A 40,990-nucleotide genomic window follows, 5' to 3' on the forward strand; every position below is an offset into this window, starting at 1 on the left:
TACTTTCACTTCTTCTTTAGCTTTTGCTACTTCTTGTACTTTCACTTCTTCTTTAGCTTTTGCTACTTCTTGTACTTTCACTTCTTCTTTAGGCTTTACTACTTCTTGTACTTTCGCTTCTTCTTTAGGCTTTACTACTTCTTGTACTTTCGCTTCTTCTTTAGGCTTTACTACTTCTTGTGTTTTAGCTTCTTCCTTAGCTTTAACCGTTTTTTGTACTTTCGCTACTTGCTTCGTTTTCTCTTCAGCCTGTTTTTCAACTGGTGCTGTACTTGATAGGAAAGAAACGTTTACATAGGCTATTTTTCCTTTATACTCAACTTGCAGCCATCCGTCTTTTACTTGATGCGTTGATTCAATGACATCATCTTTTTTAAGTCTGCCAAGAATTTCTGATTCTGTATTTGCATCAGAACGGACATTTAACAAATTCGCTGTTACATGATACACATCTTTTGTAAACTCCGAGCTTACAAATACTTCTTTACCGTTTAAATCAATTTTTGACCATCCATCTTCGGTATTTATTACTGTTAACTCTTGTCCCTTCTTTACTTTTTCGACAACTTTTGATTCCGTAGTCGATTTTTCACGTACGTTGAGTACATCTGCTGTTACGATCGTTTCTGCGATAGCAGTTGTGGTAAAAGCCCCCAATCCAAAAACAGTTGCTGTTGCTGCGCCAATTACTTTTTTCATATTAGCCTCCATTACGTTTTTTGTATTCTATGAAAAATTCCCATAAAACCAGGAAATTCCACAGCGTATCAAAACATTTGCAATAGTATATTAATACCGCTTAATATACTGTTTTTAAAAATTCCTACTTCAATAGTATCAAATTCTCATTTCTAATTCTATACATTATCAATCTCTTCATCTTCTATAAACTTTTCATGCCCTTTTTCATACTAAATCGTTGTCGCAATTCCCGCCAAAAATAAACTTACAATTGCTAAAAATGTTGTGCCGACTATAGCCCCTCTTAAATGAAACTTATAATCTTTATAACCCCTCATCCCTTCTGTACTAGGAATAACAACAAATCTCGGGGTAATCCAGCAAAAGATTAGCCAATCAATTATAAACAAATCTACTAAATTAAAAATCATTAAAATACCAAAAATATGTAAATAGGCATCAATATATAATAATTTGTCATGTTTATGCAGTATATATGTAGAAACGAAAGGAGTACCGAAAAGAATAGCATTATATATGATATTAAAGTAAATCGTTTGCTTCTTTTCATCAATCGATTTTGGAAAAACTACCTTTTGAATATCTTTCGGATATTCAGTTAACGAAAGACGAGGATTATAATATGAAGATCCTAAAATCATTACGGATAGTACAATAGACATAATGACACCAACGTACATCATTTGCTCAAATGGATTCATATGCTTCATTCACCCTCTTCTGTATTCACTCCATAGTGCACGCACTTAATTACACATTGTATGTACGTTACTAACCAAAAATTAACGATTACCTTTAATAATCTTTTATAATTGAAATTATAATTTACGTGTCATTAAACTTTTCTGAAGAACGTTAAAAATTAGTTTAGAGGAGCATTATGAAGAAACTATATTTTAATAAATCTTTTCCCCTTGCTTTCCAGAATGGCAATTGATCCGTATTCTGTCTCATTCTGATATACACGGGATTCATTCACAATTAAAACTTGGTCGCCACTCCTACATTCATACCTGTACAAACTATCACTTTGATTCACTACTAACTTTTTAAGATCAGGAATAATCGTTGATATATGCTCACCTATTATTTCATTTTCTTTTTTCTGTAACATGCTACAGAATAGTTTGTTGCTATATGTGATGATTCCATCTTGACTTATAACAGCAATTCCGTTATTCAATTCCTGAAGAGCCTGATTAGTTACCTGCAAATTCATTCGTTCGTTCATATTCATTTTAAATATTTACTTTCCCTTGGTTTTTCCGTTTGAAGTTATAAATTCTTAAACTAGTAATATAGCTCATTAACCAGTTGCTTCTAATTATCTCATGGGCTATTTGCAACATGCAGCAGGGACATGTTTAACACTTACATTGGATACATAAAACAAGTTTAATAAAAATAAAAAACAGTTGACGGATTACCTTCTGTCAACTGTTTTTATTACGAATATTGGTGACGAAACCCATAATTGTTAGGTTTCCTTTAGCATAAAGTTCGGTCTCCAATTTTCCAACTAAACCATCTCCCATGCCCTTCTGTTTCCCCAACCGTTTCACGGTATTCGTTTCCGTTAATATAATAATCAATATGAAGGTCCCGGTCCCACATATTGTTATAAAGATGGAATACATCACGTTTTGCGCTGATTTCTTGCACTTGTTTTTCTAACTTACGTTTTACTTGTTCAGGTATTTGATTTGCGACGTGTGTATGGAAAATACAGATTACAGCATCTTCACTTATTTGTTCAATTATAGATGGTAATAACTCTACACCGTCTCCTTCTATTAATTGAACAGATTCATTTTTTACTAAAGATGCTGCTTGGTCAAACATTTCAAGTCTTTCTGTATGTTCTGGCCAAATGAGTGCACGTAGCCATAAATAATCTTCCTCATTATGTAAATCATTCACATGTAAATCAAGCCCGATTCTTTCAACGACAGGTGGACTTAATTTTAGAAATTGGGGTACATTCTCCTCTCTTATTTCAGAAGTTAAATGTACATTCGAATTAATATTTCCATATATTTCATTTGTCCCGTACGAATAGCTATATTGATCCCAGAATAGTTGTAATCCAGAACTTGTCCCAATTTCTATTAACGCTAACGGCTTTTTCACTTTATTAAATATGTAACAGAAACTTGGGTATAAGTACGCACATCGCCTTACTTCATTCGTTTGAACGAGTTTCATTTGTAATAAAGTAATGATTTCTTCTCGATACTCTTTACAAAAATCTTTAAAGTGATCAAAAGCTTGATCTAAATTTGTATTCGTATTTTCAACTAAACTACTGTAATACGCTTTTAAAGGATGTTCTTTCCCTACTAGTAATAAATAATGTACGGCGCCTAATAATAAGTTTGGAATTGGTTGGCCTACTTGAGCGTAGGAAGATAGTGTAAGTACTTCCTCATCTTCAGCAATTTTTATTGATAAGTATTCATATAAGTCACTCGACCCTTTACATTCCTTTATTGAAAAATTTCGAAATAAGTTTGCGATTTGTTCTTGTGTACGCATTGGTATCCCTCCTTTTCATTTCGCAGAATAATCATACTATTATCAGGGGTAAAATTCCATAAAAAGGTATCCTTTCTACCCATTCTACGATACGTAAGCTTTTTCGAGATAATTTCAAACTATAATTTTTTTCTATTTATCACCTTAAAAGAGCTTGTTAAATAAGATTTTTGGCGAATAAAACGTTAAATAGTTTAAAATTATCAGATAACACTAGATATTTTAGTCTATTAATTATTATAATAGAGTATGAGATGGTTATATAATTGAGACAAAAAAGGTATACACCTAGGTGGGGCCTAGGCGGTGTTTTCAATTTACGGCTTAGATATAAAAAAACACCTACTCTTTTTTGCCAATATAGGGGATGGAGAGATTATCATGAGCAACATGCAGCAAAAAACAGACGTTATCTTAATTGGTGCAGGAATTATGAGTGCAACGTTAGGCTCATTACTTAAAGAATTAGCACCTGAATGGGAAATTAAAGTTTTTGAAAAACTCGCAAGTGCCGGGGAAGAAAGCTCTAATGAATGGAATAATGCAGGTACAGGGCATTCTGCGCTATGCGAACTGAACTATACTTCCGAAAAATCTGACGGATCTATAGATATTAGTAAGGCTGTAAAAGTGAATGAGCAATTCCAGCTTTCAAGACAATTTTGGGCATATCTTGTAAAAAGCAAATTAATTCGTAATCCACAAGATTTTATTATGCCTCTACCTCATATGAGTTTAGTACAAGGTGAAAAAAATATTGAGTTTCTAAAAAACCGTTTTGAAGCGCTTTCAAAAAATCCACTGTTTCAAGGCATGGAATTTTCCGATGCTCCTGAAACATTAAAAAAATGGCTTCCACTCATTATGGATGGTCGTACACCAAACGAACCGATGGCTGCAACGAAAATTGACTCTGGAACAGATGTGAACTTCGGTGCATTAACACGTATGTTGTTTGATTACTTACAAACGAAAAATGTCGAGCTTAACTACAAACATAGTGTCGAAAATATTAAACGTACGAAAAATGGTTTGTGGGAAGTGAAAGTACACGATATGAATAGTGGTAAAATCGAGCATCACACTGCAAAATTCGTCTTTATCGGCGGCGGTGGCGGTAGTCTACCACTACTACAAAAGACTGGTATTCCTGAATCAAAACATATCGGTGGATTCCCTGTAAGCGGACTGTTTATGGTATGTAAAAATCAAAACGTTGTAGAGCAACATCATGCGAAAGTTTACGGTAAAGCTAAAGTTGGCGCTCCGCCAATGTCTGTACCTCACCTTGATACGAGATATATAGACAATAAAAAAGCTTTACTATTTGGACCGTTCGCAGGATTCTCACCTAAATTCTTAAAGACTGGCTCAAATCTTGACTTAATTGGTTCTGTAAAACCAAATAACGTCTTAACGATGTTAGCTGCTGGTGTAAAAGAAATGGGACTAACAAAATACTTAATTCAGCAAGTTATGTTATCACATGAAAAACGTATGGAAGAATTACGCGAATTCATTCCGAATGCGAAAAGTGAAGATTGGGATATTGTAGTCGCTGGGCAACGTGTGCAAGTAATTAAAGACACTGATGCTGGCGGTAAAGGTACACTTCAATTCGGTACCGAAGTTGTTAGTGCGGCTGATGGATCAATCGCGGCGTTACTAGGTGCATCACCAGGTGCTTCTACTGCTGTTCACGTCATGCTTGAAGTATTAGAAAAATGTTTCCCAAGCCGCATGGTAGAATGGGAAGGAAAAATAAAAGAGATGATCCCTTCTTACGGCATTTCACTAACTGAAAATCCAAGATTGTTCCAAGATCTTCACACTTCTACTGGTCGTACGCTTGGATTAAATGAAAAAGAAACAGTTCATAATTAATTAAGGAATAAAAAACGTCCGATATATTCGGACGTTTTTTTGTTACTAAAAATTATATTTATCAATATTCTCTTTCGTAAATACAACCCGCTCTGGTAATACGATAATTCCATTTCCTTCTGCTTCATAATCATAACCTTGGATGGAATTTGGCTCTACTTTCACTTTTCCAATTCCTTTTACTTCAAAGCTATCCCCTACTTTTAACTTCTTCCCTTTTACAACGATTTCATTTGCTACATACGTTGCGAGTGCACCTTGTTGTTTTACATCCCATAATCCAAATTGCGCTACTGTTCCTCGTTTTACATAATCACGCATAACGTTAGGTGTCGAAAACCCTGTTACGACTACTTTTTTATCCATTTTTAAGTTTTCAGCTGCTTGTGCCATCGCTGGTAGTGCCGTTGCATCTGGACATATGACTGCATTAATATCCGGATACGTTTTTAATATATTCTCCCCTACGGATAAAGATTTTTGCGCATTATTTTCACCGTACTGCGTCGTTACAATTTCCCAGTTCGGATATTTCTTTTTAATAATTTCTTTCGCTTTCGTTACCCATTGATTTTGATCCGTTACTGTTGGACTAGAATAAAAGAAGGCTACTTTTCCTTTATCTCCAATTTGTTTGGAAGTCATTTCAATTAATAAGTTAGCAAGTTGGTCTGGTGTACCTTGGCTTATATAAAATGAACGGTCTTTCGGATTCACATCAGAGTCCCACGTTAACACCGTCATCCCTTTTTTCTTAGCACGTTGCAGTGATTGTGATAGTCCATCTACTGAAGTAGAAGAGACCATAAGTGCATCATAGTTTTGGTTAATAAAATTGTTTATATATTTCACTTGGCCTGATACGCTTGCTTCAGACGGTCCATCATATTTCACTTGCACCCCTAGTTTATCTCCCATCTCTTTTGCTCCTTCACCACCTGATGTAAAGAAGCCAACTCCAGTTAGTTTCGGAATGAATGCAAATTTCACATCATCTACTTTTTTCTTATCTGCCGTTTGACTAGAACAAGCGATTAAACCGATTAAGCAAATGCATACAATGAATACAATCCCTAGTTTTCTCGTCATGACATTTCCCCCTTATGCAAGTTCTTTCTTTTCCCCAGTGTGAATTGATGTAATTTGAAATGTCTCATAATAACTGAAAGAATAAGAATAATACCTATTACTACGTTGGATTGTTCATTTGTTAAACCCGTCATTTGCAAGCCATACTGCATTAGCCCTATAAAAATACTCGCCAGTACAGTACCGATAATACTTCCTTTCCCCCCTGTAATAAGTGTCCCGCCTAATACGACTGCAGTAATAATTGGTAAAATCGTTTCACTTCCCATATCAGCACGTGCGGAACCGAAATATGCAGTTAAGAAAGCGCCTCCTAATCCACCTCCTAACCCAGAAAGTATGTAAGCGATAATGACTACTTTTTTCGTTTTGATCCCAGTGTATTTTGCTGCATTTTCGTTCGAACCTGTTAATTTTACGTGGCGCCCATATATAGTACGGTGAAATAATATAGTACATAAAACTGTTAATACGATCAGAATCCATAATAAATTCGGTATTCCTATAAAACTACCGTTTGCAAGTTGTGCAAATGCGTCAGGTAAACCACTTATCCCTTCATATCCAGAAGCACCTGCCCCTCCTGAAATGACGAGTGCAATTCCGCCGTATAAAAACATCGTTCCGAGTGTAACGACAAGTGGCTCTACGTCTGTCATTTTTATAATGATTCCGTTTAAAGCTCCTGCTAAACAGCTGATTATAAGAGCTAATATGACCGCTAGCAAAATAGGTATTCCATTCATCCAAAGTACACCAATTATAATCGAAGTTAACCCCATAATAGATCCTACAGAAACGTCAATTCCTCCTGTTACAATAACGAAAGTCATTGGTATCGCCACGATTGCTATAAATAGAAAATCATTTGTACTAAAAAGGAGATTACTAATATTTAAGAAATCACTACTTATAAAACTAAAGAGAATGAATTCTATAAGAAGTAATACAATTAGAACACCTTCCCATCTGTACAAATACTTCATAGATTCATTCTCCTTTCCGCCTTCCACTTTTTCATAACACTATCTAATATAACGATTACTAATAGTAAAAAACCTGAAATAGCATTATTCCAAAACGCGGGTATTTTTAAAAAGACAAGTGAACTACTAATCGCCTCTAAAAATACTGCTCCTAATGCAGCTCCAACTATAGAACCCGTTCCTCCTTTTAAATGAATTCCCCCTAGTACCGCAGCTGCGATAACCTGTAGTTCTATCCCGGTTCCTGTTTGATTTGGAACGAACCCGATATTCAAAACAAATATGCAACCAGCGAGCGCAGCGCTTATACCCGATATAATAAACGCATATATCTTTACTTTATTAACAGGTATACCAATGAGTCTCGCGCCATCTTCATTATCACCTACCGCATAAAAGTATCTTCCGAATGGCACTTTCCTTAAAAAGAAGTATAGTAGTAGTAAAATAATAAGAACAAGCCATACAATTATCGGCAAACCAAGTATGACGATAGATGACAGTTGCTTAAAATCGTTTGGTATATCTTCAATCCACTTTCCGCCTGTGAAAATTAACATCGCACCTCTAATGACCCCTAACATACCTAATGTCATGATAATAGCTGGTACCCGAAACTTTGCAACGCCAATCCCGTTTGCGAACCCGATAATAGCGCCAAGTAAAATAGCAGCCGTAATAGACAAGAATGCATTATATCCATCCGATAACAACATCCCGCAAACCGCTGCGCTTAATCCCATAATTGAACCAACTGATACGTCTATATTTTTCGTAAATAAGACGAACGATTGGCCAATTGCTAGCACGACTAAAATAACGCTTGATTTCATCATTAAAGATAACGAGTTAAGCTGAACGAAACTTGGATTTATCATTCCGACAATGGCAATGTAAATTAGTAATAACAGTATGATAGAGGTTTCGTGCATTTTATACATACGTTTCATTCCGTTACACCTCCGTATGCTAGACGTGTAACTTCTTCTACATTTATTTGTTCTTTCTCCATATGAGAAACAAATTTTCCATTTCGTATTACATATACACGGTTTACTAATTGAACAATTTCTTCAATATCTGAAGAGATTAATAATATTGCGAGTCCTTCCCTTTTCATTTTTTCTATCGTTTCATATACTTCAAGCCTTGCTTTCGCATCAATTCCGCGAGTCGGTTCATCAAGAATAATAATTTTTGGATTACACGCAAGATATTTTGCAAGCACGACTTTTTGCTGATTACCTCCTGATAAAGATGTTAGTACTTCATCCATGCTTCGTACAACAATTCGAAACTGTTCTATATACGACTTCACTAAAGCGCTTTCTTTTTCTTGGTTAATAAAAAAACGACTATTTTGATGTAAACTTGCTGCAGTCATATTTTCTTTAACCGATGCAATTGAAAAAATACCATTTCTTGCTCTATCCTCTGGCACATAAACTAGTCCTTCACTTAGTCTTTTATGCAAAGAGTATGAATCAATTGATTTTCCTTCTAATAAAATAGAACCTGATTTTATAGGTTTCAATCCAAATATCGCTTCTGCTAATTCAGTTCTGCCTGATCCAACAATGCCAGCAATACCTACAATCTCACCCGTATGTACAGTGAATGAAATGTTTTCGAATGCGTGACTCGTTACATCAGTTACTTCTAATATTTTTTTCGTTTCTTTTGACTCTCGCACTATTTCTCTTTTCTCTTCTTGTTTATACCCTTTTGGTAATAATCCCTCCATCAACATGTCATATGTAAAGTTACATACATCCCCTTTGCTTACAATCATTCCATCTCGTAATATCGCCACTTTATTTGCAATTTCAAAGATTTCTGGAAAGCGATGCGTAATATATATCATCCCAATTCCTTTTTCTTGCAAACTTTTCATCAGCACAAAAAAACTCTTCATTTCGTGAGTTGTTAATGTCGATGTTGGCTCATCTAAAATAAGAATCTCGGCTTCTCTTATTAATCCTCTAACGATTTCTACTAATTGTTGCTGCGCAATGGATAGTGATCCTCCCAGTTCTTTAAGATCAATCCCCCATCCTAAACTGTCAATCAATTGCTTGATTTTTACTTTTAATTCCTTTTTCTTTCCTTTTAGTCCGATACATATATTTTCTTCAATGGTCATATGCGGAAAAATGAGTGGTTCTTGTGGTATTAAGTAAATCCCTTCTCGGTGGGCTTCTTTCGGATTTGCAAACTGTTTCCTCATTCCTTTTACATACATTTCTCCACGATCATACGAATATAACCCGGTTAATATTTTCATTAATGTTGATTTTCCAGCACCATTTCCCCCAACTAAAGCGTATATATCACCACGCTCTACTTGTAAGTCCACTTCTTTTAGCACAAGTTGATTTAAAAACGCCTTACTCATTTTCTTTACATGTAATAAAGGTACGTTCTTCACATGATGTCACCTGCCTTTATCCAGAACATTTTTTGAGAAAATGATTATTTGTTCTACTTGTTTTGTAGCATTGTATATTCCTTTTTTCATATCTAGAACACTTTTTTCACCAGACTAATAATCGTTTCAACTGGAATAAACAAAATATGTGGCACATATGTTTAAGCAGTGGTCAATTGTTGAAAGGGATGAAGAGTATGACACAGCTGAACTTTGAAGAAAATTTATTAACGAAAGTAGCTTGGTACTATTATAAAGATCAATTAACACAACAGGAGATCGCTTCACTTCTTCATATTTCAAGAAATAAGGTCGTTCGGTTATTAGATAAGGCACGCAGTGAAGGTATCGTTACATTTCACGTAAAAGGTACTGGTTTGCACTGTTTGAGCATTGAACGTGACCTAATGAAAAATTTCCACTTAAAAGATGCTTTCATTATCCCTACTCCAATAGACAATTATGCCGCTTCTCTCGGAAAAGCTGCTGCACAATATTTAGAAACTCAGCTCCAGCAAGGCGATTTACTCGGTATTGGCTGGGGAGAAACAATTAGCAAAATGCTGGAAAACATTCATTTTGAAACTTCTATTAATCTGTCGATCGTAACGCTAACAGGCGGAGTAAATCACTATCTCCCGAGAAAACAAAACTATTTTCACTACATGCAAGGCGATTTTCACATTATCCCTACGCCGTTTTTAGCATCTACAACCGAAATGGCACAAAGGATTCTATCAGAGCCGAGTGTAAAAGATATGCTTCATGTCGCTTCACTTGCTCATACAGCAGTTGTTGGTATTGGCGGGCTATCCCAAGACGCAACTATTGTAAAAGAAGAAAAATTAACGCTACGTGAAATGACATATATTCGTAGCCAACACGGCGCTGGTGATATTTTAGGACAGTTTTATAATACGAATGGCGATTTATTACATCTTCCGCATCACAACCGCCTAATTGGTACGCCACTCTCTATCCTTCGCAAAATGAAGCATGTCGTTGGTGTTGCTGGAGGTACAGAAAAAATAGACGCCATTTATGGAGCGTTAAAGGGGAGATTTATTCATACATTAATTACCGATGAGGAAACAGCCCTCTCCTTATTACGAAAGGATGGTGATTGTTAATGTCTCATTTATTAGCTTTTGATGCTGGTACAGGAAGCATTCGAGCTGTTCTTTTTGATGTACTAGGTAATCAAATTGCGGTCAGTCAAAAAGAATGGGTTCATAAAACGGATCCTCGTTATCCAGGCTCTATGAATTTTGATGTAAAAGAAAACTGGCAACTTGTACAACAATGTACGAAAGAAGTTTTACAAAGAAGTAATATCTCTCCCTCTTCTATTCAAGCTATTAGCGCTACTAGTATGCGAGAAGGTTTTGTTTTATATGATAAAGATGGGCAAGAAATTTGGGCTTGTGCAAATGTTGATGGGCGCGCATCCGCCGAAGTTAGTGAACTAAAAGAAATTCGGTCACATCTTGAAGAAGAATTATATACAAGATCTGGTCAAACTTTTTCATTAGGTGCTTTACCCCGCCTACTTTGGATTAAAAAACATGAACCAGACGTCTATAATGCTATTCACTCTTTTACGATGTTAAACGATTGGATTTTATATAAATTAAGCGGCGTGCTGCAAATCGATCCATCAAATGGATGTACGTCCGGTATTTTTGACCTGCAAAATAGAGTATGGGATAACGATATCGCTATAGATTGCGGTCTAACTTTGACATTTTCACCAAAAGTAAATGAAGCTGGTACCATTATCGGCAATGTTACAAAAGAGTGTGCAGCATTAACTGGATTACGTGAAGGAATTCCTGTCGTCGCCGGGGGCGGAGATGCACAAATGGCCTCACTTGGAACAGGAGTCGTGAAACCTAATCAAACGTTAATATGCGGAGGTAGTTTTTGGCAACAAGAAGTGAATGTTACAGAACCGCTAACAGATCCATTTGCTGCGATTCGGGTAAATTGTCACGTAGTTCCGAACCTTTGGCAATATGAAACGATTGCCTTTTTCCCTGGCCTTGTAATGCGCTGGTTTCGAGACGCTTTTTGCCAAGAGGAAAAGAAACTTGCTGACAAACTCGGTGTAGATGCTTATGAATTATTAGAAGAACAAGCGAAAGACGTGCCTGTTGGTTCACATGGCATTATTCCTACTTTTTCAAACGTTATGAACTACATTTCTTGGCGTCATGCCGCACCTTCTTTTTTAAATTTAAGTTTAGATGCTGACAAATGCGGAAAAAAAGAACTGTTCCGTGCTATTGAAGAAAATGCTGCCTTCGTTACACTTGGTAACTTAAAATTAATAGAAAATCTCACAGGAACATTCCCTTCTGAAGTCATTTTTGCTGGCGGTGCCGCTAAAGGAAAACTATGGCCACAAATTCTATCAGACGTACTCGGTATCCCTGTAAAAGTACCAGTTGTGAAAGAAGCAGCTGCTTTAGGAACTGCGATTGCTGCCGGAGTTGGCGCTGGTATTTATTCATCTATGGCAGAAACTGCCGAACAGTTTGTACAGTGGGAGCACACATTCGAACCAATTACTGAAAATCACGAACTATATAAAGAGTTCTATGAAACATGGAAAACCGTATATGACAGTCAGCTCGCTTTAGCTGATAAAGGGCTCACCTCACATATGTGGATTGCGCCTGGTGCACTGTAACAGATTACATAAGGGAGTGAAAAGTATGTTAAAAGCGAATGAAAATGATTTCTCCTATCGCTTCGGTGATAACGGGCCGAAATATTTAATACAAGGTCCTAATATTGATCTTGGCCTTGTTGTCATTCAGCCTGGGCAGGAGTTTCAAAATCACTATCATACAACTTGCGAGGAAGTCTTTTATGTATTAGAAGGTGAAATTGATTTCTATGTGAATAACGAAAGAGTCCCGATTAAACAAGGCGATGTATTGCAAGTTCGCCCTCATGAATCTCACTATTTAATTAACCATTCTGACAAACCTTTTAAAGCAGTTTTTATTAAGTCACCACATTTACCAAATAAAGACACAGTACAAACGGAAAATCCAACATTAACGAAGGAGTGATTTCTAATGACTTGGGGATTTAAAAATCGATTAAATACAATTTTACCTGATGGAAGAGCGGTTATGTTAGCGATAGATCACGGCTACTTTTTAGGACCTATTCACGGGCTAGAACAACCACTTGAAACAGTTAAAAACTTACTTCCTTATACGGATTCCCTCTTTTTAACGCGCGGTGTACTTAGCTCCTGTATTCCTGAAAACTGCAGCACACCGATGGTTATGCGTGTTTCAGGCGGAGCTACTGTCGTCGGTAAAGATTTAGCGAATGAGACAATTGTTACACCTGTAAAAGAAGCAGTAAAACAAAACGCAATTGGCGTTGGTGTTTCTGTTTTCGTCGGATCAGACTATGAAACACAAACTGTTTCAAATCTCGCAAATGTAGTTTCAGAAGCTCACGATTACGGTCTACCAGTACTCGGTATTACCGCTGTTGCGAAAGAATTACAAAAACGTGAAGCACGCTTTCTAGCACTCGCTTCCCGCGTATGTGTTGAAATGGGGGCTGACATTATTAAAACGTATTACTGCGAAGGATTCGAAAAAATCACCAGCACTTGCCCTGCCCCAGTTGTAATCGCTGGCGGTCCAAAACTCGATTCAATTGAAGACGCATTAAACATTACGTACAATGCACTGCAAGAAGGTGCAATCGGAGTAGATATGGGCCGAAACATATGGCAATCTGAACATCCTGCTGCTATGATTCAAGCGATTCATGGTATTGTGAAGAATAGATTGAATGTGAAAGAAGCTCTCCAATTATATGAAGATGTAAAAAATTAAGCTAAAATATATACAAACTCAATATTTACTATAAGGAAAAGCCTCTATGTTAGATTACTAAGTAACCTAACATAGAGGCTTTCTTTTACATTTTTTTGTTCCGGATTTAGTCAGATTTCTACAGATCGCGTACGTTCCAAACAATCTCACCGCGCTCCCCCCACGTACTATGATGCCGATGAAACCCTATCTTTTCTAATACCCGGAAAGACGCCGTATTCCAAGCGCCTACAGTTGACCAAAGTCTTTGGCGCCCCGTAGCAATCGCAGCCTCAAGCACTGCTGATGCTGCCTCTGTCGCATAACCCTTGCGATGAGCGCTTTGGAACAACTCATATGCAATCTCCGGCTCTTCAAGCGTGGCACGACCAATAATTAAGCCGCAGTATCCGATGAAATCCCCTTCTTCTCGCCTACGTATAGTAAGAAGAGAAATACCATTTTCAGTTGCTTTCTTGCGCATTTCGATAAGAGAGCTACGAACAGATTCAATGGTTGGCATATCTACACCACGTTCACCAATTAATTTTCTCAGCCAAACCGCATCAGATTCCTCCCACATATTCAGGTCGAGTCGTTCCGTTTTTAACTGGAACGCCATATCTTTAAATACAGCTGTCATAGCGGTAACCTCCTATTGATTTCACTGTACTACTTATAATAGTTTCGTACTTTACCATATGGGAAACCTGCTTCATTCTCTAAATTTTCTTGCATCAGCATACATAATTGTTATTTTATGAATAAGCAATTCCTCTGCTAAATAGACCTTGTTATCAAACTTTATTTTAAAAATTTGACTAGGTTACGCTCTTTTAGTTGCTTCTTATATAGTATATGAAATTTATATCAACGATTTTCCAAATATATCAATCGTAACTTGAATTATATCAACGATTTTCTCAATATATCAACGATTCGACGCAAAATATCGATTTACCGACAATATTAGACAGCATTATTTATAAAGCACCCACTCAATTAACTCAATTGCTGCTTTAATACGGTCCTTCGTATCACCTAAAAACAGTCTATTTATATAATCTTCAAAATTAGTTGGTACTATAGATAATGTTTCAATATACTTCAAAGCAGATCCCGCTGGCGGTGTAGGCTTATTATTAACAGCCCATATCCCATCTAACAATGTCCAAATTGAAGTTTGAACTATGTATGAAGCTTTTAACTCATCATTTGCTTTCAAAGCAGATTGAATTTTAATTAATGAACTATGCAACCAATGAGAAATGCCCTTCACTTTGTCGCTAGAAACACGATAGTTTTCAAATTCATATGTAGCTATTTCCTTTAACTTTTTCAACTCACCGCTTTTATCAAATAAAATTCCCCCTTCTAAAAATGAGTATAATTCCATCGGATTGTTTTTGAAGTTTTCTAGTATTTGATTAACGTCTGCATACTTATATTCAACTAAAATTTCTTCTCTCGTTTCAGAATGAAATTTCTTATTTTGTCCGTCTTCTAAAAGAATATAGAAGTCTAAATCCGAATCAGGATATGCATCACCTCTTGCGACAGATCCGATAAGCATACATCCATTTACCTTATCTATAGATAAGATTTCAGCTATTATTATTTGCGCTAATTTTTTATGTTGTTCATGTTTAATAAATATTTGTGCTGCTAACATTTGTAACCTCCAAACATATTATTATGACGTTATTCGTTACCTAAAAACATTGTACTTCTCTTATATCTTTATCTATATACTTATTTAACAATTGTCAGTTCATATACAATTGCGTCTTCACTACTTTTTGTTTGATCTTGAATCGTTACAATATCTCCACCTTTGATTTTCGAAGCATTCATTACTTTTACCATGTCTGGTGGAACAACACCTCCATCGTTCTCTTTATTTAGCGGTAACCACTTTACTGATTTATCAGTCGCTTCTAAAATTTTATATTTAATTGTGCCATCATATTTTATTTCACCAACAAGATCTTTTACTAATGTTGGTGTATATTTACCCTCTTCTTTTTTCAAAGAGATATGATCACCTATATCTAGGATACCGTTTCTTTTAGGCGCCTTCCATTTTGTTGAGTTTAAATCATTTAAACTTACCTTCACACTATCTTCTTTATTTGAGCTATCATCTTTTAGAAATATATCATTATACTTCTTATCAATAATGATATATTCCTTCCGCTCTACTATTTTTGCACTACTTTCACGTTTTTCTTCCTCATTCTTAGATACTTCTTCTTCCACTTTATTATTACTACATGCTGATAATAATGTCGTCGCTAAAGCTGCAATTAGTAACATTTTTTTCACTTCATTTACCTCCATTTATAATGAAACAATTAAATATATATTACATCCATATTTTACTATAAATCAAAAAAAGAGGATATTTGTTTATTAATAAACAAATATCCTCTAACTTTGACTATATATTACGACTGTTGATAAGCCGCTTTCGATGATTTTACATAATAAACTGCGTGATCAACGTTAATGATATGATCTGGTTTTGGTTTACCACGACTCGCTCTATGTCCTGCTAAATGTTCTTCACTCGTTTCCCAGTTTTTCCATGCTTCTTCAGAATCCCAGCGAATCATCACGACAACTTCTTCGTCGCCACGTCTTACTTTTTTCACAAGAACGCTTAAGTCGATGAAGCCTTCAAATTTTTCAATAATGCCTTCGCCAGTGAAACGTTCTACAACTATATTTGATGTACCTTCTTTTACTGTAAATGTTTTCGTTTCAATAAACATATAATCCCACTCCCTCTTTATAATACGAATACTACTATTCTTCTATTATAGTTGATTATGATAATTATTTTCAATTAAAAAGTTTTAATTATTTGAATCATGCCGTTTTCTCTTCAACTGCCTCATCTAAAAATTTGAAATACGGAAGTAATAATCCTGTTAAAGAAGTGGCACATATAATCGCACCGATGATAAAGTATAGTGCTCTCACTCCCCACATTTCACTCAGTATTCCTCCTAATAACACACCTAACGGCATAGCGGATCGTATGAAAAATAAACGTACTGAAAATACTTGCCCTATCATATTGTTTGGTACTGTTTGTTGGCATATTGTTGTGTTATGAACATTGAAAAATGCAATACAAATGCCTGCAACTACTTCAATGAACACCGCAATTACTATACTATGATTGAACCCTAAAGAAATGTATGTTAGTCCTCCTATAAACAATCCACCAAGCATAAGTATACGCCGGCTTTTATATGTTACTTTTCCGACTAGTATAGATCCAACTACATAGCCAAACGGGAAACCAGCCATAAAATAACCAAACTCCGCATACCCCGCTGAAAGCTCATCTTTTATATAAGGTAGATTTGTAACCAACGTTACCCCCACCCCAAATTGCACGAAAGTAAGAAAAATACCGAGCCAAACGATAACTGGTTTTGTGAAAAAATATGTAAAACCGTGAAGAAACTGTTCTAACCACGTTTTCCGAATAGATTGTTTTGTTCTCTTTTCTTTTATATTAAGTAATAATGTACCACTAACAAATAGACAAATACATACGAAAGATAATGTAAGTTCTGTTCCAATCAAATGAATGATTACTCCGCCTAATACGGGCCCAAGAAACATCATAAGACGAGCCATTCCATCAATATACGCATTTGCGTCTTGAAGCTGTTCTTTACTTACAATACTCGGTGTAATTGCTTGACTTGCAGGTGTATACAGCGGCGTAATAAGTCCGATTATTATTTGGACGACATATATGTGCCAAACTTCTATACTACTAGTAAGTAACATGACTAACGGCAATAAAAAAATCGAAGCTCGCACCCATTGCGAAAAAATCATAATCCACTTCCTGCTCCATTTATCAATAAATGGTCCACTTATTAGTTGTAGTATGAGTGACGGGATAAAATATAATAACCACATACTACTTAATGCTGTTTTTGATCCTGTTAATTCGTAAACAAGAATCGAATTACATAACGTTCCGAAAGCCCCGCCTAACTCTGAAATTGCACTGCCAATCCACATATAAAAGAACGAACGGTTTTTCAATACATTTTTCAATTTCACACACCAACTTTTCTACTAGATTCCTCCCTCTATGTGCATTCTAGTTGCGTATTATCTATTTAAAAACGCATCTAATTCTTTCGCTAACGACTGTACTGCTTTCTTTCTCAATACATATTTCCCCTCATGTATATCAACTAACTTCGCTGCACGTAACAATTTCAAATGGTGGTGTACTGTCGATTTACCGAGTTGCAGTCTTTCTGTAATTTCCTGCAAAGTCCGTTCTTGTTCGAACAACATTTTTACAATGCGTAGCCTCGCTTCATCCCCAAGTGCCTTATGTTTTTGAACTAAAAAATAATTCGGTTCATATAGATCTTCAGGATGGATGCTTTCGTTTGCGACTGGGTAATGAAATACTTTCGTATCTTCAATATCCGCCTCAATGTTCCACGGTCTGTACGTCATTTGCGGGATAAGAAGTACATAATGAACACTTGGTTCTGGCATATAGTTCACACCACCAGTCGCCCACTCGACAAACTCTTCTGGTTTCATCTTTTTATTCATTTCATTTTTCGCTTCATAATCTCTTTGTAATATAGAAAGTATTTGCTCCTCCTCTTTCTGAATAACACTCTCATACCACCCTGTCATAACGGCTTCTAAATGGTCCTTTAGTTTTTGCACATCGATATTACATATAAAACGAATATACGTAGAGAAAAACTGATGATCTTGTGTCAGCTCCTCTAGTTCATATATTGCAGTTACGTCTCCACTTGCTGCTAAATGTCTTTTCTTTTCATACTTCTCGCCTAAAAACGGTAAGCATATATATTTCAAATCTACTTCTGAAAGCGAATCGATTTTAGCATGAAACTGTGCTAAGTCCTGAAAATCCTCTTTATACAACAACTGAAGTAACGCTTTCCACGTATTATGTTCTTCTACAAACTGTAAGTGCTCTCTCATTTCTTCTGTTAATGATTCCTTAATTTCTTCCCATTCATTTTGACTCTTTTCAAGGGTATCGATTAACCTTTTATGAGTAATTGCCGCAATGCCAAGTGCACATTCGAAAAGTATCGAATACTTCACTTGAACATGGTAAGTTTCCCTCTTTCTACTCGTTATGTGATAGACCTCCATTTTATCCCCTCCTTGTTTACTATATATTAAATTCTATTTTTATCGAATTTTACCTTCTATGTTTTTAGAATTAATAAAATTTTAGTTGAAACACATTCATTCTAAATTAAGAAGAATAGGAGCTTTTTTATATACAAATAATAAGCCTCGAGGAGTTGTTGATATGCATTTTATATTAAATATGTTAGGAATTTTCGTTGTAATATTAATCGTTTTCCTATGTTCGCCTAATAAAAAACAAATAAAATGGAGACCAATCGTTATTCTAATCATATTGGAGCTCTTTATTACATGGTTTATGTTAGGCACGAAGCTCGGCAGTATTATCATTAATAAAATCGCGTCATTTTTCAGTTGGCTACTATCGTGTGCGAATGAAGGTATTCGGTTTGCCTTTCCTTCCGCTATGGACAGTGCACACATTGATTTCTTCTTTAGTGCATTACTTCCTATCATTTTCGTTATCACTTTTTTCGATATTCTTTCGTACTTTGGGATCTTAACTTGGATTATTGATAAAGTAGGTGCAGTTATTTCAAAGATTTCTCGTTTACCAAAGTTAGAAAGTTTCTTTTCGATTCAAATGATGTTTTTAGGAAACACCGAAGCACTTGCGGTTGTTCGTGATCAGTTATCCGTTTTAAAAGAAAATCGTTTGCTGACTTTTGGAATTATGAGTATGAGTAGCGTTAGCGGATCCATTCTTGGCGCCTATTTATCAATGGTTCCAGCAACATATATTTTCAGCGCTATCCCTTTAAACTGTATTAACGCATTAATTTTAGCCAATGTATTAAATCCTGTAGAAGTTACGAAAGAAGATGATGTCGTATATACACCTTCAAAAGATGAAAAAAAGGATTTCTTTTCTACTATTTCAAACAGTATGTTAGTCGGGATGAATATGGTTATCGTTATTTTAGCTATGGTAATTGGTTATGTGGCATTAACTGCATGTTTAAATGGAATTTTAGGCTTTTTCGTCACAGGTTTAACAATTCAAAAAATCTTCTCCATTATCTTTAGCCCCTTTGCTTTTTTACTCGGTTTATCGGGCAGTGATGCGATGTATGTAGCTGAATTAATGGGGATTAAAATAACGACGAATGAATTTGTTGCAATGATGGATTTAAAATCGAACCTAAAGTCTTTACAACCACATACGATTGCAGTTGCAACTACATTTCTAGCTTCTTTTGCTAACTTTAGTACAGTAGGTATGATTTACGGAACTTACAATTCATTATTTGGCGGAGAAAAATCAGCCATTATCGGTAAAAATGTTTGGAAGCTTCTCGTTAGCGGGATGGCAGTTTCCTTATTAAGCGCTATGCTTGTTGGGCTATTTGTATGGTAAATAATCTTTATAATAAAAGACACCCAATCGAATTGAGTGTCTTTTATTATTATTTTCGAATCTGACCATTTCCACGAATCACATATTTTGTAGAAGTTAATGCAGGAAGTCCCATCGGTCCCCTTACGTGTAGCTTTTGTGTACTGATGCCAATTTCTGCTCCAAATCCGAATTCAGATCCATCAGTAAAACGAGTTGATGCATTATGATACAGTGCAGCCGCATCAACAGATGTGAAGAACTTATTGACGTTTTCCTCGTCCTCTGTAATAATCGCTTCGGAATGCATAGATCCATACGTATTTATATGATAAATCGCTTCTTCTATAGAAGAAACTACTTTAACTGCCAGTGTGAGAGATAAAAATTCTGTTTCCCAGTCTTCTTCTGAAGCAAGTACAATTGAAGAATCAATTGCCAATGCTCTTTGATCACCACGTAGTTCCACGCCTCTTTCCTTCAAAGAAGAAAACAACTCGCTACCAAATTGCTGCGCCCACTTCTCATGTAGTATAATCGTTTCAATTGCATTACATACAGATGGACGCTGCGTTTTTGCATTAATAATAATATCAATTGCCATTTGTTTATTCGCTGTTTCATCAATGAAAATATGACAATTTCCTGCACCTGTTTCAAGTACTGGAACAGAAGCTTCTCTCACTACAGTATCAATTAATTGTTTGCCACCTCTTGGAATCAGAACGTCTAGGTAATCATTCATTGTAAACAACTGCTTTGCGCTATCCCGTGTTGTGTCTTCTATAAGCTGCACACTTTCTTCTGGCAAACTTGTTTGTTTAAGCGCTCGGTGAATAACTTCAACAATAGCTTTGTTAGAATTAATAGCAGAAGAACTACCACGTAATATAACTGCGTTTCCTGTTTTCAAGCAAATTGTAGCAGCATCTACTGTTACATTTGGCCTTGCCTCATAAATCATCCCAACAACACCAAGTGGTACACGCATCTCCTGAATAGATAGTCCATTTGGTCGCTCCCATTCACTTACACGTTCTCCAACTGGATCACGTAATCCGATTAACTGCTTAATTCCCTCTGCCATATCAACAATTCGTTGTTCAGTTAGCATAAGTCGATCAAGGAGTGAATCAGAAAATCCTTTTGCCTTACCTTCTTCGATATCACGCTTGTTTTCCTCTACAATATAAGCTGTTTCTACTATTAGCCTTTCAGCAATTACAGCAAGTGCTTCGTTTTTTTGACTTGTAGATTTTAGTACAAGTTCTCTAGCAATTTCTTTCGCTTTTTTTCCCTTTGCCAACACTTCATTCATCTTCATTTCCTCCTTTTTAACATCACTACTCTTAAAGTGACACCCAATAATCTCTATGAATGACTTCATAATTATGCCTTTCGCCTCTTGCTTGAATATGTTGACTTTGCATACCTTTTATCTCTCTTAATTCCTCTGCGCTATATGTGCATTGTCCTTTTCCAATTACGCGCCCTTGTTGCGTCATTACTTCTACGACATCGCCAACTTGGAAAAATCCTGAAACATTTGTAACGCCAGCAGGAAGAAGACTCTTACCATGCTGAATGATAGCAGTAGCTGCTCCAGCGTCTACTTCAATTTGTCCGCTAACAAGCGAATGCAACGCGATCCATTGCTTGTTCATCTTCATCTCTTTTTGAGGGGCATTTCCGACATACGTACCATCACCTTTTCCCTTCAAAACATCTACAAACTTCTCTTGTCCACGTCCTGTTCCGATAAATACACTCACGCCAAGAGAAAGTGCTGTCTTCGCAGCATCAATTTTTGATTTCATACCGCCAGTCCCAAGTTTGGACCCAGCATCTCCTGCAAGAGAAGCAATCTCTTCCGTAACTTCAGGAAGGAAATAATATTTTTTCGCATCCGCATTTTTCTGTGGATTTTTGTCATATAAACCGTTCACATCCGTAAAAATCATAAGCATATCTGCCGAAACAAGTCCGCTTACTAAAGCTGACAGCATATCATTATCACCGAACGTCAGCTCCTCTAATGAGATGGAATCATTTTCATTAATTATTGGTAGAGCAGAACGGTTTAGTAACTCTCCTAAAGTAGCGTAAGCATTACTATATTGTTCTTTTCTAGAAAAATCACTTCTCGTCAGCAATAGTTGCGCTGTAACGATGCCATATTTACGAAATGCCTCCGTGTACGCCTGCATTAACAAACTTTGTCCAACAGCCGCAGCAGCCTGTTTTCCTTTAATCGTCACAGGTCTGGTAGGATATCCCAGATCCGAAAAACCTGCAGCGACAGCCCCAGATGTAATTAACAAAACTTCATGCCCTTCCTCTTTCAATCGAGCCAATGCGGCAACGTGATCTGAAAGTTGTTCTTTAGAAATGCCTCCGTGACTATCTGCCAAGGAACTACTCCCAATCTTTACAACAATTCGTTGTTTTTTCACTTTTTTATCCCCCAAGTCTAAAATCAAAGTTTTTTATAAATTACACTTCTATTCATATAGCTTGCAGCGATTCTATTCTTTTCAATGCTGCGCCTAACCTATTTAAGAGCAAAATAAAAATGACCGCTTCGCCCTTAATAAAATAAAAAGGACGAAACGGTCATTGTTCCGCGGTACCACCTTAATTGATATACATAGATATCCACTTGGCGCCTATAACGCAGGCGAACGCCTAAACTTTCATTTAAGACTCAGGGATAGGTTCGATATATTCTATACGAGGAATCTTTCAGCCGGTGAATTCCACTCTCTTTCGCAAGAAGACATATGTACTATTTCCCTTCAACGATTTTCGGTTTAATTTTTTATATTATGCGATATAGTTTGATTTGGTGTCAAGAAGTATTTTTAAAAATAAATAGCGCAGCAAGTTACTTGCATGAAATTATTGACCTACTGAATGAAAATACAAATCGATATAAGTTTAACTCATATTCATAAACATAATACCTTAAATTACAATGTATATATTTACATAATGTCGAATATAATTGATTTTTATCTTTTAGTGTTGCAAAAAGGAATATATTCTCTTAGAATGTTTCTTTATATTACATAAAGATGTTATTGTTATTTTAAGATAGCAATTTCGAAATGATATAATTTATTATAAAAGGAGCAAGATTGAGTTATTATGGATAAACAAATTGGATTCATCGGTTGCGGAAATATGGGAATGGCTATGATTGGTGGGATGCTACACAAAAAAATAGTGTCTGCAAATAATATTATTTGTTCGGATTTAAACACTAAGAATTTAAAACATGCTAATGAAAAATATGGGCTAACTACAACTACTGACAACAATGAAGTTGCTAAAAATGCTGATATTTTAATTTTATCAATTAAACCAGACTTATACGCATCAGTAATTAACGAAATAAAAGAAGTGATCAAAAACGATGTTATCGTCGTAACGATCGCTGCTGGAAAAAGCATCAAAAGTACAGAGGAATCTTTTGATAAGAAATTAAAAGTTATACGAGTAATGCCTAATACCCCTGCTCTTGTTGGAGAAGGAATGTCTGCGTTATGCCCAAATGAAATGGTAACAGAAAAAGATTTAGAAGATGTACTAAACATTTTCAATAGCTTTGGTCAATCAGAGATTGTAAGCGAAAAATTAATGGACGTTGTTACATCTGTAAGTGGTTCTTCACCAGCATACGTATATATGATTATTGAAGCGATGGCAGATGCAGCTGTATTAGATGGTATGCCACGAAATCAAGCATATAAATTCGCTGCTCAAGCTGTGTTAGGCTCTGCAAAAATGGTACTAGAAACAGGAATACATCCAGGTGAATTGAAAGATATGGTTTGTTCTCCTGGTGGAACAACGATAGAAGCTGTAGCAACATTAGAGGAAAAAGGATTACGAACTGCAATTATTTCAGCAATGCAGCGCTGTACACAAAAGTCTGTTGAACTATCTGGTCAAACGAAAAAGTAAAACTATAAAAGAGATCACGTTAGCTATGAATTTAATTAGAAAACGGTGGATTACATACTCTCTCGCTTGCACTAAATGATAAACGGACAAACTCATAGATACTTGAGTTTGTCCGTTCTTTTGATTATACTACAATAATTTCATTTGTATCTTCTTTTGAGATTTTAGTTTTATCCCTTCCTTATTCCCTACTACGCTTGTGTAATTTTATTAGAAACTAATAATTTTTCAATGCATTTCGGTAACATATCTAATAGCGTTTCAAATGCGTAATTTACATCTAAACGTTCTGTCCATTGATGTGCATCTTTTCCTACCGGCCCCATATTTAATACCGGAACGTCAAACTCTTCTAGATCCTGAAGTGGAATCGAATAACCTTTATCCCATAATGGCATATTGTCTACAAGTGAACTCATTGAATCTAGTGGATTCTGTAAGCCCACATAGCTCAAATCTGAAATTCCTCCAAAATAGTTTTGGTTTTCAAATGTAATATTATGATTGTAGTGAGCATACTTTTCCATTTCTGCAACTACATCTTTAATTAACGGATTGTTGCGTGAACTTACAGCTGGATAATATGGTGGAGCAAAGAAAAGTACAATCATCGGCGCCTTTTCTTTACATAAAATAGATAGTTTATCTACTAAATCAATTGTTACCGCACGATCATCTTTATCTTCTCTATTTTTTATTATACTAGATTGAATATCATCTATTTTCTCTTGCCCATGTTGTTCAATTGCATAAGCGATAAGCTCTTCATACGTTAAAACATTTACTTTCATATTAGGCGGTATAAACGGATTATATTTAGAAAAACGATATGCTTGCTTCTCGTATGATTCTTCTATTTTCTCTGCTACTTTCGTTACTTTTTGACGTAACAATGAAACGACATCTGTCATCGTTTTTTCTAGTAAAAACAAATTGAATAATGTGACTGCACGATGCGGAATTTGTACAGAATAATCCTCCTTTAAGTCCCGTTGAAGTAAGTTAGTTGGCGGAGGACTTGCTTCTCCTTCTACAACATCACAAAGGTCCGTATTCAATTCTAATTCAGCCGTTAATAAAGCAGCCATATAACTCCCATTTAAACCTGCAAATGGTTCACCTACATGTGTTTCTTTACCATAGCAAAGAAATCCAGGTAACACTTTACCAATAGAACCAGTGTAAATATACTTATTTTGGTCACCAGGATGTCGTGAAAACATAGGCTCTGAATTTAATACTGTTTTATAATCCAAGTCATGTTCTCTTGCTAACTCTAGTAGTCTTGGAACAGCAGCCCTCATCCCTACAGAGTTTACTTCTTCATCTGGAACAGCTAATAAAAGAACATTCCCATCAAATCTGCCTTCACAAGCTTGCTCAATCATTGCCATTTGTAATGTGAGGCCGCATTTCATATCCATTGTTCCTCTGCCAAACAGCCAATCTCCTTGTTCTATATCTTCACGTACATGATCTGGTAATTCATCTTTATGAGAATAAAACATAGATGTTAACTTTTTAGGATTAAATGCATCTTCTTTCCAAACTCCGTAATCTTGCACATCTACAACATCAAAGTGACTAACTAGAATTACGGTATTTTTTGTACTATCGCTTTTCTTCACTAGGGCTGTAACAAAATATCGTCCGTCCCCCGTCGGATTTTTTTGCAAATGATGCGGGTTTTCTTTGAAGTACTGTAAATCAGATAATTGTTCCACAACAAAGTCTGGCAATATCACTTCAGCTTCTGTACCTGTAATACTAGGAATTTCAACAAGACTGCTTAATAATTGAATCAATTGTTCTTTTGATTGCCACTTTGACATATAAATCCCCCTATTTTTCCGCATTGTGAAAATGAATTCCAGTATATGAATAAAAAATGACGACAGTTATCAAAATTATAGTTCTGATGTACTGCCGATTTTTATTGATATTTCATGAGCTGCTTGTTTTACCTTACTAATAAGAAAAGATAGTCGATCATCATTTATGCGATGACTAATTAACCCAACACTTAATGCTCCTACTACTTTATGATTAAATCCGATAATAGGTGCAGCTACTGAAGCTGTCCCTTCTGTTTTTTCACCATAACTTACCGCATATCCTTCAGTTTTTATTTGCTTTATTTGATCTAAAAGAATGTGCTTTTGTTCTGGTAATGAAGAAAGTAAATGTTCTACAATATGTTCCATTTCATTCGTTTTCATATTGGCAAGCATCGTTTTATTTGCGGCACCAATTGAAAGTGGAATTTGTTCCCCTAAGTTATCAATAACTCGAATTTTTAAAGGGCTATCCATTCTTTCAATGATAATAGAATGTGTTCCATTTGGAATGTTCAAATAAACACTTTCTTCCACTTCAGAGGCCAATCGCTTCATCACTTCTCTTGCAACCGATCTGTAGTCTACCTTCTCCAGTTGACGTAATCCTACTTCCATCCACATTGGCCCAATTTTGTACTGTTTCGTTTCTGAAATTTGCGTAACTAACCCATGCTCGATTAAAGAGTTAAGTAATCTATGTACTGTACTAACTGGGAGATGTGTTCTGTCCGCTATATCAGAAATAGCCCAATACTCTTTTTCATTAGTAGAATTTAACAACTTTATAATACTTATCGCTCGATCAATGGACTGTACCATAACTCACCTCAACTTGAATTGTAATATGTTAGTACGCTCAATTACCTATCAATTTAACAAAAATTCAAAATGAAATCAATCTAATTATTCAATTTTCTAAAAATAAAAAATGCCACTGATAACAATTTGTAAGCGCGAACAAAAAAATATTGACTTTTCTTTTTAATTATCTGAAAATTATAACAAGATTTCACATCACGGAATACATTCCACAATACGGAAAAACATCAAATTTTATTCTATCAACTACGAAAGTGAGGAAAACAATGACGCAAGTAAGTAATACAAACAATGAATTAAAACGTACGATGAAAAGTAGACACTTATTCATGATTGCACTCGGTGGTGTGATTGGAACGGGGTTATTTAACGGATCTGGTTTTATTATAAGTCAAGCTGGACCTGGTGGATCCGTACTTGCCTTTATGGCTGGTGGATTATTAATGTATTTCGTTATGCTTTGTCTTGGTGAACTTGCTGTAGCCATGCCTGTTTCAGGTTCTTTTCAGGAATATGCAACTAAGTTCATCAATCCTGCAACTGGCTTTACAATCGGATGGTTGTATTGGCTAAGCTGGGCGAATACGACCGGTCTTGAATTTACAACTGCCGGCATTACAATGCAGCGCTGGTTTCCTGATATTCCTGTTTGGGTTTGGTGTTTAATATTTGGCGTTACTATCTTCACTATTAACGCATTATCTGCTCGTAGTTATGCAGAAACAGAATTTTGGTTTTCAAGTATAAAAGTATCTGCCATTATAGCTTTTATTATCCTTGGCGGTGCCGCTATGTTCGGTTTTATTGACTTAAAAGGCGACGAACCAGCCCCTTTATTATCAAATTTCGTAAATCATGGCGGTTTATTCCCAAATGGACTTGCAGCTATTCTATTAACAATGGTTACAGTCAATTATTCCTTCCAAGGTACAGAACTTGTCGGAATCGCAGCAGGTGAAAGTGAAGATCCAGCAAAAACTTTACCTCGTTCTATTAGAAATATTATATGGCGCACGATGTTTTTCTTCGTCTTAGCAATCTTTGTTCTTGTTGCTTTAATTCCTTGGGAAGAAGCAGGATTAACAAAGAGCCCATTCGTTGCTGTATTTGATAATATCGGTATTCCATATGCAGCTGATATTATGAATTTTGTTATTCTTACTGCTGTTCTTTCTGTCGCAAACTCTGGACTGTACGCCGCAACTCGCATGCTTTGGTCATTATCAAAAAATGAAATGGCTCCGGCCTTTTTAAAAAAATTATCTTCACGAGGAATACCTTTAAACGCTTTAATTTTGACAATTTCTATTTCTGCTTTTTCTCTTTTAACAAGCGTTGTAGCTGCTGAAACAGTTTACTTATGGTTAATTTCCATTTCTGGCGTCATTACAATCATTGTTTGGATGTCAATTTGTGTCTCTCAATTCTTTTTCCGTAAACATTATTTAGCAGACGGTGGAAAATTAGAAGACTTAAAATTTAAAACTCCACTTTATCCACTTGTACCAATTCTTGGTTTTGGATTGTATGGCATTATATTAATCAGTCTTATTTTTATCCCAGAACAACGACTTGGAATCTATTGCACTGTACCGTTTATCATTTTTTGTTATACTTACTATCACTTTAAAGTTAAGAAAAGAATTGCTACTAACACTCATAGTGAAAGTAAAATTAGCGAGACTATGTAATACTATACTTATATATAAAAGACCGCACATGGCTTTCATTTCATATGCGGTCTTTTATAATTGGCATTTGTTCTATTCCCTTTTCATTCATTACCTCATACGATTCAGTGATACTATATATCTTTACTTGGATTGCAAGTTCTTTGAAAAATGATACCGATTTCCATAATGCGGTAAATACTACAATACTAGTAATTGGATTTTTAACCTTTAATACGTTATTGATTTTCCTTACTATTACTGTTTTGATATATTGAATATATAATACTTAAAAATTTTTAAATAGACAGGAGTTATATACGATGATAAAAGGTTTCGGGGGAATATTTTGGAGAACTAAAAATATTGATGTTATAAAAAAATGGTACAGTGAAGTGTTAAAAATTGAAATAGACAATTGGAATGGTACTGTGATTAAACCCCAATTAGGAAATGAAACTATTTTTTCTTTCTTTACCGAAGATGATAATTATTTTCCAACAGAACAGCAAGTTATGTTAAATTTTCAAGTACATAATATGAATGAGACTATACAGCATCTTGAACATATTGGTGTACCTCTTGAAAAGAAAGAAGAAATTAGTGAGTTCGGAAAGTTTATTTGGATTAAAGATCCTGAAGGTCGTCTAATTGAGCTTTGGGAGAAATAGACGGTTATAATCCGTTGCTATTAAGCTAACGGTTGCTTTCATCCAACAAAATAAATAAAAAAGTCGATTTCTTAACTCCACAGGAAATCGACTTTTTCTATCCCATCGCAATAAAATGAAACTACTTCCCTTGATTAGATTGTTTCCAAACAAAAAATACGAAAAATAGTTTTTTCTGGCTGCTTATTTATCCCTTCTAATTCGCTTTAAAATTATATAATGGCTTAATAATGTGCTTTATATCTATCGTTTCTTTTGTATTTGTTATAATTTCATCCATTGGCTTGTATACCATTGGTGCCTCATCAATTGTGCTCTCTACTACCGATGTAGTCCAAACCTCTTTCATCGTATTTTGGAAGTCCTCTAGACTCAATAATTCTTTAGCCTTCTTACGACTCATGATACGTCCTGCCCCGTGCGGACCAGAAAAGTTCCAGTCTGGATTACCTTTACTAAATGCAATAATTGAACCATCTCTCATGTTAATTGGAATAATTACTCGTTCATCTTTCTGAGCTGAAATAGCACCTTTTCGTAGAATCATATTTTCCATGTCAATATAGTTATGTATTGTAGTAAATTGATCAGTTACTTTCCAATCCATTTTAGTGACAATTTCATCAATCATTGCTTTACGATTGAACTCAGCATACTTTTGGGCTATATTCATGTCATTCATATAATCTTTGAATCCTTCTCCTTCTAAATAAGCTAGTTCTTTACGAATCTGTGGCTTCTTAATTCCACGTAAAGTTTCTTGTATTTCTTTTTCTCTCCCCTCTTTAGTTAATCTCTTAATAATCTCATCCTTCATTGATGTAACATGAATTAGTTGTTCATACGCGAAGTTCTGGTAATACTCTGCTATTTGTTTACATAATATAATTACTGTCTCTTTATATTTATACCTACACATAAGCATTCCTCCTCCTCAATATCGATCATATAATAATTAAACAAAAACTCCCCTTAAATCGAAAATGATTAAGGAGAGTTTTTTATATACGATGAAATTATAGTTCAGATTTCACTCGAACAGAAACATTGTTTTTAATTATTTTTTTGAATTCTTTAAAGGTAACAAAATTGTTACTTTTCTCATCCCAAAGACGAAAACGGAGTGATCGTAAGCTTGTAGCAAGTGTAATCGTTGGTACATTTTTTAACGGAAGCGTATTATTGTGTGCCTCTTCTAGTTTATAGTTAGGTACTCTTGGACTTAAATGGTGAACATGATGGAATCCAATATTACCAGTTAGAAATTGCAAGATTTTTGGAAGTTTATAAAATGAACTTCCTTCCACTGCCGCTTTCACATATTCCCAATCTTTATCCTCTTCAAAATAAGAATCTTCGAATGTGTGCTGTACGTAAAACAGCCAAATTCCTACTGAACCTGCTATTAAGAATATCGTACCATGCACTAGCAGAAACGATTGCCACCCAATTGCCCAGCAAAGTATAGCTATTAAAGCAACGATTATAATATTCGTCAAATACGTATTCATACGTTCTTTCTGTCTAGCACCTTTTCGGTTAAATCTATTTTTAAGTAAGAAAACATAAATCGGACCTAATCCAAACATAACGAACGGATTGCGATATAAGCGATATGCTAAACGCAGTCTAAATGGAGCAGCTAAATATTCATCAACTGTAAGCGTCCAAATATCTCCTGTACCTCGCTTATCCAAATTACCACTTGTAGCGTGATGAATAGAATGCTCATGTCCCCATTGATCAAACGGGAATAAAGTTAACACACCCATACATGTCCCTACGATTCTATTTGCAGGTCGACTTTTAAAGAATGAATAATGGGTACAATCATGAAAAATAATGAAAATCCGTGTCATAAAACCCGCGGCTAACAGAGATGGAACTAACGATAACCAATAAGAAACGGACAAACTTTTATAAGCAAGGTACCATAAAATAATGAACGGCACAATTGTGTTAATAAGTTGCCACACACTTTTTTTAATCGTTGATTTTTCATACGGAGCAACTTGTTTTTTTAAATTTTTAGTATTTTCTAATGTCATTGGTCTAATTCCTTTCCTTTATGTTGCTAATTCACATTATAGCATACTATTAGTATCAGGTGTTAAAAGTAGCTGTAATAAATATTATATAATATAAAAATCTCTTTTTTCTTACTCATTACTTACAAATTACTTACGGTCAAAAAACCTTATATAATCGGACTGATGGAGCATTTCAATTATAAAAGAAACATCTATTTTTTCCAATAAATATATATAAAAGCAGAGGACTTTTTCACTTCTGCACATCTTTTCATTTTTTAAAATGGTAATTTTTTTCGATTTGTATTTATGTAACAGTTTTTTCTCACAAGAAGAAAAGAGCTGCCATAAGTCAGGTTTCACCGACTTATGGCAGCTCCTTTTCATTTTATTTTAGCGATGGATCCAAACTGCACCTGCAGACTTGTCTTCAGCTTGACCTACTACTTCAAACTTCAATCCAAGTTTCGGCAACTTACGTCCGGCATCTGGAATAACACTGTTGATGTATTGCTTAGAATCATCAAATTTCGCAACGCCTGGCAATCCTTTATAATCAAAGATACCGCGGGTTGGCGAATTTACTTTCCATGCTGGCGTTTGATCAAACGAGAATGCCGCATCGGCAATTTGATAACGCGTACTGCTCTTCACAGTTGGTTGTCCATTTAATGTTCCTACGATTGCCTCTGGATGAGAATCTACTACCCCAAGGAATCCTTCGCCTGGATGAACGCCTACCCAGTTATCTGTAAAGCTTTGATCCGCATACCATACAACCATTCCTGTATTAAATACTGGACCACGTGCATGTTGTAGCGCCGTGTCAGACCCAGCGTAATTTCGCCACTCGATATAGTAGTTATGTTTTTTCTGTTCAAATCCGTTAGACACAGTAAATCCTTTTAGCGTCATTGCTGGCTGTCCTTCTGCATCATCAGAGAAAACAACTTTTCCATCTACAGTTAATGCTGCATTGTCTAACGCAAATCCTTTATAAGCTACTGCAATATCTGTTACATACTCAAATTGCAGTTTTACTTTCTTTCCTTTAAATTGGCTTAAATCGTATGATTTATCAACCCACTTACCATCTGTTGTATCTACGCCGCCTTTTACATCTTTTTCGCCCATTCTATCAATACGTGTCTTCGTTCCATCTTCTGCAATCGCATTTACGTCAAGGAAATCATACTTCGCTTCCAATTCATAAAATGCCTTATAATCAAACTTAGCATCCGTTGCAGTCGTTAAGTCAAATACTGGTGTCTCAAGTGTTGTATGAATGTCATTTCCTTTTGTGCTGTAATAAAACTTCTTACCAAATGCTGATTCGATATTTTTTATATCTTTGTCTGGCAAGTTAACACGAACGATTCCTGGTCGTTTTGATTTTGTAACACTTTGATCTAAAAATGTTGCAGTACCGATTCCTGTGCGCAGTTTATCATAATCTACCTCAACGATATTCGCCCAGTTACCCTTCATATTCTTTTGGAAAAACTCTTTATTTTGTGGCGAGAAACTTGTTGGCTCTGTTCCCGCAATTTTTCCAGCCCAGCTACCGCCGCTCATAAGGGACCATGATTCAACAGGTTCACCTTGCCCTGAATACTTTGTATCATATTCATCTGGTAAGCCTAAATCATGACCGTACTCATGTGCAAACACACCAACTGCTCCGTCTTCAGGCTCAATTGTATAATCATATGCAGCCATCTTTCCGCCCCAATTTGAAACTGAAGATTTTGTACCATCAATTGCATATGGCTTTGAGCCTAGTTTTGAACGATGAGACCAAATCGCATCATCTTTCAATTTGCCGCCGCCAGCTTCTTGACCTACGCCCGCATGTACAACCATTAAATGATCAATAATTCCATCTGGCTCGTTTTTATTTCCATCACCATCTTGATCGTATTGATCAAATTGATCATAATCAGCTAAATTAATGCCTTTTGCTACCGCTGCTTTTAATGCTTCTTTCACAAAATCTTTTGGTCCTAAAGGCCCCTTGTTATCATGGCCAGTACCCGCATCCGCACCATAATCTGACGCTTTTCCTGGAACAGTAAGCCATTCTGTTACAGTTCCATCAACTGTGTAGCTTCCGCCAGATTGTTCTTCATAATATTGTTTAAATGTATTAATCTTCGATCCATCAAATAACGTAAATGGCTCATCACCAAATAACATTTTTTGATAATGTTCACGATTAAAGTCCTTAGAATACATATAACCCGGTTCTTGATCAATATTATTATGCTTAAAATCGCTAAATTCTACGAGTAAAACAAGTACTTTATCTTTTCGAACAGTTCCATTGTACTCAGCTTGCTTCGCTGGTGTAGTAGGTACTTTTCCATTTAATTTTCTAGAATTCAATCCTGCATCTTGTCCAGCAACTGGTCCTACTTCTGGTTGCTGCGCCTGTTCATTCTCCTTCATTTTTGCATCTTTTACTTTTTTCATAAAATCTGAAGCTTCTTGCGTAAGGTTATCTCCTGTCAAGATTTCTTTTCCAGGGTTTTCCCCTTTCTTTTTCTCAACATATTTTTCGACAGCCTTTGATGTCTCAGCTTGTGATGCAGATTGATCAATTACTCCCCGTTGTTTCAGCGCTTCTGCCAAACGTTCCTCTGGTATTAAGTGCTCATCTATTGGTAGAGATGATGTTGGTGTCTCAGCATACGCTGCATGACCTCCAAAAGCAAACGTACCACTTAGTACTGCTGCTGTTGTTAATACCGCTAATGGTTTTAATTTCTTTTTCAATGTATTTCCTCCCCAGTGTCTGCAAATTATCGTTTTTTGCCGATAACAACATAATATTCGTTATAATACGAATATTCAATCTTTTTCAACAAAGAGAATGTTGAGAAATATTTTTTTAGGCAGGGCGAAAAATATATGATAGCAATAGGTCTAATATTGCAAAATCCTCATTCACAATAACTTATAAACGTAGAGAATATTTTTGTAGAAACAGCGATTCCCTTTACTCTTGTTTTCGAATGAAATTTCATCTACACAAAAAATGCCAATTCCTAAGTACTTGCTAAGGAATTGGCATTTTTTTAACGAGAATGCTTTATGAATAAGCGGATTGCTTCTTCTGGTATATAGAACTTGCCATTGCTTTCTACAACGACACTACCTAATTCATATTCTTTATTCTTAATACGAATTATATTTTTATTTACAAATAATTGAGCTTTTACATTATTACGTTTTACTATGAGCACCGGGTTTTCTGCATCAGTATTATCTATTGTTACTGTTGCACCTTTTCGTTTAAAGGCTAATTCACTCTCTACAAATAATTTGTTTGTTACTTCTTCTAAGTTAAAGCCCATTGCTTTCGCCATCGTCTTCGCAATGTCTATGTTTTGGATCAAACCGTTTGGCTTTTGAGGACCGTAAGAATATAAAAACACATCCTCACCTGTATGGCCTCCTGTTGTGAAGCCTATGTTCGCATGATTGGCCAATAATGTAGTAAGTATTGGACCTACATCCGATTTCTTTTTTGCTGCTTTTACTCTTTCTTTTTCATCATAAGTTAAATTGTCCAAACCGTATAATTTAGCTACATCTTCTACATTTGATAAATCAGATTTTAGTTTATTTGTAGCACCTTCAAGTGTCATTTTCGATTTTTTTAATGGACCAATGTATGCAGAGACCGGCGTAATATTATAGCCTTTTGTCGTATTCGCATTCCCAATAGAAATACCGCTGTTACCATGATCAGTTACAGCTATTAACATCGTATTACCATCTTTTTTTGCAAATTCCAATGCTTCTGCAACTGCGTTATCAAATGCTAATACATCACTAATCATCCCTATTGGATCGTTCACATGAGCTGCCCAGTCTGGCTTACTTCCCTCTACAAATAAAAAGAAACCATCTTTATCTTTTGATAGTGTTTGAATTGCTTTTTCCGTCATTTGAGAAAGTGTTGGTTGCTCCGGATTTGTTGCTTCACGATCCATATCAAACGCAAGAGCATTATGTGAGAAAGAGCCCCAAATTTTCTTAGATTTAGAGTTCAATAATACATCTTTCGTTTCAACAAAGTCGTATCCTTTGTCTTGAATCACCTTTACTAAATCTTCACCATCTTTTCTTTTTATAGGTAGCAGTGCCTCTTTTCCCCCACCTAATACGACATCTATATTTTGATACACTTGCTGCTCCGCAATTACGTCAAAACGCTTACGGTTAATATGGTGAGCAGAAAATCCAGCGGGAGTAGCATGCTGAATTTCAGCTGTAGCAACAATTCCAGTTGCACGACCAGTACGTTTGGCACCTTCTAAAACATTGGCAACTGGCCGTAACTTGTCCTCTTCTTTTATTGATTTTAAGCCAGGTGAACTTACAATAGAAGGTAATATACCTACATATCCTGAATTCGATTTATTCCCCGTCGCTAAAGCTGTAGCTGCTGGAGCTGAGTCTGTTATAGCTGATTCCGCCGAATAGGTACGAACTCCTCCTGTTACAATTTCATCTAGTGCAAGTGGGTTCCCTTTATACAAGCGAGCTAATGTCGTTGCTGAAGAACTCGTTCCGTCCATAACCATTATGATTACATTTTTCGGTTGCCGTTCTACTTGTTTCACCTTAGCTTCCACCGTATGGTAATTCATCATGCTTTCCGTACATAACATACTTAGTGTGATTGTTCCTACTAACAGTAACCTCTTCATCAATAAACTCAAATTCGACATTGTTGTTCCTCCATATGTTTCACATTCATTTATATACAAAAAGATTTCCACAACCTATATATATATTTTATTAGTCCCCAATTTTCATGAAGCTAACAATCATTACCTTTACTTTCTTTTATTAGTAAAGCAACGAACGGTACATATCATAGCTTTTTATGTTCAAATAACTAGAGACCACACCTTTTTTATAAAAACGTCTTATCATTCTCTTCACTAAAATTTGTTTCTCAATAAAAATCCGATTGAAATAAATAAGAATTTATTGTTAAACGATAAAATTTATGTTAAATTAATATGATAATTTAAAAATGAGGTGCTTTATATGAAACAAGGATCAACACTCTTTTTAAAGACAGCAATTATCCTTATCGGTATTCCTGTTTTTGCTTTGTGTATATTTTTAATTCCTAATATTGGGAATTACACAGCGGACTTATACCCGGATATTGCATATATAAAATATCTTGTTTTAATCAATCTATATGCAACGGTGATACCTTTTTATTTTGCTCTATATCAAGCCTTTAAACTTGTAAGCTACATTGATAAGGGGAACGCCTTCTCGAAATTATCTGTTAGAGCTTTAAAAAAGATAAAACAATGTGCTATTACAATTAGTGTATTATATGTAGTAGGTATGCCGCTTTTCTATCTTGTAGCAGAGAGAGATGATGCACCAGGTATTATAATAATTGGCATGATCCTTATCTTTGCTTCAATAGTTATCGCAGTCTTTGCTGCCGTTCTCCAAAGACTTTTAAAAGATGCGATAGATATAAAATCAGAAAATGATTTAACGGTCTGAGGTGAATAACATGGCAATAATAATTAATATTGATGTAATGTTAGCGAAAAGAAAAATGAGTGTAACTGAACTTTCAGAGAAGGTTGGAATTACAATGGCTAACCTTTCTATATTAAAAAATGGAAAAGCAAAAGCAATTAGAATTACAACTTTAGATGCTATTTGTAAAGCGTTAGAATGCCAACCAGGGGATATTTTAGAATATCAACCGGAAGATACCGAATAAAAAGAGTCCTTCATACGAGAAGGACTCTTTTTATTAAATATTACGGCGCAAAACTAATTTGACCAGTAAACAATAAAATAATTGCGATGATCCAAAATATAAAAAATGATGAGGACAGTATTAATGAAAGAATAGCAATCCCCTTCTTCTCTGCTTTTTTCGTCATCGTAATGATAGAAAGTATAATTCCTGCAACTGTGAGTGCGACTGTAATATAATCTCCCACTATATTACCTGCATTCGCTATCCTTGTTGGCGTTATAAAAACGAATAGAAAACATAAAATGCCGATGAGTAAAGATATGTAGCTTATTATGCTGTACTTCTTTTTAGGAACTATTTCAGTTTTCATACTCACACCCCTTCTCTATAGCTATGAGTTCATATTAGCATAAATATCCATAATTTGGTTAACATAAAAAAACAGATACAGCGAGAACTTCCACTGTATCTGTTTTTAGTTAATATATAAACCTGCTATTTCTTCTTTATTATTATAAGTTATAATGAATGTCCGTTGTTCTTTACTATATTTCGCTACAAGAATAACAGTATATGAACCATCTTTTTCTTCAATCGATTTTTTCTCAATTTTTTCGAACGTACCGGCTTTCTCAATTACAGGTGTAAGATCTTTCATTTTTTCTTCTGGCAATCCAGCTTTCATTTTACTATCAAATTTTTCGTGTACGTCTTTATACTTCGCCTCATTTAGTAATGATACAATTTCTTCCGCCTTTGGAATAAAGTTTTTTGACGTACTTTCATCTACTTTATTACCGGTACATGCTGCAAGCGCGAACGCCGCGATAGCACTTATAATAATAAGTAACATTCTTCTCATTTTCATACACCCTTTCTTTTTAAAGTGAAACTATAACTAAAAACGAGTAAAGCATAAATTGCTATTGAAACTTCTGACATTATGATCCCGCTTTTCCCTGGTACATATAGCGATATAATGCCAGCTAATGCATTTGCAGTTCCATGGATGAGAATTGCATAGACAACATAACGGAATTTCTTTTGGACGACAGCTTGTAATATAATGAAGGAAAGTCCAATATGCAATACCATCGCGAAGATGCGCTCAATACCGCCGAAATAATAACTGTCACCATTTTGAATGACTGTTTGTGACAATAATAGGGATATTACCGGGATACCAACTATCAACACCGCTTCAATACCACCATGCCCTGCTCCAAATAAAAAACCAGACTGCCAATCTCGTTGCTTCATAAAATAACGCATTGCGATAAAACGAGCTATCTCTTCAAAAATTCCAGCTGATAAACTAAGCAAAAGTACAAATAATACAGGCTGCATTATTGAAAACATTTGAAAATCTGTGCTAGTTCCATTTACATAATTCAGTATTGGTATGCGGATCAATATTTGCGATACAACAAAAGCCAATACACCTAACATATATGGAATATAGCGTTTCTTCCAAACAGCATATAAAAGTGCTACAAGCGGTAAACCAAAGCAAATCATTGTTGTAAAAATAAGTCCATTCATCTCGCTTCACCTCTTACTTGAAGTGTATAAAAACGAGTGAAGAAAGTATGTAGTTCTTTCCTATTCGGTTTCATTTTCATCATAGATGGTCATTTTATCTCTTTTAATATGAATGTTTGCGTGAAATAAGGACGTACATAAGTTGTTTCTAACGTCGCATTATTTGTTTTATTCATGATACGTTTTAATGAGAATAACCCGTATCCTCTAGCCCCCTCTTTACTTGAATGGTTTTTCTCATAAATTTTTTGCAAATCAATCGCTTCACTCTTTGAACTATTACGCACGATAAAATATTGTCGTGAATCCATTTCAAAGAATGCGATTTGCAATATCTTTTCCTCACTATGTACTGCTTCTTCAATTGCATTGTCTACCAAAACTGAAATGATGCGAATAAATGAAATAACCGTCATCGAAACACTTTCAATATTCTCTGGTATATCGAGCATTATTTTTATTTGTTGGTGCTGGGCAGTGCTAACTTTCGCCCTTAATACACTTCTCACTTCAGGGATATGTACGCGAGATAATTTCGCAATATCAAGTTCATGATCATTTATTGTTTTTAACGTAGGAGCTATAACATCATAGTACACTTGCTCAATTTCTTTCACATTTTTTATACGTATGCCCTCTTCTAACGATAGTAATATATTCATATAATCATGACGGAAACTAGCAAGCTCATCGTGCATATCCTCTAATTTCTCTACATAATCTAATAACTCTTTATCTAAACGTTTTTCGTGCTCTTCTCGTAACTTTTCTTTCGATAAGTGTGAGCTTATTAGCACAATGATTAGTAATAATAAAAATATAATAATCGCTGAAATATAACTTACTTCACTGTATTGTTGATTTAATTGTGCTAATAACGCAGAAGATGGCTGAGTTAAAATTAGTTCAATAATAAATCCGGCAATTAATAATATATAAGTTACATAGTATAGCGGACTACCTACTATATATTGAGCAATTTTTTGGATTCTTTTACGGGCTACAAAAATACCGATAAAAGTAAATGTCGATACGGTAAGGTGAATCATGCTTCCTGTCCATAAATATAAATTGAATGGCGTTAACATAAAGATTTTCATTCCTAAATCGAAAAGCAACATTTTTACTAACGTTATAATCACCATGCTCACTAGTGCAAAATATACATTATGCTTAAGTTTTAATTCATTTTGCATTAATCCTAAACTTATTAGAAATAACACAATGGTACTATTCAATTCTGGATATCTCGTTACTGTTACGACAATAGCAAGTAAAATAATGAATACTGCACTTAAAGCTATTAACATTCTAACTGATAATCTATTGTACCGGATTAATTGAATATATAAAAACGTATGGCTCATACTAGTAAGCAGTATTGCAAATAAATCATAAATATACATTACATCTCACCCTTTAATATGTTACGTACTTTACTCACTAAGCGCCGTGATACTGGAATGCGTTTCCCGCTTTTTAAAACTATCATTTTTTGCTTCGCATCGTAAGAAGACAGTTGCTTCGTATTCACGATATATGATTGATGACAACGAAATAAACGTTCATCTACTAATTCAATTTCTTTTAAAGTCCCATAAAAATAAACAATTCGATCTAACGTCACTAATGCTAAACGGTGCGGTTCATCGGTCATAACATATTCAACTTCATGAAACGGAACCCGCACAGTTGCATTACTATTTTCAACGATAAAGTCATCGGGCGGAATAATATGCTTATTACGCGCTTCATATTGGAGTAAACATTGTTCAAAAACGTTACGCCTCTCCTCGTATGGCAACCCTTTATCAATAAAAGTTAAAGCTGATACCATGTATTGATATGAAATAGGTGCAAATTCAGAATGCGTCGTTACAAACACAATAATTCCTTGCGTATCATACTTTCGTATCTCTTGTGCCACTTGTAACCCTTTACGTTCTTCTCTTTTTATCTCTATATCTAAAAAATAGATTGGGACATACCTCGCCTTAGGAATGTTCGTAATAATGTTTTCACTTTTACTAGTTACCTCTATAAAATCAAAAGGCAACATATACTCCTCACAAACCTCTTCAACTAACCGCTTCATTTGCCGTGCTTGTATGACATCATCTTCTAAAATAAAAATACTCATGGGATCACTCGCTTTATTGAAATCTTTTTATCTGTAGATTTATCTATAACTATATAATTCAAATTGTTATACTAATCTCCTTCTATGTACTAGATAGTATTAATTTTTATAAAGCATAGAAAATAACCTCTACTTTCAAGCAAAAAGTAGAGGTTTTATTTAAATTATTTATAAAATAACCTCTCTATCAATCACTACCTTAAAAAATTCCGAGTAATGTGCTAAAGAATAATCCGCTACATCACAGTTCCCTTGAAACATACATGTTGAAATACCTAATTCTTTTGCAGGTAATAAATCTAATTCTCTATCACCAATAGCTAAATCAATACTGTGCTTTTTATGCAAATAATCATAAGATAAAGCGTTCGGTTTTCGTGGGAAACCATCGTCAATTGTAACCATGTCTACGAAGTATTTCTTCATAATGACATTTTTATCGGCAAACTTTAATAGCTCTTCCACTTTTTCAAATGGTTTTATATCTTCTATCATAATGCGACTCTCTAATACATCAATTTCACTTAATTGTTTTTTAGATATTTTATAATAATCAATTGCGTG

The 40,990-nt window shown here is 35.2% G+C and carries 37 protein-coding genes, 2 pseudogenes and 1 other annotated feature; of the genes and pseudogenes, 11 read left to right on the forward strand and 28 right to left on the reverse strand.

The genetic code is table 11. The features are described 5' to 3' along the window. The 4 genes and pseudogenes from DN394_RS22180 to DN394_RS22195 all read right to left on the reverse strand — a co-directional run. A partial coding sequence (locus DN394_RS22180; RefSeq protein ID WP_149294236.1) for an SH3 domain-containing protein occupies positions 1-699 on the reverse strand: 699 nt, incomplete at its 3' end. 212 nt (positions 700-911) lie between these two features. Next, positions 912-1,403, reverse strand: a complete 492-nt coding sequence (locus DN394_RS22185; RefSeq protein ID WP_141542898.1) for a nitroreductase — start codon at positions 1,401-1,403, stop codon at positions 912-914. A 206-nt stretch (positions 1,404-1,609) separates the two neighbouring features. After that, positions 1,610-1,939: pseudogene (locus DN394_RS22190) on the reverse strand (PAS domain-containing protein); the annotation flags it as partial. A gap of 251 nt (positions 1,940-2,190) precedes the next feature. Further along, a complete protein-coding gene (locus DN394_RS22195) occupies positions 2,191-3,237 on the reverse strand; it encodes a DUF2332 domain-containing protein (protein ID WP_098208923.1) in 1,047 nt (348 codons plus the stop codon). 381 nt (positions 3,238-3,618) lie between these two features. On the opposite strand from DN394_RS22195, the gene DN394_RS22200 reads away from it, so the two are divergent. Further along, on the forward strand, positions 3,619-5,121 hold the full coding sequence (locus tag DN394_RS22200; protein ID WP_097916740.1) for a malate:quinone oxidoreductase: 1,503 nt from the start codon (positions 3,619-3,621) through the stop codon (positions 5,119-5,121). A 45-nt stretch (positions 5,122-5,166) separates the two neighbouring features. On the opposite strand, the gene lsrB is transcribed toward DN394_RS22200, so the two are convergent. From lsrB to DN394_RS22220, 4 genes are read right to left on the reverse strand one after another with little or no spacing between them, the layout of a single operon-like run. Further along, complete coding sequence (gene lsrB / locus DN394_RS22205; RefSeq protein WP_097916733.1) at positions 5,167-6,210, reverse strand: autoinducer 2 ABC transporter substrate-binding protein LsrB; 1,044 nt, start codon at positions 6,208-6,210, stop codon at positions 5,167-5,169. After that, entirely contained in the window at positions 6,207-7,196 is a 990-nt protein-coding gene (locus DN394_RS22210; RefSeq protein ID WP_141545451.1) for an ABC transporter permease, read from the reverse strand. The genes lsrB and DN394_RS22210 overlap by 4 nt, the downstream gene beginning before the upstream one ends. Then, positions 7,193-8,146 carry an ABC transporter permease subunit gene (locus DN394_RS22215; protein WP_097916729.1) on the reverse strand — a complete coding sequence of 318 codons (954 nt, stop codon included), beginning with the start codon at positions 8,144-8,146 and terminating at the stop codon, positions 7,193-7,195. Before DN394_RS22215 ends, DN394_RS22210 begins: the two co-directional genes overlap by 4 nt. Continuing rightward, the gene (locus DN394_RS22220; RefSeq protein ID WP_097916727.1) at positions 8,143-9,624 is read right to left on the reverse strand and encodes a sugar ABC transporter ATP-binding protein; all 1,482 of its coding nucleotides are present in this window, start codon (positions 9,622-9,624) and stop codon (positions 8,143-8,145) included. The genes DN394_RS22215 and DN394_RS22220 overlap by 4 nt, the downstream gene beginning before the upstream one ends. A 197-nt stretch (positions 9,625-9,821) precedes the next feature. Here DN394_RS22220 and DN394_RS22225 point away from each other — a divergent pair, with 197 nt between their 5' ends. From DN394_RS22225 to lsrF, 4 genes are read left to right on the forward strand one after another with little or no spacing between them, the layout of a single operon-like run. Further along, positions 9,822-10,754 (forward strand): sugar-binding transcriptional regulator, encoded by a 933-nt coding sequence (locus DN394_RS22225; RefSeq protein ID WP_141475385.1) that lies wholly within the window; start codon positions 9,822-9,824, stop codon positions 10,752-10,754. Further along, the gene (lsrK, locus tag DN394_RS22230) at positions 10,754-12,316 is read left to right on the forward strand and encodes an autoinducer-2 kinase (RefSeq protein ID WP_141545450.1); all 1,563 of its coding nucleotides are present in this window, start codon (positions 10,754-10,756) and stop codon (positions 12,314-12,316) included. Before DN394_RS22225 ends, lsrK begins: the two co-directional genes overlap by 1 nt. Before the next feature lie 25 nt (positions 12,317-12,341). Then, a complete protein-coding gene (locus DN394_RS22235; protein ID WP_098705405.1) occupies positions 12,342-12,704 on the forward strand; it encodes a cupin domain-containing protein in 363 nt (120 codons plus the stop codon). Positions 12,705-12,710: 6 nt separating this feature from the next. Continuing rightward, positions 12,711-13,493 (forward strand): 3-hydroxy-5-phosphonooxypentane-2,4-dione thiolase, encoded by a 783-nt coding sequence (gene lsrF, locus DN394_RS22240; protein WP_000219781.1) that lies wholly within the window; start codon positions 12,711-12,713, stop codon positions 13,491-13,493. A gap of 118 nt (positions 13,494-13,611) precedes the next feature. Here lsrF and DN394_RS22245 read toward each other — a convergent pair whose 3' ends face one another. The 6 genes from DN394_RS22245 to DN394_RS22270 all read right to left on the reverse strand — a co-directional run bounded on the left by DN394_RS22245 (position 13,612) and on the right by DN394_RS22270 (position 18,659). Further along, positions 13,612-14,115 carry a GNAT family N-acetyltransferase gene (locus DN394_RS22245; RefSeq protein WP_149294237.1) on the reverse strand — a complete coding sequence of 168 codons (504 nt, stop codon included), beginning with the start codon at positions 14,113-14,115 and terminating at the stop codon, positions 13,612-13,614. Between the two features lie 336 nt (positions 14,116-14,451). After that, positions 14,452-15,144, reverse strand: a complete 693-nt coding sequence (locus tag DN394_RS22250; protein WP_097916723.1) for a nucleotidyltransferase domain-containing protein — start codon at positions 15,142-15,144, stop codon at positions 14,452-14,454. 80 nt (positions 15,145-15,224) lie between these two features. Further along, the gene (locus DN394_RS22255) at positions 15,225-15,812 is read right to left on the reverse strand and encodes a hypothetical protein (RefSeq protein WP_149294238.1); all 588 of its coding nucleotides are present in this window, start codon (positions 15,810-15,812) and stop codon (positions 15,225-15,227) included. A 107-nt stretch (positions 15,813-15,919) separates the two neighbouring features. Beyond that, positions 15,920-16,246 (reverse strand): heme-degrading monooxygenase HmoA, encoded by a 327-nt coding sequence (hmoA, locus tag DN394_RS22260; RefSeq protein WP_046954187.1) that lies wholly within the window; start codon positions 16,244-16,246, stop codon positions 15,920-15,922. A 97-nt stretch (positions 16,247-16,343) separates the two neighbouring features. After that, positions 16,344-17,558, reverse strand: coding sequence for an MFS transporter (locus DN394_RS22265; RefSeq protein ID WP_141475389.1), 1,215 nt, complete (start codon positions 17,556-17,558; stop codon positions 16,344-16,346). 57 nt (positions 17,559-17,615) lie between these two features. Continuing rightward, positions 17,616-18,659, reverse strand: coding sequence for an ArsR/SmtB family transcription factor (locus DN394_RS22270; protein WP_000454540.1), 1,044 nt, complete (start codon positions 18,657-18,659; stop codon positions 17,616-17,618). 163 nt (positions 18,660-18,822) lie between these two features. Between DN394_RS22270 and DN394_RS22275 the strand changes: the two genes are divergently transcribed. Then, positions 18,823-20,016, forward strand: coding sequence for a NupC/NupG family nucleoside CNT transporter (locus tag DN394_RS22275; RefSeq protein WP_149294239.1), 1,194 nt, complete (start codon positions 18,823-18,825; stop codon positions 20,014-20,016). A 49-nt stretch (positions 20,017-20,065) separates the two neighbouring features. Here DN394_RS22275 and DN394_RS22280 read toward each other — a convergent pair whose 3' ends face one another. Then, a complete protein-coding gene (locus DN394_RS22280; protein ID WP_149294240.1) occupies positions 20,066-21,313 on the reverse strand; it encodes a glutamate-5-semialdehyde dehydrogenase in 1,248 nt (415 codons plus the stop codon). Between the two features lie 31 nt (positions 21,314-21,344). Beyond that, the gene (proB, locus tag DN394_RS22285; protein ID WP_098953513.1) at positions 21,345-22,448 is read right to left on the reverse strand and encodes a glutamate 5-kinase; all 1,104 of its coding nucleotides are present in this window, start codon (positions 22,446-22,448) and stop codon (positions 21,345-21,347) included. Positions 22,449-22,592: 144 nt separating this feature from the next. Beyond that, positions 22,593-22,803: a binding site (T-box leader), on the reverse strand. Positions 22,804-23,142: 339 nt separating this feature from the next. Here proB and proC point away from each other — a divergent pair. Beyond that, positions 23,143-23,961: a pyrroline-5-carboxylate reductase gene (proC, locus tag DN394_RS22290; RefSeq protein ID WP_097916712.1), complete on the forward strand. Its 819-nt coding sequence runs from the start codon at positions 23,143-23,145 to the stop codon at positions 23,959-23,961. Between the two features lie 191 nt (positions 23,962-24,152). Here proC and DN394_RS22295 read toward each other — a convergent pair whose 3' ends face one another. Together DN394_RS22295 and DN394_RS22300 are read right to left on the reverse strand one after the other, a co-directional pair. Continuing rightward, the gene (locus DN394_RS22295; RefSeq protein WP_097916710.1) at positions 24,153-25,793 is read right to left on the reverse strand and encodes a M20/M25/M40 family metallo-hydrolase; all 1,641 of its coding nucleotides are present in this window, start codon (positions 25,791-25,793) and stop codon (positions 24,153-24,155) included. 75 nt (positions 25,794-25,868) lie between these two features. Next, complete coding sequence (locus tag DN394_RS22300; protein ID WP_000250776.1) at positions 25,869-26,618, reverse strand: IclR family transcriptional regulator; 750 nt, start codon at positions 26,616-26,618, stop codon at positions 25,869-25,871. Positions 26,619-26,884: 266 nt separating this feature from the next. On the opposite strand from DN394_RS22300, the gene DN394_RS22310 reads away from it, so the two are divergent. Beyond that, positions 26,885-28,309 (forward strand): amino acid permease, encoded by a 1,425-nt coding sequence (locus tag DN394_RS22310; protein WP_046954193.1) that lies wholly within the window; start codon positions 26,885-26,887, stop codon positions 28,307-28,309. A 302-nt stretch (positions 28,310-28,611) separates the two neighbouring features. Further along, entirely contained in the window at positions 28,612-28,959 is a 348-nt protein-coding gene (locus tag DN394_RS22315) for a VOC family protein (protein WP_098705401.1), read from the forward strand. Positions 28,960-29,155: 196 nt separating this feature from the next. Here the strand turns inward: DN394_RS22315 and DN394_RS22320 are convergent. The 4 genes and pseudogenes from DN394_RS22320 to DN394_RS22335 form a co-directional block, all read right to left on the reverse strand. Further along, a pseudogene (locus DN394_RS22320) lies at positions 29,156-29,842 on the reverse strand (RtcB family protein); the annotation flags it as partial. A gap of 133 nt (positions 29,843-29,975) precedes the next feature. Continuing rightward, on the reverse strand, positions 29,976-31,007 hold the full coding sequence (gene desA, locus DN394_RS22325) for a Delta(5) desaturase DesA (protein ID WP_116891975.1): 1,032 nt from the start codon (positions 31,005-31,007) through the stop codon (positions 29,976-29,978). A gap of 375 nt (positions 31,008-31,382) precedes the next feature. Beyond that, a complete protein-coding gene (locus DN394_RS22330; RefSeq protein WP_000727912.1) occupies positions 31,383-33,764 on the reverse strand; it encodes an immune inhibitor A domain-containing protein in 2,382 nt (793 codons plus the stop codon). 302 nt (positions 33,765-34,066) lie between these two features. Beyond that, entirely contained in the window at positions 34,067-35,728 is a 1,662-nt protein-coding gene (locus DN394_RS22335; RefSeq protein WP_149294241.1) for an alkaline phosphatase, read from the reverse strand. Positions 35,729-36,053: 325 nt separating this feature from the next. Here DN394_RS22335 and DN394_RS22340 point away from each other — a divergent pair, with 325 nt between their 5' ends. Continuing rightward, positions 36,054-36,536 carry a DUF2975 domain-containing protein gene (locus DN394_RS22340; protein WP_000809088.1) on the forward strand — a complete coding sequence of 161 codons (483 nt, stop codon included), beginning with the start codon at positions 36,054-36,056 and terminating at the stop codon, positions 36,534-36,536. 10 nt (positions 36,537-36,546) lie between these two features. After that, complete coding sequence (locus DN394_RS22345) at positions 36,547-36,762, forward strand: helix-turn-helix domain-containing protein (protein ID WP_000974615.1); 216 nt, start codon at positions 36,547-36,549, stop codon at positions 36,760-36,762. A gap of 40 nt (positions 36,763-36,802) precedes the next feature. Here DN394_RS22345 and DN394_RS22350 read toward each other — a convergent pair whose 3' ends face one another. From DN394_RS22350 to DN394_RS22375, 6 genes are all read right to left on the reverse strand, one after another. Next, entirely contained in the window at positions 36,803-37,114 is a 312-nt protein-coding gene (locus DN394_RS22350; protein ID WP_000845551.1) for a hypothetical protein, read from the reverse strand. A gap of 105 nt (positions 37,115-37,219) precedes the next feature. Next, positions 37,220-37,606 (reverse strand): DUF3887 domain-containing protein, encoded by a 387-nt coding sequence (locus DN394_RS22355; RefSeq protein WP_097916705.1) that lies wholly within the window; start codon positions 37,604-37,606, stop codon positions 37,220-37,222. 2 nt (positions 37,607-37,608) lie between these two features. After that, positions 37,609-38,286: a YhfC family glutamic-type intramembrane protease gene (locus DN394_RS22360; protein WP_046959787.1), complete on the reverse strand. Its 678-nt coding sequence runs from the start codon at positions 38,284-38,286 to the stop codon at positions 37,609-37,611. 89 nt (positions 38,287-38,375) lie between these two features. Beyond that, positions 38,376-39,692, reverse strand: a complete 1,317-nt coding sequence (locus DN394_RS22365; RefSeq protein WP_149294242.1) for a GHKL domain-containing protein — start codon at positions 39,690-39,692, stop codon at positions 38,376-38,378. Next, complete coding sequence (locus DN394_RS22370) at positions 39,692-40,426, reverse strand: LytR/AlgR family response regulator transcription factor (RefSeq protein ID WP_046954200.1); 735 nt, start codon at positions 40,424-40,426, stop codon at positions 39,692-39,694. The genes DN394_RS22365 and DN394_RS22370 overlap by 1 nt, the downstream gene beginning before the upstream one ends. Before the next feature lie 168 nt (positions 40,427-40,594). Continuing rightward, on the reverse strand, positions 40,595-40,990 hold a 396-nt coding region (locus DN394_RS22375), incomplete at its 5' end, for an HAD family hydrolase (protein ID WP_149294243.1).

This window comes from Bacillus sp. BB081, from assembly GCF_008368895.1.
GTDB classification, from domain to species: domain Bacteria; phylum Bacillota; class Bacilli; order Bacillales; family Bacillaceae_G; genus Bacillus_A; species Bacillus_A wiedmannii.

What these genes read in the sequence shown, in the direction of transcription:
- DN394_RS22360 (WP_046959787.1), bottom strand. Translation starts at nt 38,286, where the DNA reads ATGAATGGACTTATTTTTACAACAATGATTTGCTTTGGTTTACCGCTT.
- DN394_RS22225 (WP_141475385.1), top strand. Translation starts at nt 9,822, where the DNA reads ATGACACAGCTGAACTTTGAAGAAAATTTATTAACGAAAGTAGCTTGG.
- lsrB (WP_097916733.1), bottom strand. Translation starts at nt 6,210, where the DNA reads ATGACGAGAAAACTAGGGATTGTATTCATTGTATGCATTTGCTTAATC.
- DN394_RS22200 (WP_097916740.1), top strand. Translation starts at nt 3,619, where the DNA reads ATGAGCAACATGCAGCAAAAAACAGACGTTATCTTAATTGGTGCAGGA.
- DN394_RS22210 (WP_141545451.1), bottom strand. Translation starts at nt 7,196, where the DNA reads ATGAAGTATTTGTACAGATGGGAAGGTGTTCTAATTGTATTACTTCTT.
- DN394_RS22295 (WP_097916710.1), bottom strand. Translation starts at nt 25,793, where the DNA reads ATGTCAAAGTGGCAATCAAAAGAACAATTGATTCAATTATTAAGCAGT.
- DN394_RS22365 (WP_149294242.1), bottom strand. Translation starts at nt 39,692, where the DNA reads ATGTATATTTATGATTTATTTGCAATACTGCTTACTAGTATGAGCCAT.
- hmoA (WP_046954187.1), bottom strand. Translation starts at nt 16,246, where the DNA reads ATGTTTATTGAAACGAAAACATTTACAGTAAAAGAAGGTACATCAAAT.
- DN394_RS22300 (WP_000250776.1), bottom strand. Translation starts at nt 26,618, where the DNA reads ATGGTACAGTCCATTGATCGAGCGATAAGTATTATAAAGTTGTTAAAT.
- DN394_RS22195 (WP_098208923.1), bottom strand. Translation starts at nt 3,237, where the DNA reads ATGCGTACACAAGAACAAATCGCAAACTTATTTCGAAATTTTTCAATA.
- DN394_RS22215 (WP_097916729.1), bottom strand. Translation starts at nt 8,146, where the DNA reads ATGAAACGTATGTATAAAATGCACGAAACCTCTATCATACTGTTATTA.
- DN394_RS22315 (WP_098705401.1), top strand. Translation starts at nt 28,612, where the DNA reads ATGATAAAAGGTTTCGGGGGAATATTTTGGAGAACTAAAAATATTGAT.
- DN394_RS22345 (WP_000974615.1), top strand. Translation starts at nt 36,547, where the DNA reads ATGGCAATAATAATTAATATTGATGTAATGTTAGCGAAAAGAAAAATG.
- DN394_RS22350 (WP_000845551.1), bottom strand. Translation starts at nt 37,114, where the DNA reads ATGAAAACTGAAATAGTTCCTAAAAAGAAGTACAGCATAATAAGCTAC.
- DN394_RS22310 (WP_046954193.1), top strand. Translation starts at nt 26,885, where the DNA reads ATGACGCAAGTAAGTAATACAAACAATGAATTAAAACGTACGATGAAA.
- DN394_RS22370 (WP_046954200.1), bottom strand. Translation starts at nt 40,426, where the DNA reads ATGAGTATTTTTATTTTAGAAGATGATGTCATACAAGCACGGCAAATG.
- DN394_RS22245 (WP_149294237.1), bottom strand. Translation starts at nt 14,115, where the DNA reads ATGACAGCTGTATTTAAAGATATGGCGTTCCAGTTAAAAACGGAACGA.
- lsrF (WP_000219781.1), top strand. Translation starts at nt 12,711, where the DNA reads ATGACTTGGGGATTTAAAAATCGATTAAATACAATTTTACCTGATGGA.
- proC (WP_097916712.1), top strand. Translation starts at nt 23,143, where the DNA reads ATGGATAAACAAATTGGATTCATCGGTTGCGGAAATATGGGAATGGCT.
- DN394_RS22270 (WP_000454540.1), bottom strand. Translation starts at nt 18,659, where the DNA reads ATGGAGGTCTATCACATAACGAGTAGAAAGAGGGAAACTTACCATGTT.
- DN394_RS22255 (WP_149294238.1), bottom strand. Translation starts at nt 15,812, where the DNA reads ATGGAGGTAAATGAAGTGAAAAAAATGTTACTAATTGCAGCTTTAGCG.
- DN394_RS22250 (WP_097916723.1), bottom strand. Translation starts at nt 15,144, where the DNA reads ATGTTAGCAGCACAAATATTTATTAAACATGAACAACATAAAAAATTA.
- DN394_RS22280 (WP_149294240.1), bottom strand. Translation starts at nt 21,313, where the DNA reads ATGAATGAAGTGTTGGCAAAGGGAAAAAAAGCGAAAGAAATTGCTAGA.
- DN394_RS22340 (WP_000809088.1), top strand. Translation starts at nt 36,054, where the DNA reads ATGAAACAAGGATCAACACTCTTTTTAAAGACAGCAATTATCCTTATC.
- DN394_RS22355 (WP_097916705.1), bottom strand. Translation starts at nt 37,606, where the DNA reads ATGAGAAGAATGTTACTTATTATTATAAGTGCTATCGCGGCGTTCGCG.
- lsrK (WP_141545450.1), top strand. Translation starts at nt 10,754, where the DNA reads ATGTCTCATTTATTAGCTTTTGATGCTGGTACAGGAAGCATTCGAGCT.
- DN394_RS22235 (WP_098705405.1), top strand. Translation starts at nt 12,342, where the DNA reads ATGTTAAAAGCGAATGAAAATGATTTCTCCTATCGCTTCGGTGATAAC.
- DN394_RS22275 (WP_149294239.1), top strand. Translation starts at nt 18,823, where the DNA reads ATGCATTTTATATTAAATATGTTAGGAATTTTCGTTGTAATATTAATC.
- desA (WP_116891975.1), bottom strand. Translation starts at nt 31,007, where the DNA reads ATGACATTAGAAAATACTAAAAATTTAAAAAAACAAGTTGCTCCGTAT.
- DN394_RS22335 (WP_149294241.1), bottom strand. Translation starts at nt 35,728, where the DNA reads ATGTCGAATTTGAGTTTATTGATGAAGAGGTTACTGTTAGTAGGAACA.
- DN394_RS22185 (WP_141542898.1), bottom strand. Translation starts at nt 1,403, where the DNA reads ATGAATCCATTTGAGCAAATGATGTACGTTGGTGTCATTATGTCTATT.